The organism is Microcoleus sp. F10-B2, assembly GCF_036704965.1.
In the GTDB taxonomy this organism is placed as follows: Bacteria; Cyanobacteriota; Cyanobacteriia; order Cyanobacteriales; family Microcoleaceae; genus Microcoleus.
Genome location: NZ_JAUBTB010000064.1, coordinates 1 through 44,367, shown reverse-complemented (window position 1 = coordinate 44,367; position 44,367 = coordinate 1). Strand labels below are relative to the sequence as shown.

Annotated in this window: 27 protein-coding genes and 3 pseudogenes; 13 read left to right on the top strand and 17 right to left on the bottom strand. The window is 44.3% G+C overall.

Annotated features, from left to right (window positions below; genetic code table 11):
* The 4 genes and pseudogenes from QUA99_RS22725 to QUA99_RS22710 all read left to right on the top strand — a co-directional run.
* Positions 1 to 424 (top strand): annotated as a pseudogene (locus QUA99_RS22725) (IS4 family transposase); the annotation flags it as partial.
* A 109-nt stretch (positions 425 to 533) separates the two neighbouring features.
* The gene (locus QUA99_RS22720) at positions 534 to 758 is read left to right on the top strand and encodes a hypothetical protein (protein ID WP_333241165.1); all 225 of its coding nucleotides are present in this window, start codon (positions 534 to 536) and stop codon (positions 756 to 758) included.
* Between the two features lie 1,011 nt (positions 759 to 1,769).
* Positions 1,770 to 4,016 carry a lipoxygenase family protein gene (locus QUA99_RS22715; protein WP_333241163.1) on the top strand — a complete coding sequence of 749 codons (2,247 nt, stop codon included), beginning with the start codon at positions 1,770 to 1,772 and terminating at the stop codon, positions 4,014 to 4,016.
* A gap of 376 nt (positions 4,017 to 4,392) precedes the next feature.
* The gene (locus tag QUA99_RS22710) at positions 4,393 to 4,716 is read left to right on the top strand and encodes a hypothetical protein (protein ID WP_333241162.1); all 324 of its coding nucleotides are present in this window, start codon (positions 4,393 to 4,395) and stop codon (positions 4,714 to 4,716) included.
* Positions 4,717 to 4,855: 139 nt separating this feature from the next.
* Here the strand turns inward: QUA99_RS22710 and QUA99_RS22705 are convergent, their stop codons facing one another.
* Positions 4,856 to 5,062: a hypothetical protein gene (locus QUA99_RS22705; RefSeq protein ID WP_333241160.1), complete on the bottom strand. Its 207-nt coding sequence runs from the start codon at positions 5,060 to 5,062 to the stop codon at positions 4,856 to 4,858.
* A 156-nt stretch (positions 5,063 to 5,218) separates the two neighbouring features.
* Between QUA99_RS22705 and QUA99_RS22700 the strand changes: the two genes are divergently transcribed.
* The 4 genes from QUA99_RS22700 (at position 5,219) to QUA99_RS22685 (ending at position 14,626) form a co-directional block, all read left to right on the top strand.
* The gene (locus QUA99_RS22700; RefSeq protein ID WP_333241158.1) at positions 5,219 to 6,550 is read left to right on the top strand and encodes a hypothetical protein; all 1,332 of its coding nucleotides are present in this window, start codon (positions 5,219 to 5,221) and stop codon (positions 6,548 to 6,550) included.
* Between the two features lie 145 nt (positions 6,551 to 6,695).
* Entirely contained in the window at positions 6,696 to 8,402 is a 1,707-nt protein-coding gene (locus QUA99_RS22695; protein WP_333241157.1) for a hypothetical protein, read from the top strand.
* Positions 8,403 to 8,544: 142 nt separating this feature from the next.
* Positions 8,545 to 9,699, top strand: a complete 1,155-nt coding sequence (locus QUA99_RS22690) for a DUF4419 domain-containing protein (protein WP_333241155.1) — start codon at positions 8,545 to 8,547, stop codon at positions 9,697 to 9,699.
* 175 nt (positions 9,700 to 9,874) lie between these two features.
* A complete protein-coding gene (locus tag QUA99_RS22685; protein ID WP_333241153.1) occupies positions 9,875 to 14,626 on the top strand; it encodes an nSTAND1 domain-containing NTPase in 4,752 nt (1,583 codons plus the stop codon).
* On the opposite strand, the gene QUA99_RS22680 is transcribed toward QUA99_RS22685, so the two are convergent.
* Complete coding sequence (locus tag QUA99_RS22680; RefSeq protein WP_333241152.1) at positions 14,613 to 19,550, bottom strand: nSTAND1 domain-containing NTPase; 4,938 nt, start codon at positions 19,548 to 19,550, stop codon at positions 14,613 to 14,615. The genes QUA99_RS22685 and QUA99_RS22680 overlap by 14 nt on opposite strands.
* 757 nt (positions 19,551 to 20,307) lie before the next feature.
* Here QUA99_RS22680 and QUA99_RS22675 point away from each other — a divergent pair.
* Entirely contained in the window at positions 20,308 to 21,477 is a 1,170-nt protein-coding gene (locus QUA99_RS22675; protein ID WP_333241150.1) for a transposase, read from the top strand.
* Positions 21,478 to 21,754: 277 nt separating this feature from the next.
* Here the strand turns inward: QUA99_RS22675 and QUA99_RS22670 are convergent, their stop codons facing one another.
* From QUA99_RS22670 to QUA99_RS22605, 14 genes are all read right to left on the bottom strand, one after another.
* Positions 21,755 to 23,314: a hypothetical protein gene (locus tag QUA99_RS22670; protein WP_333241149.1), complete on the bottom strand. Its 1,560-nt coding sequence runs from the start codon at positions 23,312 to 23,314 to the stop codon at positions 21,755 to 21,757.
* A 197-nt stretch (positions 23,315 to 23,511) separates the two neighbouring features.
* A complete protein-coding gene (locus QUA99_RS22665) occupies positions 23,512 to 24,969 on the bottom strand; it encodes a Dyp-type peroxidase (RefSeq protein ID WP_333241148.1) in 1,458 nt (485 codons plus the stop codon).
* Between the two features lie 143 nt (positions 24,970 to 25,112).
* On the bottom strand, positions 25,113 to 27,020 hold the full coding sequence (locus tag QUA99_RS22660) for a galactose oxidase early set domain-containing protein (protein WP_333343539.1): 1,908 nt from the start codon (positions 27,018 to 27,020) through the stop codon (positions 25,113 to 25,115).
* A 269-nt stretch (positions 27,021 to 27,289) separates the two neighbouring features.
* Positions 27,290 to 29,299, bottom strand: coding sequence for a hypothetical protein (locus QUA99_RS22655; protein ID WP_333241146.1), 2,010 nt, complete (start codon positions 29,297 to 29,299; stop codon positions 27,290 to 27,292).
* 156 nt (positions 29,300 to 29,455) lie between these two features.
* A complete protein-coding gene (locus QUA99_RS22650) occupies positions 29,456 to 30,457 on the bottom strand; it encodes a sugar phosphate isomerase/epimerase family protein (RefSeq protein WP_333241145.1) in 1,002 nt (333 codons plus the stop codon).
* A 135-nt stretch (positions 30,458 to 30,592) separates the two neighbouring features.
* A complete protein-coding gene (locus tag QUA99_RS22645) occupies positions 30,593 to 30,982 on the bottom strand; it encodes an SgcJ/EcaC family oxidoreductase (protein WP_333241143.1) in 390 nt (129 codons plus the stop codon).
* Between the two features lie 83 nt (positions 30,983 to 31,065).
* The gene (iolE, locus tag QUA99_RS22640; protein ID WP_333241142.1) at positions 31,066 to 32,193 is read right to left on the bottom strand and encodes a myo-inosose-2 dehydratase; all 1,128 of its coding nucleotides are present in this window, start codon (positions 32,191 to 32,193) and stop codon (positions 31,066 to 31,068) included.
* Between the two features lie 147 nt (positions 32,194 to 32,340).
* Positions 32,341 to 33,009, bottom strand: coding sequence for a pentapeptide repeat-containing protein (locus QUA99_RS22635; protein ID WP_333241141.1), 669 nt, complete (start codon positions 33,007 to 33,009; stop codon positions 32,341 to 32,343).
* Between the two features lie 108 nt (positions 33,010 to 33,117).
* Positions 33,118 to 33,621, bottom strand: a complete 504-nt coding sequence (locus QUA99_RS22630) for a hypothetical protein (protein ID WP_333241139.1) — start codon at positions 33,619 to 33,621, stop codon at positions 33,118 to 33,120.
* Between the two features lie 70 nt (positions 33,622 to 33,691).
* Positions 33,692 to 34,786 (bottom strand): ferritin-like protein, encoded by a 1,095-nt coding sequence (locus QUA99_RS22625; protein ID WP_333241138.1) that lies wholly within the window; start codon positions 34,784 to 34,786, stop codon positions 33,692 to 33,694.
* A gap of 70 nt (positions 34,787 to 34,856) precedes the next feature.
* Positions 34,857 to 36,674 (bottom strand): GMC family oxidoreductase, encoded by a 1,818-nt coding sequence (locus QUA99_RS22620; RefSeq protein ID WP_333241136.1) that lies wholly within the window; start codon positions 36,672 to 36,674, stop codon positions 34,857 to 34,859.
* Between the two features lie 108 nt (positions 36,675 to 36,782).
* On the bottom strand, positions 36,783 to 37,169 hold the full coding sequence (gloA2, locus tag QUA99_RS22615; protein WP_333241135.1) for an SMU1112c/YaeR family gloxylase I-like metalloprotein: 387 nt from the start codon (positions 37,167 to 37,169) through the stop codon (positions 36,783 to 36,785).
* 76 nt (positions 37,170 to 37,245) lie between these two features.
* A complete protein-coding gene (locus QUA99_RS22610) occupies positions 37,246 to 39,171 on the bottom strand; it encodes an MGH1-like glycoside hydrolase domain-containing protein (RefSeq protein WP_333241134.1) in 1,926 nt (641 codons plus the stop codon).
* 138 nt (positions 39,172 to 39,309) lie between these two features.
* Positions 39,310 to 40,185, bottom strand: a complete 876-nt coding sequence (locus QUA99_RS22605; RefSeq protein WP_333241132.1) for a hypothetical protein — start codon at positions 40,183 to 40,185, stop codon at positions 39,310 to 39,312.
* Between the two features lie 463 nt (positions 40,186 to 40,648).
* Between QUA99_RS22605 and QUA99_RS33230 the strand changes: the two are divergent.
* Together QUA99_RS33230 and QUA99_RS33225 are read left to right on the top strand one after the other, a co-directional pair.
* Positions 40,649 to 40,748: pseudogene (locus QUA99_RS33230) on the top strand (transposase-like zinc-binding domain-containing protein); the annotation flags it as partial.
* Between the two features lie 194 nt (positions 40,749 to 40,942).
* Positions 40,943 to 41,477: pseudogene (locus QUA99_RS33225) on the top strand (IS1 family transposase); the annotation flags it as partial.
* 68 nt (positions 41,478 to 41,545) lie between these two features.
* Here QUA99_RS33225 and QUA99_RS22585 read toward each other — a convergent pair.
* Positions 41,546 to 42,548 (bottom strand): IS630 family transposase gene (locus QUA99_RS22585; RefSeq protein WP_333241128.1). Its coding sequence is split into 2 segments (ribosomal slippage): positions 41,546 to 41,785 and positions 41,787 to 42,548, totalling 1,002 coding nucleotides; the frame shifts between segments, so codons are not numbered across the junction.
* Between the two features lie 413 nt (positions 42,549 to 42,961).
* Here QUA99_RS22585 and QUA99_RS22580 point away from each other — a divergent pair.
* Both QUA99_RS22580 and QUA99_RS22575 read left to right on the top strand, forming a co-directional pair.
* Complete coding sequence (locus tag QUA99_RS22580; RefSeq protein WP_333241126.1) at positions 42,962 to 43,552, top strand: ParA family protein; 591 nt, start codon at positions 42,962 to 42,964, stop codon at positions 43,550 to 43,552.
* Complete coding sequence (locus QUA99_RS22575; RefSeq protein ID WP_333241124.1) at positions 43,549 to 43,794, top strand: CopG family transcriptional regulator; 246 nt, start codon at positions 43,549 to 43,551, stop codon at positions 43,792 to 43,794. The genes QUA99_RS22580 and QUA99_RS22575 overlap by 4 nt, the downstream gene beginning before the upstream one ends.
* The last annotated feature ends 573 nt before the right edge of the window (positions 43,795 to 44,367 follow it).

Sequence of the window (44,367 nt, the reverse complement as noted above, 5' to 3'; positions counted from 1 at the left end):
GTTTATTCTTACAGATTTAGGCTCATTGCCCGCAGCGATCGCTGCTTACAAGCAACGGATGGGCATTGAAGAAATGTTCCGAGATTATAAAACAGTCGGCTACGATCTGGAAGGAACTAGCTTAAAAGGAAACCGACTGATTAACATAATTCTGCTCGCGACACTAGCCTACAGTTCGGCAATATTTGAAGGCACTGAAATCAGGAAAAAGCAGGTAGAAAAATATGTATGTCGGCGTCAAGAACCTAAAAAAAGATATCGAAGACGGAGTACATTTGGTGTGGGCTTAGATGGAGAAAAGTGGGTTAATTATCTCGAACAATATTCTTTGGAGGTGGAACAGTTAGTCAAGTTAACTCCAAATAAACGCCGCTTTTATCAACAAGGTATGCGGGCTGCAACCCTGATTCGGTCTATCTCCTAGGCCTCTTTGTCACCCCCCCAGGGGATTTATAGAGAATGTCGATGATTTTTTTGGTATGAACTCGGACTCGATTTTAAGATATTCAGATAAAAAAAGATGGGTAGATTTTATGACATCTGGGAATTCTGCTAATTTTTATGCAGTGCTGAAAAATTTTTATGAAGATTTAAAAGCCGAGTGGATATTGCAAGGAAATTTAGCGGAAGACTTTCAAGATAAAGGCTGTAAGTTTGTGATAATTTTGGACAACGCTAGTTTTCATAAAAAAGCAGAGACTTTGCAGAAAATAGCGTCAGAAATGCCGAATCTAATCATAGAGTTTTTGCCCAAATAGAGCCTCGGACTATAACCTAGTTGAATTAGTATGGCATTCCGCCAAGGAATATGTTGCCAATAGATTATTTGAATCCATTGAAAAACTAGAATCACTGTTACATAAACTTTTAAATGAAGGAGGACTAATTATAAAATGGAACCGAAAAATAAAAAATAAAGGTAACGCGAGTTAATGCAGTTTAGATGTCGAACAGCTTATTCTCAGTTTACGCCATAACCGCCTTGGCGGTTGCTATAATTCCGACCCCATCTTTTTTTAGCTCAAGTTGGGTAAATCCGCCAACCCTACGCGTTTTGACGGGGTTGTCACCCCGTCAGCCTTTTTCTACGTTACTCAGGCCCCAACCAGGAAATGTTGAATTTTTACCTTCCATGACGTTTTCTTTACACAAATTTTATTGATTTCCCTTGACAAGCATCTATCCAAAGACTTATCTTGAATATGTCCAGAGATAGATGACCCATGAATAAGCTGATGATAAGGGCTGGTAAACAGATTAAATTGAATCTACAGGGGGTAGTGGCTCGAAAAATCAGAGTATTACTGCTGCCAAGGCATTCAACAGCAGACGTATAGGTGCAATAGCAATGTCCGGCAAGAAATTTCGTGCCGAGCCACCTTTTTGAAAGGTGCTGAAAAATATGGGAGGACAGTGGGTGCAGTTAGCTCTCTTCCAAGTGAAAGCCAGAGCTCGACAAACACAACAGCAATAGCATAATTCCATGATTAACGCACAGTAAATCTAGTAGGAACCAGCGTGACAGAACGTGTAGGGAAATTAGCTGGTAAGGAAATCTAAATCAATGTCTCCCTTAGAGAGAAGGTGAGTAAATAGTAACTCATAACAAGCCTAAAAAGCCAGACAACCGGACGGGGGGATGAGTCTAAGGCGTACGTACAGTGAACCAAAGGATGAACGGGTAGCTGCTCCCGTGAAAGGCGACCGCAAAACGTCAAACGTCCCAGTAGTCATCAAGGCGGTTAGAACTAAAGGAGTGAAAAACACCTGTGAAAAACTTAATCAAGGAGATTTCAAAAGTGACTGACCCCGCTTGTTTTGACCGAAATCCTGATGTTGAGGTGTTGGGAATCTTACAAGCACCAATTCATCAAGTTTGGAAGATATTTAGACCATTTGGAAAAGATAACCTAGAATGGTGGAAAATCTACGAAACGATGGATATTCTTCCCCCTGGAAAGGATAAAGTCGGTAGTATCAGGCGATTCAAACTTAGTGTTCAACATAGTACGTTTGATGAATTGCTTGTAGCGAGGGATGATGAAAAATTCTCCGAACGATATGACTTTGTGCAAGTGGAACCCCAAATCCCTGGTTTAAAAACCATATCTACTTTTGTGGAATTTAGTCCTTTAGTCGATTCCATGACTGGGAAAGAAACTTTAACAAAAGTCAGATGGTTTTCATACACTGAGGCATCCCCACCGCAAGTAAAAGAGGCACTTATGAACGTACAACATAATGCTTATACTGATGCGATAAAGTATTTGAATAGTGCACTTAATTTGATTGGAGAATCTCAAACAATGAGTTTACCTAACTACGCTGAGCAATTGAGACATAATCCTACAAGCGTTGCTGATTTCATAGCGACTCTTGAGAAAATACTAAAACAGGTACTTACTGACGTTGTGGTCGAGCAGCAAGAAAAATGGGAATATCAGACATATGAAAAAAATGCGGAGTTGCCTGATGTCGATTTGACTAGACTTCCTCGGGCTGTTAAGGGACTTCCACGATCTGAGGCTCTAGACCCAACAAGAGCTGGTATGTTTTTTAAGCGACTAAATGAGGTTCTTTATACTGAGCTTGGCATACAAGAACGTCTTGCCAAGTCAGGTGATATTTACCAAGCTGTACAAGGTGGATACATTGGTGAAACCCCATACATCAATGAAAATTGGCGTAAAGATAGAGAGTTTGCCCGTCACTTCTTGAACGGTCTTAATCCTATGACAATCAAGGTTGTAGGAAGTATTGAGGAAGTTCCAGAAAATATGCGCGACCTTAGTTATAAAGGAAAGTCTCTACGTGATTTGCTCCTTGAAAAACGCCTATTAATAGTCGATCTTCCAGAACTGAAGAACGTTAAGCCGCACCAAGGTATGTATACATATCCTGCTACGGGGCTTATTGTGCAAGACTCTGAGGAAGGAGAGACTTTTGTGGACATGATAGGTATCCGACTAAATGATGATCTTCCGGTTTACACTCCGCAGTCCCCAACAAACCGCTGGATGCTCGCGAAACTGCACATGAAGAGTGCAGACAATCAGGTGATGCAATTTATTTGGCATCTCGGATTCGGCCATATTGGTGTCGAACCTTTTGCCGTTGCTTTTCACAATTCTTTTCCACCTAGCGTAGATCACCCAATCAGGGACTTGCTTGCACCTCATTTCAAGGACACCATTGGTATCAACTATGTGGCACGGCACACCCTGGTTTCAAATGTGATGCCGTTTACAGACAGCACGTTTTCCACTGGAACGGCTCAAGGTTTGGAGATTATGCTCAACGCATGGCTCAAATGGGATTTTGAGAAATCAAGTTTTCCTCAGCAACTTTCGGAACGTGGATTTGACCGCGAGCAATCAGAGGGCATTCAAGATTATTACTACCGTGAAGATGGCTTCAAGTTATGGGATATTTTTGGCGAGTACACAACCGACTTTGTAAATGCAGCATATCCTAATGACGATGATGTAGCCACTGACGCGATGATCAAGGGATGGGTTACAGAGATGAGAGACCCAAATAAGGCTGACATCCCCTCATTCCCTGAAAATATTTCCAGTAAAAAGCAATTAGCTTGGGTACTACAAAATATAATTTGGAAAACGAGTGCCGGACACGCCATATTAAACTTTGCTCAGTTTGACTATGGTGCTTATCTTCCTAATTACCCTATCGCAATGTTGGCACCAATGCCAGAGGGGGAAGATGAGATTTCTGATGAGTATGTGAAAGCTGCCTTGCCTCACACTATAAAGCGGATTTTATTCCAGCTTACCTCTGCTTATTTGCTCACGGATGCTTCACGTTTTCGCCTTGCAGGCCCTTTAGCGATCGCCCCTTTGGAGAAGAGATTTCCAGAAGTACAGCATCGTGCAAATCTTCGCTTCACAGCACTTTCAAGGGATATAAAAGTACGCAACATGAAGCTACAGGATGCAGGTAAACTTCCCTACCCCTATTTAGATCCTGAAAATGTACCCCCCAGTATTGACATTTAGTCCTGTTTTATTTTAGGAGATAGGCACAATGCCGTTTTCTTTTTCACAAGTAGAGGTTGATTATTTAGCTTCTGGCAAGCGCCTCTCGCGTACCAGTAATAACTTAACCTCGTTATCACCTGATGAATTTTGGTCAGCATTTGACGACGATTTAGCACTTTAACAAGCTTGAAGTGATCACCCATATCTTATGTTATAAACGGGAGACAATCAGCCCACTAATGGCATAGGATCAACAATAAGAATTGAGTACAAAGGCTCTCTTACCCGCGAAAGATTAGTTGTTTACGACTCGCAGAAACGAATTGGGAAAATTAATATCCCTGAAGCCAATTTTTTTTTTAGCTTCTATGAGCTTACCATCAGAGTTGCTCCGATGAGTGATGGTAGCCAAGGCTCAGAAGTAACGCTTAAACTTGACTTTGCTTTACAGGGACAAGAGGAAAAGGAGCGAACAAAGTTTCTGCAAATAATAGCCACCGCTCCTGAACGACGAGTTGAGGAATTTAATAACTTTATTCTTGAACGAGACGGTCTGCGTTGCTCCTTCGAGGTTGATGTATATTGTCCCGCCGAGCAATTATGGGCAATAATCCGCAATTGGGAAGGTAGATATTGGGTACAACATGCTATAGATGTTAGAATGATTCCTGTATCGGGAAGACGAGTATTTTTCCCTCACAATAAGGTTCTTGAATAAAACTTAATCTATGCCTCTGATGCGGAAAAAGTCCTAGTGTATGAAGTAACAAAAAGCGTAATGCCTGTCAGTCTCTATCGAGGGACAATCACGCTTTTAGAGAGAAATTCTCAATTGACCAAGGTACAGTATAATGTCTTTATTCCTCAAAAACTACCAAATCCTCAACAAGTAAAGGCAGAGATAGAACAGAGCTTCCAAGAGCGTTTTGCTTGGTTTCAGAATGAATTTGATACCAGCTCGTTTTCTTAAGGCCAACTGCCAACAAAATACCGAAATTGGCGAGGGCGCTATATAAACCGCCACTCATCACGTAATCCCAAAGCCGATCGAATGATTCGCTCATAAATTGGGAACCTTGTGCAGACTGATTGACAATTTGAGGAACTTAGTCTTGCACAGCCCCAACTAAGAGGGAAGTTTTCAATAAAAAACTTTGGGATAACATTTCCCTCTATAGTTCACATAAAACGACACCCACACCCGAAAAATTCTAAATGCCATGCCAATTGAAAAAGTACCTAATACTTCCTTGAATTACTACCTGATTGCCTTTGATAAGGATGGCAACGAACGCGATGAAGCTGATGGGAAGAAACTGAGCGAACAAATCTTCTCAGCACTAGCGAATGAGCCAATCACAGATGTATTCCTTATGAGCCACGGGTGGATGGGCGACATCCCCGCAGCGCGACAGCAGTACAACGACTGGATTGGCGCTATGGCTAAACAAACAGCCGATATTGAAAAAATCAAACAGGTGCGATCGGGATTTCGTCCCTTAATGATTGGGCTTCACTGGCCGAGCAAGCCTTGGGGCGATGAAGATTTGACAAGTTCGGTGTCCTTTGACGTGAACGACGAAGATCCAGTTGAGGGGTTAGTAGATGAATATGCCGATCGCATTGCTAACACTGAAGCAGCACGGCAAGCCCTGCAAACAATTCTCCGGGCGGCGAGCGAAGACAACACACTTGATAGCTTGCCACCAGAGGTACTCAACGCCTACCAGGTGTTGAACCAAGAGGCTGACTTGGGTAGTGAAGGTGAAGGTGCGGCACCGGGTTCGGATTGGGAAGGTTTCGATCCAGAAGCCATCTATGAAGCGAGTAAAGATGAACCAGTAAGTTTCAGCACCGACAGCAGCTCAGTCTGGGATAAGGTTTTAGACCCCCTGCGGGTACTGTCTTATTGGAAAATGAAAGACCGCGCTCGCAAAATCGGTGAGAACGCTGGTTTCAACTTGTTAAAAACACTGCAAGAGAACGCTGCTGAAACGGTGCGATTCCACCTGATGGGTCACAGCTTCGGATGCGTTGTTGTCTCTTCTATCCTCAATGGTCCGCAAGGGAAGGGTACGTTAGTCCGTCCAGTGGATTCTCTGGCGTTGGTACAAGGCGCTGTATCGCTCTGGTCTTACTGTGCAAAGATTTCACACGAACGCGATCGTCCTGGTTACTTTAATACAATCATTGCTCAAGGTAAAGTCGCAGGTCCGATCGTTACAACTCACTCGCAGTTCGACTATGCAGTCGGCAGGATGTACCCCCTAGCTGGAAAGACGGCCTTTAGCAGTGTGGACTTTGCCCCCGGTCAATTGCCTAAATATGGCGGAATTGGCAGCTTTGGTCTAGGTGGAGATGACCTGGCAGCGGAAAACATAAACATGCTCCCCTGCGATGCCTCGTATCACTTTCAACCGGGCAAAATTTACAACCTGGAAAGCAGCAAGTTTATTTGTGCGAACCTGGGAGGGCCAACAATGGGTGCCCATTCCGACATTGCCAAGCCGGAAGTCGCCCATGCTGTGTGGTCGGCAGCTTATCCCAGTTAACCGCCAGAGTTAGACTCAATTTTTTTGCCTGCGAGAACGGATAGAAACTCAGAAAGCCCTTGTTAAAAAAGCTTGTGGGGTTTCTATCTGATTCACTCAAAACTCAAATTGTGATTGTTCGCCCAACCAACCAGGAACCAAAAAGATGAACGAAGAAGACTTGCTATTTTTCAATGGAATTAATGGCTCGACGGGCGATTATTTGCTTCCCCCTCTGACCGCCGAGCAAGTATCTAGGATTGCCCAAGGCGAAGAGTTTGATCCAGAGGATCTAGAAGATATCAAGCTAAAAAAGCAACCCGATCATTTTGCTCCTATGGAGGGAGTAGACCCCAAAAACCTAGCTGAAACAGGTTGGGGAGTAATCTTTGCTTACAATGCCGATCCGGCAATCCGGGAGGCACTCAGCGAACTATTAGAGCATCGCAAAAGGCAAGCCACCCAGAAGAAAGAAAAATATTACCAGGAATATACCGGTGTCAGGGGTTATCGTCCGGGCGAGTCAAAAAATCAGTTTCTGTCGCGTCAGGGACTAGGGCCAGGTCCAGCCGATCCAGACAAAATGCCGTATTACCTGCTGATTGTTGGAGATCCAGTAACAATTCCCTACCGCTTTCAGTCCCAGCTCAGCGTTCAGTTTGCAGTGGGTCGCATTTACTTTGATACGCTACAGGAATACGCGCAGTACGCTCACAGTGTAGTAGAAGCTGAAACTAGCAATCTATCCCTATCCCCTAGCGCTGCCTTTTTCGGTGTGTGCAACCCAGGAGACGCTGCTACTAATCTCAGCACTCAAGACTTGATTCAGCCGCTGTCTGAATGGGTTGTCGAGGAACATCCTAACTGGGATGTAAAAACGATTCTTAAAGAAGAAGCAACCAAGGCCCGCCTTGGGCAACTGCTAGGAGGCAGCGAAACGCCTAGTTTGCTGTTTACTGCCAGCCACGGCATGGGCTTTAAAAATGGCGATCCGCGTCAGTTGCGCCACCAAGGCGCACTGCTGTGCCAAGACTGGCCAGGTAGCAAATGGGGACGACAACCAATTCCAGAAGATTTTTACTTTTCTGGGGACGATATTGGCGAGGACGCTCGCTTGCTGGGATTAATTGCTTTTCACTTTGCTTGCTATGGCGCAGGTTGCCCCCAACAGGATGAATTCGACGGTCACAAAAAATCCCTTTCTGAACGACCAGACATTGCGCCGTATCCCTTTCTTGCCCGCTTACCGCAAAAACTATTGAGCCATCCCAAGGGAGGTGCTCTCGCTGTAATTGGTCACGTCGATCGAGCATGGGGCTGTTCTTTCTCCTGGTCGGATATTCGCGGTTCTAGTGCCGATCGCCGGCAGATCGCAGTTTTTCAAAGTAGCGTGAAGCGTCTGCTGGAAGGGCATCCAGTAGGATCTGCAGTGGAGTATTTTGACGAGCGCTATGCCGAAATCTCCTCCGACCTCAGCTCTGAGCTAGAAGAGATTAAGTGGGGCGCGGTTCCCAATAATCAGAGTTTGGCTGGGATGTGGACAGCTAACAATGACGCCCGCAACTATGCGATTATCGGCGATCCAGCAGTGCGGCTCGTGGTCAGTAGTAGTAAAGATGCCAGCGCCGAGCGCCCCATTTTTAAAGAACCTGTAGTTGTCCGTTCTGCCCAGTCGGGACAGGGTTCGGCTCAGGAAACTCCAGAGCAAGTTGTTGATGAAGCTGCCCTCAAGCAGACTCAGACACAGTTAATAGCATCACTGGAGCAGTTTGTCAATACTGCTCAAAAGGCTTCAGTTGACAGCCCCGAAAGCCTGCAAACCGCAACGTCAATAGCTACCAATCTGTTGAATGTGTTGAAGGCATTGAGTTAACTGGGCGATCGCGCTTAAGTGAACGGCTGCCGGGACTGTTCCCGCGCAGCTTTCAGGTTGTTAGGGAGCGTGGAACAGCAGACTGCCGTCCTCGTTTTGGTTCGCATAGTGCTACTTGGGTAGATAAAGCTGAGTCTAAGATATGGAGTATACGAGTGATTTACCATCTATGTACAATCCAGTCACAAATTCAGAAGGTACCAGCACCGCGGCCAGAACTTTTCCTGTTTCAAAGGTATCTCCCACAACCATCCCCTTGCCTGAAATTCCTTACTATCGAGCAGTTGAAGAGTTTTTAGATAGACCAATCGAGGCTTGTTCTCGATATCGTGGGCAGTTGGTGACGAGTTATGGTTCGTATTATCATCCACTCATTGCGGCACTACATGCAGCTTTTTGCTTTCATCATCCAATTTGCCTTTCCCCTGACATAATTTGGCTAACCTTAACGCAGGGACTAGCACAGCACATTAACATGAATGCCGAAGAACTGCGTCATCACTTCGTGCAGCATTCGGGAAAGTTGAAGATTACGGTTTGTCGCGATGACTTTGTGAAGGGTTCGGCTGACAACCCTTGGGCAGAAGTTTTTGGGGATTTTTCCGAACAAATTCACCAACATATTGGCAAAGCACACGAGTTAATTGTGGCTAACTTCTCAACCACAGGCCCTATTGAACGTGCTGCCTCGGAAGTGGTATTGCTAGATGCAATGCAGTCTTACTTTGAGTACGAGCTAATGACCTTCTGTGGCATACCTACGATTAAGTTGGAGGGAACGGTAGAGGATTGGCGTTCTATTGCCCAGAGGGTGGAAGAGTTTGCTAGCTTTGGTTTGGAGTGGTGGGTTGAGCCGTTACTACCAATTCTCAAGGAATTTGTAGCGGCCGCTGAAGGCAGTGTTAATACCGAGTTTTGGGATTCTATTTACAAGTACCAAGGATCTGAGGGAAGTGGTTCGCCGTATATTACTGGATGGGTTGCTAGACTATTCCCCTACATTATGAATCATAAACCGAACTGGGAAGAAAGGTTGGAAGGCAAGACCACTAAGCCACCATATCTACGCAATCCCTGGTTAAATTTTGAGCTGTCACCAAAGATAGAAGCACGGGGTGCTTTTCCCAGCCTGCCGTCTAAGGCTCCATTCAAGTGGAATTACCTGGGGAATTTCTACGAAATGGAGTTTGTTGCTGGATTAATTGGTGTTAGTCAAGAACCAGAATCTCTGTGTCTGCGACCAGAAATTGGCTGGGTAGTAATGGAAGCAGAAAGGGAGGCATTCCCGACGAAGTGAATAAAGTATTTGTAGGGTGCGTGGAGACGCACCCTACAAAGGCTAAAGATTTAGCACACTCAGTGCGGAAGAACCGGGAGAAAGGGGTTGGGTAATAGAGGGGGAATATAAAAAACCGACCCTTGAGAGAGTAAAGAAAATTTTTTGCATATATAAAATACGGAGCTGTTTAACTTTGAACGCCTTTGAATTTGAGATTACTATCCTGCGTAAATCTCACGATTGCTGGCCGATTGTTGTCAGAATCAAACAACTCGATGGGCTAACCACTCACACTGAAGGCAACCTTCAATTGAGTGAGGATGACTGGAACAAGCTAATACAACACCAGGAAAACGAGAAGGAATATGGCAAACTACTGGGTCAAGCGCTCTTTCAAAATGAGGTGCGCGATGCCTTTATCCGTGCCTACAGCAAGAGTAGTCAAGACCGTCCTCTCAGAATTTTGCTCTCTATTGAAGTCGATCGCACAGACGAACTGAGAACTCTGCATTGGCAAAGACTATGTGCGCCGATTGATGCTAGCGGAGAGTTGAATCTTTTAGCTCGTGACCAGCGCGTGCCCTTTTCCCTCTACATCCCCACCATCATCGATCGCCGCTTTCCGCCAATTGGACGGCGGGACTTGCGGGCACTGGTGCTGGTAGCGAGTCCCTCTAATTTAGGGAAGTATAGCCTGGCTCCCTTTGATGAGAAAGAGGTCGTCAAGAGTGTGAAGTTAGCGCTTGGTGATATCGAGTGCAAATTCTTGGCAAATATTGACGATGAAGATGTGGTAGGTCCACCAACACTCGAAGAGCTCTCTAAGCAACTCACGGATGCAAAGAAGCCTTACACCTTACTGCATATGGTCTGCCACGGCGCGTTGATGAAGGACAACCAGCGAGATACCGTGCTGTTCTGGGCTACAGAAGATAACCAGGTGAAGACAGTATTGGGCAACGACTTGGTGGCGGAACTCAAAAATATTGGCGAACAGAAGGGTTTACCGCACTTGGCCTTCCTCTGCACCTGTGAGAGTGCCGACCCAAGAGCAGAAGGGGCATTAGGTGGACTAGGTCAGCGATTGGTAAGAAATCTGGGGATGCCTGCGGTGGTAGCCATGACCCGCAAGGTGACTGTGAAGACGGCTTTGACTCTCTCAAAGCGCTTTTACGAAAGGCTAAGAGAAAGCGGCGAAGTGGATTCGGCGATGCAGGAGGCAACTGCGGGATTGGGAGACCGCAGCGATATCACGGTGCCAGCCCTGTTCAGCCGCTTGGCAGGGCTGCCTTTGTTTAGCGATCGCCTGGAGGATCGGGAACTGACTGATGGTGAGATTGACTGCGGCATTGAGCAGTGCCGCCAACTGCTCCAAGAACGGGCTCCCAATGCCTCCGTGCTCAAAGATAAATTTGAGCAGCAAGTACGGATATTGCAAGAGCGACGCGGCTCAGAAATCCGTTCTGCTCGATTGGAACGGCAGCAGGCGCTCTACGAACTGAACATTCTGTGCAATCAAGTCCTAGAAATTAGCTTCGATGCCTTGGCGGCTTTAGGAAAGACCCCTCCACAGTATAAAGCGGAGTGTCCTTTCCCTGGGTTGTCTTCCTTCCGCGATCCCAAGTACCGGAAATTCTTCTTTGGACGAGATGAACTGATTAAAGAGCTACATCAGAAATTTAAAGAGGGTAACTTCTTAGCTGTATTCGGTGAATCGGGCAGTGGCAAGTCCTCGGTTGTACTAGCAGGGTTGATACCGAAGTTACAGCAGGAGAACCCAGAATTGCAGCTCGTGTACCTGAGACCTGGTAGCGCTCCTGTGGAACAACTACAGGTGAGTCAATCTCAGGTATCAGGCCAGCCTGCGGTGTTTGTTGTAGATCAATTTGAAGAATTATTTACCCTCTGCACCGATGAAGCTGAGCAACAAGACTTCATCGACCAGTTGTTGCAGCTTGTTCAGCAGCACAAAGTTGCGATCACAATCCGCTCGGATTTTCTGGGTGAGTGCAGTCGCTACTCTACTCTGAGGGAGCAGATTGAGAAAAGACAAAAGTTGGTTGGGCCGATGGAGCCGAGCGAACTAGGGATCGCTATGAAAAGGCAGGCAGACACAGCCGGGTTAGAGTTTGAAGAAGGTCTGAATAATGCGATTTTAGCAGAGGTGGAACAAGAACGAGGCAGGATGCCCTTACTGCAATATGCGCTGCAACATATATGGGAACGACGATGGGGGCGGTGGTTGTGCTATGAGGAATATGAAGACCTTGGGGGTGTCAACAAGGCAATAGCGACATCTGCGGATGCTTTCTACAGAGGGTTGTCATCCAACGACGAGCGAGAGCGAGTTAAGAATATCTTCGTCCGTTTAACCCGCTTAGATGAGAATGTCCAACCGGGAACGAAACGCCGGAACACGCGGCGACGAGTCAAGCTGGAAGAATTAGTGCCTATGGGGGAAGACCTGAATCAGACGAAGGAACTTGTCAAACGCTTGGCGGATGAAGGGATACGCCTGGTTGTGACCAGCCAAGACCTGGCGACAGGGGCACAAGAAGTGGAAGTCGCCCATGAAGCGTTAATTCAGCATTGGAATACTTTGCAAGAATGGTTGGAAAAAGACCGAACCAATTTGCAACTGCGGGAGAAGATATCTCAGGCAGCACTAGAGTGGAACCAGCACCTAGGAAAGGAAGAAGAGAGCTATTTGGTGCATCGAGGAGAACCTTTGGAGCAGGCTAAGGCGCTGAGTATACAAAGCTGGTTTTTTAACCAACTTGAGGCTAATTATGTCATTGCTTGCGTCGAGTTGCGCGATCGCCAACGCCAGGAAGAAGAAGCACGTCAAAAGCGGGAATTAGAACAGGAAAGAAAAGCTCTGAAAGCTGCTCAATCGAGGAATAGAGTTGCAGCCATCTCCCTTGTAGGGCTAGCTGGATTGACTCTCTTTGCCTTCTATCAGGGAAATGAAGCTCAAAAACAGAAAAATGAAGCTCAGAAAAATGCTCGAGAAGCAGCACGAGAGAGTGTTAATGCCCTCGTTCAAACCTCTGAAGCTAACTTACTTTCCAATAGGCAGCTTGAAGCTGTGGTTGCTGCTGTAGAGGCAGGTAAAAAACTTAAACAGGCTCACTTAGAAAATACTATCGAAAATCACACCGTGAGTGCGGCACTACAGAGGGTAATTGACAACGTGCAAGAACGTAACCGCTTGGCAAGCAATCAGGTCTATAGCGTCAGTTTCAGTCCCGATGGCAAAACCTTGGCTTCCGGTAGTTATGACAACACCATTAAACTCTGGGATGTGGCGACTGGTAAACAAAATACTACCCTTAAGGGGCATACCGGTGGGGTTATGAGCGTCAGTTTCAGTCCCGATGGCAAAACCTTGGCTTCCGCTAGTAATGACAACACCATCAAACTCTGGGATGTGGCGACTGGTAAACAAAACACTACCCTTAAGGGGCATAGCGCTGAGGTCTATAGCGTCAGCTTCAGTCCAGATAGCAAAACCTTGGCTTCCGCTAGTAATGACAACACCATCAAACTCTGGGATGTGGCGACTGGTAAACAAAATACTACCCTTAAGGGGCATAGCGCTGAGGTCATGAGCGTCAGCTTCAGTCCAGATAGCAAAACCTTGGCTTCCGCTAGTAATGACAACACCATCAAAATCTGGGATGTGGCGACTGGTAAACAAAATACTACCCTTAAGGGGCATAGCGCTGAGGTGTATAGCATCAGTTTCAGTTCCGATGGCAAAACCTTGGCTTCTGCTAGTTGGGACAGAACCATCAAACTCTGGGATGTGGCGACTGGTAAAGCACGCATTACCCTCTCCGGACATAGCGCTGGGGTCAATAGCGTCAGTTTCAGTTCAGATGGCAAAACCTTGGCTTCCAGTAGTTATGACAACACCATCAAACTCTGGGATGTGGCGACTGGTAAACAAAATACTACCCTCTCCGGGCATAGCGCTGAGGTCTATAGTGTCAGTTTCAGTTTAGATGGCAAAACCTTGGCTTCCGGTAGTTTTGACAACACCATCAAACTCTGGGATGTGGCGACTGGTCAAGAAAAAACTACCCTTAAGGGGCATAGCGCTGAGGTCATGAGCGTCAGTTTCAGTCCAGATAGCAAAACCTTGGCTTCCGCTAGTTGGGACGAAACCATCAAACTTTGGGATGTGGCGACTGGTAAACAAAAGACTACCCTTAAGGGGTATAGCTCTGAGGTGTATAGCGTCAGTTTCAGTTCAGATGGCAAAACCTTGGCTTCCGCTAGTTGGGACGAAACCATCAAACTCTGGGATGTGGCGACTGGTAAACAAAAAACCACCCTTAAGGGGTATAGCGCTGGGGTCAATAGCGTCAGTTTCAGTCCCGATGGCAAAACCTTGGCTTCCGCTAGTAATGACAACACCATCAAACTCTGGGATGTGGCGACTGGTCAAGAAAAGACTACTCTTAAGGGGCATAGCGCTGAGGTCTATAGCGTCAGTTTCAGTCCCGATGGCAAAACCTTAGCTTCTGCTAGTAATGACAAAACCATCAAACTCTGGGATGTGGCGACTGATAAAGCACGCATTACCCTCTCCAGGCATAGCGGTGGGGTCTACAGCCTCAGTTTCAGTCCCGATGGCAAAACCTTGGCTTCCGGTAGTTTTGACAACACCATCAAACTCTGGGATGTGGCGACTGGTCAAGAAAAGACTACCCTTAAGGGGCATAGCGGTGGGGTCATGAGCGTCAGTTTCAGCCCCGATGGCAAAACTTTGTGTTCTGGTAGTTATGACAACACCATCAAACTCTGGGATTTGGAGTCGTCAGATGATATAGACGAGCTAATCAGCCGTAATTGCGATCGCATAGGCGCTTATCTCCAGACAAATGCCCCCGTTGGCGATCGCGATGTCTGCGATAACATTAGCCCTAAAAAGTGGTAATACCATCACAAAGATGGCGATCGCGATCGCTGAGCTCGGCGCTAGGGTTCTTCAGGTAGTCGCGCACCCAATCGCAATTCATTGCCAGGAGTTCATCCAGTCCGCCAATTTGCCACAGGCGGGGGGTGCCGTCTTCTCCAGCAGTGACTAAGAGCTTGCCATCCGGGCTAAAAGCTACGCTAATGCTTTGAGATACTTCGAGTTTAGCCAACTCATTGCCTTGGGTATCCAACAGGTGAGTGCTGTTATCGCCACCGATAGCCAGGTGCTTGCCATCTGGGCTGAACTTTATGTCACTGACGGGGCCTTGATCCCCTCGGAATTCAGAAAACCCCGGAGTGTCTTTAGTGTCTTTAGGGTTCCACAGACGGGTGATGTTGTCACCTGTTGTAGCCAGAAGCTTGCCATCTAGGCTGAACTCTATCCTACTGACCCCGATAGTGGACATGGATTTAGGTTTATACGCTTGAAATTTCTTCAACTTATTATTGCCTTCGGTGTCCCCCAGGTAGACGCTGCCCTCAGCACAACCGATAGCGAGTTGCTTGCCATCTGGACTCAAGGTCGCGCTACTGACTATTGAGCAATCATTCCCTTGGAGTAAAGTTGACTGTTTGCTGAAGCTATCCCACAGGCGAGCGGTGCCGTTATTTTCTTCAACAACCAGTAGCTTACCATCTGGGCTAAACACCATGCCCTTGACCGAGCCATCTCTACCCTCTTTGATTGGGGTTGACTGCTTGCTAAAGACATCCCACTGGAGAATGGTGCTATTACTTCCAATGGTGGCTAGCTTCTTACCATCTGGGCTAAACACCATTTTATCGACCGAGCCATCTATACCCTCTTTGAGTGGGGTTGACTGCTTGCTGGAGATATCCCACAGAAGAACGCCGTCATCGCCACCGCTAGCTAGTTGATTGCTCTTCGGTATGAAGGCCACGCTATTGACCTTACCTTTAAGCCCTTGGAATACAGCCAACTGCTTATCGGAAAGATCCCATAGCAGAGCAGTGCCGTCATTTCCACCAGTGACCAGCTTCTGTCCATCCGGGCTGAAAGCTGCACTATTAACTTGACCTTTCCCTCTAAGTAAAGTCAAGTGATCGCCAGAGATATCCCATAGGTGAGCGGGAGCAGTGCTGTTACTTGTAAAGGTGATCAACTTCCGTCCATCCGGGCTAAACACCACGTTATCGACTGATTTATCTCCATCCTGTATATACAGTGAGGTTTGCTTTTTGCTGGAGATATCCCACAGATCAGCAGTGCTATTACTTCCAATGACGACTAGCTTTTTACCATCCGGGCTGAACACCATGTCCTTGACATCGCCATCTCTACCCTCTTTGAGTAGGGTTGACTGCTTGCTGGAGATATCCCACAGAAGAACGCCGTCATCCCCACCGCTAGCTAGTTGATTGCTCTTTGGTCTGAAGGCCACGCTATTGACGTTGCCTTTATGCCCCTGGAATACATCCAACTGATTGCCTTTGGTATCCCACAAACGAACGGTGCTGTCATTTCCAGCAGTGACTAGCTTCTGGCCATCCGGGCTGAAGGCCACATTATTGACGTTGCCTTTATGCCCCCCTTGGAGTTCGTGCAACTGATTGCCTTTGGTGTCCCACAAACGAACGGTACTACCATTTTTGTCCTCTCCAACAGTCGCCAGTTGTTTGCCATCCGGGCTTAAGACCACCTCATCTATTCTGCCACCATCTCCAAGTGCGATCGACTGCTTGCTAGAGAGATTCCACAAGCGCACACCGCCTACCTCCTGGACGACCAAGAGCTTGCCATCTGAAGTGAAAGCCACGTTGGAGAAATTTGTACCTTCTTCAAGCTGTTCGTTCAACTGCTTACCGGAAATATCCCAGAGACGAACAATGCCATGATCTCTACTCGTGGCAATCTTGCCATCCTTACTAAAGGCCACATTGACCTTGCCTTGATCGCTCTCTATACGGTTAACCTCCTGCCCTGCATAAATTGTCTTGAGCAACTTGTCCACCACTTGATTCCTTAAGTTAGTCTCTGGCCAAAATATTTGCCACTTTGAATTTTTGAGTTCTTTCGCTGCCCGTAAACTGCCTATCCTTGCATCCAATGTTTGATTGGAAGCCAAGCGGGCTTCAGCGGATTCTAAAAAAGCCTCAATTTGCTGAATTTCTGCTTTGCGCCACTGAAATCCAGCAAAAATGGCAAATCCACCCAAGACAAAAGCGGCGCTCACAGCCGCCATGAGCAGGCGCTGTTTGCGCTGTTCCTCAAGCTGGCGTCGTCGCTGGCGCAACTGGACACAAGCCAAAACATATTCCGCCTCAAGTTGGTTGAGATGCACAAATTTGGGGTGCTTCCACAACACCTCTGCATCTTCTAACCGTCCCCCCTGATGGATGAGATAAATGTCTTTGTCTGGTTGCTCTTGGTGCTGCTGCCACTCCTCTGCCGCCTGATTGATGGTTTCTCGCAATAGCAAATCATTGCGGTTCTGATTCAACCAATTTTGTAACGTCGGCCAGTAGCGGATTAAAGCTTCATGGGCAACTTCCACCTCTTCCTTCCCCGTAGCTTCGTTGCGACTGGTAACTACAAGCCGCACCCCTCCCCCAGCCAACTGCTGCACCAATTTCCTTGTCACAGGTAGATCGTCGCCTGTTGGCACCAAATCCTCTAACTCCACTCGTCGGCGCGTATCCCGTCGCTTCTCCCCTGGTACGGCACTGGCATCCAAGCGGGTTAAGCGCAAGAAGATATTCTGGACTTGTTCTTGCTCAGCAACTGACAAGCTATTGTAGAAATCATCGGCAGTCTTAGCTATTGCCTTTTGGACTCCACCGATGGCTTGGTACTCCTCATCGCACAGCCAGCGTCCGCGCCGCCGTTTCCACAGTTCCTGCAAAGCATATTGCAGCAGCGGCATCGCCCCTGGCTCCCCCTGCACATCATTGAGAATCGCGTGACTCAAGCCAGCTTCAAAGCGCAGTCCCCCCCTGTCTGCCTGCATCTTCATTGCTGTAATCAGTTCTGCAGGTTCCATCGGCCCGACCAATTTTTGTCGGGTTTCAATCCGCTTTCTCAGTTCGGGGTAAAAGGTACACTCTCCCAAAAAGTCTGCGCGCATGGTGATTACGACTTTCCGCCGCTCGGCAAAGTTTAATAACTTTTCGATGAATTCGACCCGCTCGGCTTTATCTTCACAGAGAGTGAATACTTCTTCAAATTGGTCTACCACCAATATTGAATGCTGCTCTGATACCTTCAATAATCTTTCTAATCGTCTTTTGAGCTGCCTCAGTGGCTCCTTTCCAGGCGTCATGTAAGCCCACTGAAGGCTTAAGTCCTCCTCTTTGAGCTTAGGAATCAGCCCAGCTAGTACCACCGATGACTTGCCACTGCCCGAAGTGCCGATTACGGCTAAGAAATTGTCCTTCGCCAGTTCCTTTTGTAAATCTCTAATCAGCTCATCGCGCCCAAAGAAGAACTTGTGGTATTTTTTCTCAGCAAAGGAAGACAGTCCAGGAAACGGACACTCAGCCTTGTATTCTGGTGGTTGCTTACCCAAGGCTGCTAGAGCGTCGAAACTGAGTTCGATTACTTGCTCGCAGAGGTTGTTGAGTTCTACTATTGCCTGATGACGGTCTTCGCGGGCCGTGCGTGAGTCGGCTCCCCGTGTATTTTTCAGCGTCTTTACCTGCGTTTCAAACCTCTGCTTGAGTACGGAGGCATGAGGTGCTCGTTCTTGGAGGAGCTGCTGCAGCTTTTCAATACCATACTCGATTTCCTCGTCGGTTAAATCCCGATCGTCAAGGCGATCGCTAAATAAAGGACGCCCACCCAAGCGACTAAACAGAGCCGGAACAGCAATATCATGCCGCTTTCCCAATCCGGCCGTTGCCTCTTGGAGCGCCGTGTCTACCTCTCCGGACTCTCTGAGGCGTCGGTAAAAGCTCTGTCCTAAAGCCAAGCCTGTCTCTACGCTCACCTTGCGCGTCATCGCTACTACAGCAGGCATCCCCAAATTTCTGACCAATCTTTGCCCTAATCCACCTAATCCTACTTCTGCTCTGGGGTCGGCACTCTCGCAAGTACACAGGAAGGTAAAGTGAGGTAAGCTCCTTTGATAATTACCGATGTTTTTAAGTTCTGAGAGTAATTCTTCCCCTGTCACTGGCTGAACTTGGTTATCGGCGTTTGCCCAGTACAGAACTGTTTCTCCGTTATCCAGCAGTTTGCCGTGGGCGACAAAGTGCAGCATGGTGTATGGCTTCTTGGCGTTAGTCAGTTGCTTTGACAGTTCTTGTAGGGTTGGGGGTCCTATAGCCCCTGCAACATCATTTGCCAATATTTCGTAAGGAATTTCGCCAAGCGCTTCCTTGACTCCAGATAAGACAGCTTCAACGTCAAAAGGTGCTAATTGAAACTTACCGATATTAGACGGACTCGCTACCAGCACCAGTGCCCGCAAGTCACGCCGTCCAATGGGGGGAAAGCGGCGATCTATAATGGTGGGAATGTATAGGGAAAAGGGCACGCGCTGGTCGCGAGCTAAAAGATGCCAACTTCCATCGGCATCAATCGGAGCGCACAGCCTTTCCCAATGTAAGGTTTTGATAGGGTCATTGTCAGCCGCTTCGATCGACAGCAAAATCCGTAACACGGAGTCCTGACTACTCTTGGATAGGGCACGAACAAAGGTATCGTATACAGCCCCTCGAAACAGAGCTTTGCCAAGATGGGTGCCGTATTCCCTCTCGTTTTCTTGCTGTTGAGTGAGTTTGTTCAAGTCATCCTGATTGAGTTCGAGAGTTTCTTTTGAATGGATGGTTAGTCCGTCCGGTTGCTTGCACCGAACAACAATGGGCCAGCTACTATCGCCTGATTTGCTCTGGATGGTAATCTCAAACTCAAAGACGTTCATGCGTCATTTCCTCTCATTATTTCTGGCTCTGCATATATCAAACAACAAATAATCTGCCGTTATCACAACTAATTATAACGTAAATATAAAACTGCTCGAATCTAATCATGGAAGGGCAGAAGAACATACATCTTTAATTGATTGTTTTATGTTAACAGGAGTTAAACAAATTTAAAGCCAAAACCACGCAAAAAGTGGCTTTATATGTAGTAAATACGTCCATATTTTATTGTAGTCAGCGCACAAATCTATAAGATATAGCTGTTGTCAAAGCTGACAAAGCAGAGCGTAAATGTCTCTATAGCCTTTCTCAAATAGATGAGGTCTAATAACAGCAGTGGGTAAACCACAATACAGAGGTCTGGTTCGCCAAGAGAGATCGAATGCCATTACCCCGAACCCTTAGACAATGGTTTATATGTTCTCGTACTCTGACAACAAAAAATATCTTTAACCTTTGACAATACATTTTTGGGAGACCAAAAAATGCATAACACGGGGGGGGATATTAATAGTCCACCGCATTTTGAATGACTTGTTTTATTTCTTTACCATTATGAATACTATATATAGTTTTCCCTTATTACAATACTCCGGACAGTTTTTCAAGACGGATGCTATGGCTTCGGCAAGCAACGCTTACGCAATAAATCACAGAAGCGAAAAAAGTGAGTGCAATCTGAACCAAAAATGAACAGAAAAAAAGGCGCTCTTTTAGGTTAAGCTATAAAAACACACAAGCTCAACAGATTGCCTTATGAAGATTATTGAATCCATCTTACAACAAATGCCAGGGATTAGTCAACCCCAAAAGAAGTTTTTAATCACTTTATTCTCAACTATTTTGCTGGTTTATGGTAAAGTCAACTTCACGAATCTAAGTCGTTATAGTTCTTTGAGCGAAAAAACCTACCGTCGTCACTTTCTCAAAACTTTTAATTTTCCACAATTTAATCAATATTTCCTCGAATCTGCCTTAAATCCTGAACACAGAGTCATTGCTGTTATTGATTGTTCTTTTGTCAGAAAAAGTGGCAAAAAAACTGACGGTAAAGCTTATTTTTATAATGGTGTAGCTGGTAAATCGGAACAGGGGTTGGAAATTTCTGTGATTTCTATTGTCGAAATTGAGAGTTGTTTATCTTATAGCTTAAGCGTACAGCAGACTCCATCACGCCCTCAAATAAAGTCGGTGAAAAAACTGCCACAAAATCCGAAGAATTGCTGGTCTAAGAAATCTCGCAAAAAACCGGAGCCTCAAAGCTCAACGCCTGACATCACAAGAGTTGATGACTATGCCCAACATCTAAAGAATACTCGTTGTTACTTCCCAACTTCTGTACGTTATTTGGTGGCTGATGGCTATTACTATCGCTCTAAATTCTGGGATGCTGTGCGGGACTTAAATTTAGACTTTATTGGCAAGTTAAGAGTTGATGCTAACTTACGCTATCTCTATAGAGGTGAACAAAATAAACTGGGAGCTCCACGTAAATATGATGGTAAGGTTGACTGCCATGATTTGAGTCGTCTTAATTTTGTTAAATATCTAAAGCCGGGAGTTTCATTATATACATTAGTTGTGTGGAGTTGTTGTTTAAATTGCCAAATTACTTTGGCTTGTATCTCTGAGGTTCAAGCCAACGGAAAAATTAAAAATGCTTTATTATTTAGCACTGATATTCACTTGCCACCTGAGCAAATTGTTGAATATTATCAGGCTCGCTTCCAGATTGAATTTATTTTTCGTGATGCCAAGCAATTTACGGGATTGTCTGATTGTCAAGCTCGTCATTTACCACGGCTTGATTTTCATTTTAATGCCAGTCTTATTGCCTTAAATTTAGCCAAACATCAACTCTCTAGTTGTCATTCATCTGCCAAGTCGTTTGTGTTTTCAATGGCCTCTTATAAACGTCTGGAATAAAATCGCGCATCTACTTTGTACCTTTATTGATAAGTTAGATTTAGACCGGGATTTGATTTTAAATCACCCTAATCTTCCTTCAGTCTTGTCTTATGGTACTTTGGCTGCTTAAAAACTGTCCGGAGTATTGTTATTAAATAAACCTATTTTAAGACTTTTGGAACTAGGCTTATGATAATAAACACCTAGAATGTGATTCCATCTATTCTAATTAATAAATTTACTAATCTCAGCACTTAATCGAAAATTAATTCCCTTGATACAAATGAGTTTAACATCACTTTAATCCAGGTAAACTCCACCCTTGCACCACCTTTGTAACAGCATCTCTGGTAGCCTCTGCTCCAAAACCCCAAGCCATCAGTGCAGAATAATCGTTCCAAGGATTATTTCCAAAAGTAGGTTTATCAACATAAAGTTGGCTAAAACCTGCTCCGGCTAAAAACACGATCGCAATTATATAGCTACTCACAGTAAAAACCTTCAAACGTACATTCGCCCCGGACGCTTGCTCTTCCCAACTCAATAAGCTAGTAGAGGGTGCGGGTCCCAGTAAATTTATCATTATATCCCGGATTTGGACTCCTTTGGCGATCGCCCCTGTCACGTTTACTCCGAAATCGAGTTCTGTCGAATCTACCATATCTGCTTGCTGCGAAAGCAGTTCTGTAATTTCCGCGATCGCCCCTTCTACCTCATCCCTTAAATTAGCATCTTTTGTTAAATCAGCAGGCTGTAAGCTTTCTATCCGCTGTTCTAAATTTTGTACTTTAGGCTGCCAATTTTTTGCCTGTTCAACTGACAACTCCTCGCTCAGACTATGGAGTTTTTTTATCTTAGCTTGGAGTGAAAGATAAGAATTCACTTGTTCAGCTAATTCTTGGAGGCGATCGCGCAATTGCACGGGACTGTCTAAATCAGGAGCATCTCTTAGTGCATCTTCCAAACTGCGATGCACCGTCTGTACAAAAGGAACGCTCCGATCCAGATCCTGTAACTGCTGCTTAATTTCATCAGAATAACCTAACTGTGCCAACCAATCAGCACGACCTTTGAGCCATTTACTCTCGACTAACTCTGCTTGCTGAACTGCATTTTTAGCCTCGTCCCAGCGTTCCCCTTGAAGTGCCATTTTTACATCAATTAAATGTGCTTCCACTCTCGCTTTAAATGCCTCAAATTTTATAAAATCTGCATCATCTTGCATTTGGATGCGAACTTGGCTGACTCGAACTAAAATCTCATCCCGCGGTCTCCCTTGAGTCCGATAAATAGAAACACTGATGCCTAATGCTGACCCTACTAATAAGATGAGTAATGGTAAAAACCAATGGTCTTTCACTTTTATAGTTAAAGGGATAACTTGCTCTCCACCTTGGTAACTCAACCACAGCTTTCCGTTAAATTCTCCACTTCTAAGGACTTTATTCAGATCAAACTTTACCAAGGTCATCATGAGATTCTGGTTGGTTGAACTGACCGAAGGTTTTTCCACACTAATTGCTTGTGCCGGAAAAATACTATCCCCATCACTCCTATTTAAATCCAAGGGGATTAACTGCAAATTATTTATCGGCGTGTCAGTTTGCAGGACGATATTGCGAGTTGCAAGACTTCCACGCATCCCTGACACTGTGACTTGAGCAGGCTCAGCTACGACTTGACCTTGAGCATTAGCACTCATAGGTGCTAATAGCTCCAAGCTTGCTACTAATAATCCAATTGTTACTAGCTTCAAACTTAGGGAATAGTTTTTTTTAAAATTTTGGGTAATAAAATTTGCAAAAGGACTGACAATCTCCGCAATCTGGGTAATTTTTTCTTTGAGGTTAACCATAAATAACTCCTTTTTTCGTATTTAGCTAAAATTATCTAAGTGAGAATAAGTTTGAAACCAAACCCTCTCATTTTTTTTTCACTATTCACTAAATTTATTCAGAGGGCGAGCGCGTAACTTAAAGATTCAAGATTTGCCTGTTTATATGGCAAATAACCCGGCTTCTGCTCCGCTAACACGCCCTAAAAATAGAGGCTTTACGTAAGTCCTATATTCGTGATAAAGCTGATACTAGGAGCAAAAAAATATTCACCGCCTTTCATAGTAACCCACAAGCTAAAGTCATATTGTTCGGTTTCCGATTCGCCCCACTTTTTCGGCCATTTATGAGTTCCTATCGGTTGACCAGATGCCTTACCGCTAACCTGACCACTTAGCGGATCGGGTCCAACATTGATTTGGCAGAAGTTTTTTTGATTAGCCCATGCTGATTGGATAAAATTGAATTGATTTTCAATATTAGCTTGAAAACACAAAAATAGCAATCCTGACGCTGTTTCAGGTTCCTTTGTAAGGTCATTTTCTCCATAACTAAGGCCACGACGAACGATGCGATGCCGCCTTTCTAACTGTAAGGAATCTTCATAACTAACCGAAGATTCTACCCGTCCCGTATCTCCTCGCGGATTACTTTTACGGAGGTGAGAATGAAAAGGACACTTTGTTCCTTGTGTATCATCACTGTAATCGAAGTCGTTGAGGGTATCCAACGGTCGTATCGGGTTTGCATACAGAGGTTGATCTTTTAGAGTGAGTGGCGTTCCATCAAAGAACCGACCAACAACCATCGCACCAGCTAAATCGTCAGTTATATTTAGTTTGTTAGCTAGGTTTCGCTGGTCTTCACGAAATCCTTTGACATTTTGTTCGAGTTGGCGAAAGACCAAATAACTGCCGTAACTGTCTTCTGTTTTACCGTTGCGGTCTTTAACTAAGATCAGATCAAGAGACGCTCTAGGATCCCATTTGGTGAAGTCACAGCCATTTTCTTTTGTTAATTCAATTTCCTTTTTTAGAAATAAAGGTTGACTGATATTATCGACAAACCCAAAATGCTCAACAAATTGTCCTCGATAATTTTTGAGAATAAAACCATCCTGTCGGTTAACAATTTCGGCAACCTGACGCAGTTGTTGCATCGCTTTGTTAACTGTTTGTAGTAAGTCTACTAAGCTATCATCTGCCATTACTACTAAGGCATGAATGTCAGCTTGATATCCTAATTCCCATTCCTGAAAAGGTGGATCGCCTAACGAATTCTGAATAGCAGAATTTTTCATACCGGAACGAAAAGGTTGATCGCTAGGCATTTTGGCTGGAGGAATTTGCAGATACTCATAACCCTTACGTGATAAAAAGAAGTTGCTAAATACACCGCCATTGATGCGAGCTTCTCTATACCGACGTGCGCTATATGCCTGCTGGCTAGCAGATTTTACATACTTCTGGGCGAAATCTCGAATCCACTGCTTTGCCATATCCGTTTGCTCTCGCTTGAACTGCAAAAACAGATACACGCTATAATCTCGTCCATGAGAGTTGAGGATGTTGCCCTGTAAATCTTCAAGTAATTCTTTATATTTACCCGGATTATCTGGGTCAATACCTTCGCCATTTCCAGGTAGGCTTTGCAAATCTTCGTGTGTTAGTGTCATTGTATTGACTCCCTTATTCTAGAGTTTAGAGCGGACTGTTGCTGCGATGCTGATGTCGCAATAAATAACAAATTTTGAGGATGTTTAGAGCTTACGTAAAGAAATCCGGTTTCTAGCCTTGTCAAGCGTAAGCTCTAATGTTTTTAAGCAGTAGCTTCTAGCTTCACCATCTTGGCGTGGGAAGGTTTGCCTACATCATTTAGGTAGAAGATCATGTAGTACCCGGGCGGGTAAAGATGGGGGTTTTTTGGTGCTTTAAAATCGATTTCAGACTGCTCCCCCAAAGCTATTTTTTCAATCGGCAACTCAACCAATCGCTGGCCAAAATCGAAAGAATGTGTTTCTGCGCCCAGCTTGACCAAGACTAAAGAACCGTTTTGCGTAGCATCCTTGACTGATATCTTGTCCAATTGACTATATTTGAGAATGCTAGGAACTTCTACAATCTCAGGTCGAGAACCAGGTTTGAATAGGTAGGGGGGACTAAAAATTTCAGCTTGCCAAATTTCAGCAGGTACAAAGGGTTCTGCGTCACCCTTAGCAAAATAACTTTGAGGAGATTTGTAATACTCTTCCAGACTAAATTCTTTAGCCTGACCTAATTTGTCGGTTAGCTCTGCTAGGATGAAGTTGTTTGCAGCATCTCGCCCGATGTCAACGTGAAGAGTTCCATCTTTTTCCCGTGCTACCCGATTACCATTACCACCAATCGTTAAAACACGAGCATCTGGTAACAAGATAGCTCCATTATGATAAAGTCTGGGTAGTTTGGCGGAATTCATTGACTTGGTGCTGTAACCTCCTGGAGCCTGGGAATTAGGAGTCATGAGTACAGGCTCATAGATAGGCTTGTATTCTGGATATTCACCACCATTGGCTACTAAAATTTCCTTGCTGGGCAGAATCACTGCTTCCACATTGGCGCGAGGTTTGTCTAGAAACTTCTCTACAGTTTCCCACTTGCCGTTCTTTTCTTTACTTTGTTCGGGAGACACCCAACGCTGTAAACTAGAGGCAACTTTAGCTCCTGGATAGTTATCTGTTTTACCCCCGCGTCCAAAATTGATATCGTTGGTACCGATCATCCCAGCGATTAGTAATACATCTTCAGAGTTGGGAACTTGGATCGCAGTTCCGTAAGCTTTAGAAGTTTCAAATCTTTCAGGGCCAACTTCAAAACTGACAGATAATTTACCTTCTTCGTCTTCAGAGACGGACATTAAGTAGCTTTTCTTGCTTTTAGTTGGAACTAAAACATTGGCAATGCCCGCTTCATCCCCAGTAATCAAAAGTCTACCGTCAGCAGTTGGAAAAACTCTAGGATAGAGGTCAATGGTATCGTAACTATCAGCCCCTTCGACGTAGGTATTGAAGGGACTGTTATCGATTTCTGTAAGGTCGATGTAGTGAAATTTTTTACTTTTAGGGTCGTAGATTTCGATACTGGGGTTAATTTGATTGGGTGCATTAAGTTTTAGACCCGAAAAAATTACGATTTTGCCGTCGACTAGGGACACTAAAGTTGGATACCAACGGCCCTCTTTCAGTTGACCCGCAGGCGACCACTCCCCTGTTTTCCAATTATAAATATTGGCTTGCCTAGATCCTGTAAATCGTCCGCCAGGGTAATAACGTCCAGTTCCACTAATAAATAAGACATTGCCATCGGCTAGTTGCAAATGACCAGCGCAAAATAAATCGTTGCTCTCCCCATATTGCATGGCCGGTGGAGAAACAATGCGCTCAAATTGCTTGGTTTTAGGATCGAAAAGGGAGGCATTGTTAATAGAATCATAGTCTCCTGCTCCCACCCCTTCTATAAAGACATCTTCCCCTTTGTCATTCTTAATTAGAGTGTTCCGAAAGCTACTGCCGTTAACGCTCAAAACCTTTCCATTGGGAAGGAGTACGGTATGAACAGACTGCATCCGGCTTTCTGGAGGAGCCATTGGGATGGTTTCCCATGCTCCCATTTCTTCTTGAGAACCGACTAGGGGAGATGCGATCGCCTGCTGCCATCCACAGATGGTAAAAGTTGCAGTTAAGATCAAAACAAGAAAAAGCGAGATCAGCTCCGTTCGTTTTATTGATTTTTTGAGTATCATAGTTGCCTTTTGTGGAATTTTCCGAAATCCTGAAAAACCTGCTTGATTTAGGAAACTGTAGTTCTATGTCTTGCTCAGTAATCTCAGGCTTTCAGTTACGCTTACAGAAATAGAACTGTTTTAGTCAAAGTTGCACAACAATGAGTGGTTGTTAATGGAGTGGCAAGCCTGAACCAATTATCGTTCAGAGGGCTTGTCACTCCGCCATAACCTAATTACTGATTTAGCGAACTAATGTAGTGTTTCAAGGTTCTGATGTTCTCTTCATAGGAAGATTGATCGTTTAACAAAATGTTGCCACTATCTACAACAAACTTGAATGGTAGCTCTCGTTCCCCAAAAAAACTAACAAATTTGTCCGGCTTAAAGGTATCTGTTTTTGAAAGAATTGACCAGTCCAGTTCTTTATATTCCTCAAGTTCAGCAATTTTATATTCGCTTGCCTCAATCTCCTGGTAGCGTATATCTTCGATGTATTGATTGAGCGTTGCAATGTTCTCGTCATAGGCACTGGAGTCGCCAAGTGGAAATTGATTCTGAAGATAAAACTTGAATGACAGGTTTCGCTGATTGAAAAAGGCAAGAAATCCATCTGGCTGAAAGGTATCACCATTTAGACCAATTGACCAGTTCTGTTGCTGGTAATTCCTGAGTTCAACAATCATGTTCTGAGCAGCTTGAATCTCTTCTTTAGGGACTCCCCGAAATACGATATCGCAGCAGGGAGCAGGAGCAAAAGACTTAAGGAAACTCATGCTGGGAGCAAATAAATATTCCCCGCCTTTCATTGTTACCCAATGAACAAAGTCAACTTCCGTCTGCTCTGACTCGCCCCACTTAGTTGGCCACTTATATGTCTCTTTGACATCTTTTCCTTGCTCATCTCTCTTTTCAACACCAATAACGACATCTGTGCCTGTTTTTTCCTTCACAAAGTTAGGGTTTTTAACCCATTTGTTCTGCATTAAGTTGAACTGATTCTCTAAATTAGCTTGGAAGCACATAAACAGCAGTCCAGCATCCTTTTCTGGCTTTTCGCTGGGGAGAGACCCATAGTTAATTCCCCGACGAACGATCCGATTCATCTTCTCCTTTTCTAGAGAAACCCCGGATGGGATTAGCTTCTCTATATCGCCACGAGGATTAACCTTGCGAGCATGGGATTGGAAGGGACACTTGAAACCTTGCAGATCGTCTATATAGTTGAAGTTGTTCTCTTCGGGCTCCTGATGGCTTGGAGTCTTTTGCAGGACGACTGGTGTTCCATCCTGAAAGCGTCCCATCGTGTATGCTCCTGCTAAATGTGGATCTGCTGGGCCAGAACCTTTGAGCTTCTCAGCCAAGTTCTTAATATCTTCCTGCCAAGCTTTAACGTTTTGTTCTAGTTTGCGGTACACCAAGAAGCTGCCGTAACTCTCCCCTTTTTTACCCAAAGGGTCTTTGCACAAAACCAAGCTGAGGGGGGCGCGGGGGTCCCATTTGGAAAAGTCGCTATGTTCTCTTTCCTTGTCAATATCTCGCTTAAAGAACAACGGTTGACTGACTCCATCTCGGAATCCAAAATGCTCGGTTTCTGCTCCAGTATCAGAACTTCTGAGAACGTAACCTATTTCCTCGTGGACAATTTCGGCAATTCCATTTAGCTGTTGTTTTATTTTCTCTGCTTTGTCTGCCAATAGAGCAGGCTGCTTACGCAGCAGATTCTGATTCTTCCGTTCTAAAAGTTTTGCTTCTTTACTTCTTGGGCCTACGATTTTATCAGATGCAAGTAAGACAAGAGCATGAATTTCATTTTTAAAACCTTGTTCCCATTGGTTGACATCATCGCCGAGTTCTTTCTGAATATCGAGATGTTTCATCCCCTTTTGGAATGATTTTCCATCAGGAAACAAGTCATTTTCATACCCTAAATATATGTAACCAGCCTGTGTCAAAAAGAAGTTGGCAAATATTTTACCTGGTACGTCTTTATTCTGTCGATAAAGTTTTGTCTCCTCAGCTTGCGCTAGTGCTGAGGTGACATATTTGTGAGCAAAATTGCTAATCCATTGTTTTGCAGTTGCCTCGTCGCAGGTAAATTTCAAAAACAAATGAACAGCATGGTTACGTCCGTGAGATTTGAGGATGTTGCCTTGTATTTCATCTAATAAGTCATCAAATTCAAGCTTATCAAAACTGGTAACAATTTCGTCGATCTGGTTAATTTTTGCGCTGATATCAGTCATATCTAACTCCTTGGTTTTAGCCTTTTGTGAATTTTTTAAATCCTGAAAAACCGGCTTGATTTAGGAAAGTTTAGTTCCAGATGCTGCTCAGTCATCTCAGGACTTCAGTTGCGCCAGCAGAAATAGAACTGTTCTACTCAAAGTCTTACAACCGTTCTATTTGTGCTGTTTGGAGGTTATTTGATTTAATTCCTTTCGAGTGACCGTGATCGCCTCTCTGGCAATGTCGTAGGCACTTGGGTATTGATTCTCAGGATCTTCTCCAGGTATCCAAAACTTGCGTCGAGTCAGACGAAGGGAATTAAGAAAATCTGGGATAGCATTAAAAATCTCGATCGCCATTGGTCCCTTATAGACTTTGAGAATAGGTTTAAACAGGGACTCCCAAGGAATCCAACTTGTATGCACAGCTCCTCGATCCGGAGGAGAAACTTGGACGTAATGAAGCCGCCCCTCATCTGCAAGCCAATTTACTTGTTCTTCAAAAATCTCAGGTCCGTCACCATCAAGGATTTCGTGAGCACTATCGATCACAACACCAACTTGTTTGCTCTCAACTTTCTTAAGAAACTCAATTAATTGTGATAACTTGTTAGGACCTGGAGTTTCCCAGTGAGTTATTGGCTCGATCGCCAATTTGACGTTTTTATCCTCTGCATATAGGCCTAACTGATTTAGGATCGGTTGCGCGTTAGTATAGCGAACTGCAAGCTCATTTTGGAGTTCGTCACTCCACATGGAATTATTGAAGTATCCGTAAGGTACAATTAACGGCCCCATCATAATTTCACCCCGTAGCGCAGCAGTGATGTCAACCCGAGCCTTAAGATACTCCAAGGCTTCTTTCTGTACCTCTGGGGAAGGTGAACTCGGATCGAATCTCGGAGTAGTACCGACGTTTGTTGCTATTGCTACATCACTCAATCCTTCATCGTCCATAGCACACCGCAGGTTAGCGTAATTCTCAATTTCTTGTGGATAATCTTTAGGCTCCCCTGGTGCGATCGGAAACTCGAAGCCAGTGTAACCGATTTTATTCAGCTCTTTCATGTGCTGGATGACAACTTTTCTATACTCGGAGTCATGAGGTTTCAGATTAGTTGTAAACATGAAAAAGCTAAGATAGATATCCTTGGGAACGAACATCTGGTCACTCATGTTAGGATTCCTTCCTGTTGTATGTATCATCAAATAATCGGGGGCGTTTTGAAAGAAGAATCATTATTGATGCTGAACTTTTTACTAAACCCGCCCCGACACTCTACCGCTAACTTTTTTAAGTAAAGCTTAGCCTTACAAAGGCTTTACATTCCAAATCTGGCGATCGATTTTCCAGATGTCTCCCTCTTTTTTCATTAACCAGAGTGCTCGAAATTTGACTTCCTTAGATGGACTCCCATCGTGCGGGTGAATCGTGGCTTGAGATATACCGATGACATAACCAAAATGACCCATCACTTCGATTTCTTCAGCGACGAAGATTGGATCGATATCTTGGTTAGCGATCTGAGCGGCAAAGCCTTCAACAATCTGAGGAATTCCGAGGCGATCGCTTTGATCTGGTGGCATCCAGAGAGCAGCTTCGGTGTACATCTCTGCATAACCCTGTAGGTCGCGTGACCTAACATTTGCTGCATAGACTTCTTCAAAGACCTCTCTGATCTTCTCTTTATCGTTACTCACAGCTAAACTCCGGTTGAGGCACTCTAAATTTTTACGAGAGAACAGCCCAGACCTACTTCGTTAAGGTCTGGGTTCTGTTTTTGCTACAAACCAGTCACTTCGCGTAGATAACTACGAGCAATTACCGCGTCTTTCAAAGGATTAGTGTTATGAGGGTCTTGTTCTGCCTCCACCATCAGCCATCCTTCATAGTCAGCTTTAGCAAGCTCTTGTAAAATTGGTTGAAAATCAATTGCGCCCTTAGAATCTCCCGGAACGGTAAATATCCCTGCGCGGATGGAATCTAAAAAGCTACGACCCGTTTTTTTGGATTCGTCTAAAACTGACTGACGAATATTTTTCAAGTGAACGTGCTTGATGCGATCGGCATATTCTTTAGTGACGGCCAGTGGATCGACTCCTGCGTAGTACAAATGACCAGTATCGAGCAGCAGCTTAACAGTTTTGGGATCTGTACCGCTCATTAAGCGATCGATATCAGCCAACTCTTCTACTCCCGTACCAATATGGGGGTGATAGACCAACTGCATACCGTTTTCCTTGGCTAATTTACCAAGCTTGTTCAGCCCTTTTAATAAATCCGACCATTGCTGGTCAGTAAAATGCGGTCTCTCAGTTAAAGGGTCTACACCTGGCTTTTGATGAACAGCACCCCCCAATTCAGCTACCACAATCTTTGTACCACCCATATCCTTCATGAATTTTACTTGTTCATTGAATTCTTTAAGAGTTGCATCCTCCTGTCCTGGCTCAGTAAACTTAGTACCGACCCAAGGTTCAGAAATCCTCACGTTACGAAGTGCTAACTCGCTTTTTAAAACCTCTTTCTGATCTGGATATTTTGGATATTTAGGTGACATTTGCGTCCCTACGAAGCCAGATAGCGCTATTTCACTGAGAATCTGCTGGTAAGGGATCGGAGGGGTCAGATCGATAGTAAGATCGTCACTATTACTCCAACCCGTTGGCGTAATGCCTAAAGTGACTTTTGTGCGATCGAATGTTGGGTCTAAGAGCGCAGGTTTAGACAAAGGGGGAACCACAGACACCAAGCCCGAATCGTTTCCAGTTCTAGCAGCAGTGGCAGGAAGGGTTAAGCTAGTTATCCCTAGAAAGAGAAAGACAACTAACAGCACAGATAAACGACCAATAGCTTTAATTTTCCAGAAAATAGCAGATTTTTTCATTTTACGCTCCTTATTTGCCATCATGACTTAGTGTTTCCTAACCTTTGATTTTGACTTCATGAATTGGTGACGAATAGAAGATTTAAAAGGATGTTTGAGATACCCTTGCAAGGATGGGCGTTCAAATATTCTTTAGCCTCATCCTCATGATTATCTGTAAGGATTTCAACCTCACGACTCGGCCCCAAACCGCGACACATCTCCGTTATAAGTAGTCCCATCAGGCATAAGTGCATTAAACAGATCGGCTTCATAGAGCTTAGTTCCCTGAAGAGTTGCAGATGATAACTTGGTATTTCTCAGGTAGCTACTGGAAAAATCTGCATTTGATAAATTGGAGCGAGAAAGAACTGCTCCTTTTAGTTGTGCATTTTTTCCCAAAGCATCAGACAAATCTGCGTCAGATATAATAGCGGCTGTTAAATCGGCACCAGTTAAATCGGTCTTTAAAAATTTTGCCTTACTCATCAGAGCATTATACAAATCTGCATGAGAAAGATTAGCCCCCGTTAGGTCAGCTTTTGATAAGACGATCTCTGTGAGGTTAGCACCCGAAAGATTGGCTCCCGTTAGATTAGCTTCTTGAAGGTTGGCACTCTTGAGGAGAGCACCTGAGAGATTGGCGTTGGATAGATTTGCTCCAATGAGTGAGCTGCCATATAAACTTTGATTGGATAGATCCGCTCCTGATAGATCGCAGCTATTACAGGCGTTTGTCTCAAGCAACTTACTGCGAGCTGTTGTAACAAAAGCGTTAGCGGGCAAACTAAAGATCGTTAAGCTAAGGAGAATTGAGAGGGTAATGGTAGAAAGTCTACGAAACCAAGTGGTAATATTCATGTGCGTACTTAGAATTAGGATTTTTGGGCAATTGGATCTGGAAAGATGGGTCTTTTTTCAGAGGTTGAGTGAGGGGCTAAACATTGTTAGCCCTACCCAAATTGACCGTTAGACTCTGCTAAGGCTGACTGAAGGAACTTCGCTCCAAGTAGCGTATCCCTGGCCTTTCGCGCCTGGTGGGTTAACACCAATCGCTGGCCATAAGAGTCCTTCTGGATAGGCTTGTGGACTGGGAATAAAGGTTTTATCGTTTTCTTTAGTCCCAAAAACCTCTCGCCAATCTTGTGGTAGTTGATACCAAGTTGCCACATACCAAAGCTTGATAATATTGCGGGCGATCGGTCCAAATTTTTCAGACCCAAAAATTTCAGTAAGAAGCCCCTTTGTCAAGGTTGACTCTTTATCCTTGTCATCGCAGTTCTGGACTTTTAGATCAAGGTGATGAAAGGTTTGTAACAGTTCACCAAACATATCTTCACCAATGATGTCCCGAACGGTATTAAAATAAAGAGGAGCTTGTCCGGTTCCGAATAGATGAAACCTAGAAAAACCAGTTAAGACCACTGAAAAATCGAGAAAATACTCTAGAAACTCAGGTGCATTAATATCCATGAGTTGTTTACCTCCACAAAAGTTTTAGATCGGCAAGTGGGTTGAAAGATAGGAGAGAAAGGGATCTCGATTAGTCTAATCGGAAGATAGGAGCAGCATTAACCCCATTCATACCCGGCATAGGATTCCGAATTAGGTGACTAGCTTGTTCCTTAAGTCGGAACATTCCCCCAACCGCAGGAATCAACTTCTTAGGATGTCCGTCAAAAGCGTCTTCAATATCTGCCAAGAACTTACTGTAGCCTTTCTGGAATTCTTTGGCTGCCTCATACACTTCTGAGCCTTTAGGATAATCGCTAAGTGTGGCATTGGGCTTAAGTGGATAAACTGCGTCCCAATCTATTTCAAAAAAGGCACCCGTGGGATCGTTGGGTCGATCGGACTGTTCGGGATCGTCCTTGTTGATGACATAATGTTGTTTTTTTTGTAGCTGTTGAAAACGATAGTAATGACCTAATTCTCGTTCTGCGTCATAGATAGCCCCGACTCTTGACCCCTCACCCTGCTCTTGAATTACTGTTAAGGCCCGGATTGCTGAATCCAGATCTGTTACTGGAATGATGTCTCCACCACCGTTATAGTAATATGCGGGAGTAATTTGCCGCTGAGGATCGCCACAAAACAGATCGTTACCCATCTGTTTATGGAGTGCAAACAGACCGCGAACGATCTCTGCATAAAATGCGCCAATGCTGTAGAAAGTCAAGTTCGGATCATCGGCGTTGAGAACCTGCAGTATATTTTCTTGTTGGTCTTTAGACACAAGTAATGGCTTGTCTTCGGAGACATCTTCTTCTCCCCGTTCAATATTAAGAAAAGTCCCTACAGCCTCTGGGGAAAATTTTATTAAACCCACTTCAAAGTCTGTCTCTCCCGTTGGTAAAGGGGTAGGATAGTGCGGAACAAAATCTGGTGCTGTTAGAGTTGATTTAATCTTTCCTCCCACTGCATTCAAAACATTCGCTACTAGGGTTAGGTGTAGCATTTCTTCTACAGCTACTGCCCGAATAATATGGAAAGCATCTAAATTAGTTCCGGGTTTGATGGAGTAAAGTGCAGTGATGTAAGGGGGAATAGTTGCGTGTTCCAGCTTCATAGCTTGTCCGAGATAGTAACGCAACTCTTCTACCGTTGTAATTACTTTTAAACTATTCTCTGTGGTCATACATACCTCTCATCTGTTGACAATGTGTTCTTGATTCTTGAAGGAAGGGATAATTATTTAGTCGCAAATACTAAGACTTTAAATCTTTAAGCATTTGCTCGGCAGCTTTAAAACTTAATGCGGCCAGGGTAACAGTTGTATTTGAACTACCGATGGTTGGCATACTTCCTGCACCAAGTAGGTAGAGGTTATTATGATCCCAAGAACGCAGAGCGTTATCAACAACCGAGTTGTATTTCGTCGTGCCCATGATATGAGTTCCAGAAAAGTGATTTCCCCCTCGGTAGAAGTAACCTTCACCCTCAAACTCAAAATAGTAGTCGTCTGAGCGATCGTACTGGGTATAATCTTCGGCTCCCAAACGCTGGAAGATCACACGAGAGAGTTTTCGGGTATAAGCAAGAGTTCTGAGAGAGTAGTCCGGTAGGTTGAAGTTAATGACAGGGCGATAATTACCCAGTTGATCCTTATACTTCGGATCGATGGTTACTCGGTTATTGGGATCGGGGGGTAACTCGCACATAAAAGCCAGGAGCAGTTGTCGTGAAATCCGACTAATCAATGTCTGGCGCAGTTCTTCGCCATATTTATTTTTATTGTCGATCGCATCCCGCACTTCAACGTCGGCAGATCTCCCTGCCCATCCCCAACCATCATTGTGAATATCTACCGCAAAAGCGGATTGGTGGTGACGAAAAGGACCGTTACGAAATGTTCCAATTCCTGATGTAACAATAGGCCCTCGCATAGTGCCAGTTACTTCAGGCATCAAGGCCCAAGCTAAGGTAAAGGGGTGATCCATTAGATTACGACCCATCAGTCCACTGGTGCTAGGCAATTCAGAAGCCAGCATCAGCCGAGCATTTTCGACTGCATTAGCTGCTAAGACAAATAATTTCCCCTTGGCGGTTCCTGTCGTGTGTTGAGGAGAATTGGGGTCATCATAACGCTTATAGTGAATGGCGCTGACACGACCGGTTTCGGGATTAATTTCTACTCGAAAAGCGACCGCTTGGGAGAGTACATGAACCCGACCCGTTTGGAAGGCTTTAACTAAAGTTCTGCGAGCATCATATTTAGCTTGAACCGGACAGAGGGGAACACAGTTGGCGTTCCCTTGGCAACGTTCCCCATACTGAACAGGGTTGGTCGCGGCAACTGAATCGGGCACAAAGACGTTACCTTTATCGTATTTAGGATTGGGTACACCATTACGACCTTGAGGAAAAGTTGCGAAGCTTAATTCAAGTTTCTCGCCATAGAGTTCAACTTTAGTCCCCTTAACTTTCTCAATTACTTTCTGATCCAAGTAAGAAGGGGGAAGTTTTTCCATGGGGAAAACATAACCATCTTCAAATTTTAGACCTAGTTTTTTTTGCTCTTCTACGTCCCCACAAACCCCAATCTCATACTCCGCTTTGCGGTAGTAGGGCATAAGATCCTCATAGCTAATCGGCCAGTCAAGACCTTGGCCGTAGAGAGTCCGTAACTTGAAATCATCTGGTAACATCCGTGGGGTTTTCGCTTCCCAGTGCATCGTTGTCCCACCAGGAACCCGTGTATAGGAACCCCCAAGTTTCATCGGACCTCTTTCTACAAAATAGTCATTCATGTCCGTAGGACTGGGAGCATTAGGATTTTTGGAATAGGGGGAGTTGGGGTTTTTCTCCACTGCTTGGTAGAAGGTATCAACGTAACTTTGAAAACCCTCAAGGGTGAAATCTTTACTTTTTCCTGCCTCAAGTATTAAAACTGTTTTTCCTTGTTGACTCAATTCTTTGGCAACAATGGCTCCCGCGATACCCGCTCCTACGATGACGACATCATAAGTCGTTTGAGAGACAGTATCGGAATCGACAGTGGTTACAGTTGTCTGACTTTGACTCATTGGTTACTCCTTAGCCCAAAAATGGGAATTTAGAAACTATTTAGCGGGATGATTGGGAGAAAGTGTCCGAAAAAACCTATCATAAACGGGGGGTCTTTCGTACTTATGTTACTGTTCATAGATTTCAAGTGGTAAGTCATCGGGATCTTTGAAAAAAGTAAAAGATTTGCCTGTTAATTCATCAACTCTCACTGGTTCAACACTTATTCCTTTTGATTCTATATAAGCAACAGATTCTGTTAGGTTTTCTACTTCAAAGGCTAGATGTCGTAGTCCACAAGCTTCAGGACTATTGACTCTTGAAGGAGGATTAGGAAAAGAAAAAAGTTCTATTTGGTCATGATCTCCTACTTTTAAATCTAGTTTGTAAGAATTTCGTTGTTCTCTAAATGTCTCCTTAATTATGGAGAATCTGAGTACATTTGTGTAAAAATTTTTAGACTTTTCATAGTCAGAGCAAATAATCGCTACATGATGAATTTTTTTTGATTTCATGTTTTCAATCCTAGCTTTTTAGATGAATTTGGCTTGACGGGGTTGTTACCCCGTCAAAACTCGCTATCCAGCCTATTTAACTTTCTGGCGACTTATTTTGTGCAGGGTATTCTCCCCACTGCTGAATTAGCTTTGCCACTACACCAGTCCAGCCAGTTTGATGACTAGCACCAAGTCCAGCACCATTATCTCCATGAAAATACTCGTAGAAAAGAATCAAGTCGCGCCAATACGGGTCGGTTTGAAATTTGTCAGTGCCGCCATAAACAGGTCGCCAATCGTTGGAGGAGGAGGGCTGAGATGGATCTTGAGAGGGATTGGGAGCGGGTTTTTTAAGAAAGATACTTGTTATTCGGCGAGATAACTCCATCGAGACTTCCCACAGGTTCATCTCTGTGATTTCCCCGTTCGCGTTCGGACACTTGACTTTTATTTCATCTCCCCAATAGTAATGAAACTTCTGGAGCGACTCAATAATTAAAAAATTCACAGGCATCCAAATAGGGCCACGCCAATTAGAATTCCCACCAAACATTTTATTCGGAGATTCTGCAGGAGCGTATTTTACCTCATTTTTTGTATCCCCTACTTGCAATACATAAGGATGCTGGTCGTGGTATTTTGACAAAGCGCGGATACCGTAATCGCTCAAAAATTCAGTGGAGTCTAACATTTTTTCCAAGATAAATTTCAGCCGATCTTTATTCACTAACGACAAATACAAGCCTTTTTGGTTATTGGGAAGAAGTTGAATATTGCTGTGTTCGGTTAGCTCGGTGCGATTATTAATAAACCAATACATCCGGTCTTTGAAATCGCAAGTTAAATATTTTTCCACAATTTCTTGGTCAATTGTTTCCACAGCAAACATTGGGATCAGCCCGACCATTGATCGCACTTTCATTGATATCGCCCCTGAAGGATCCGCACCAACTACCGTACCCGGAGGAGCTTTGAATATGTCGTAGTAAAATTTGTCAGCGTCGTTCCATATATTGACATTCCCTCCAATTTTATTCATGGCATCTGCTATCAACAGGAAATGCTGAAAAAATTTGGAGGCCATATCTTCGTAGTTGGCTCTGCCAGATTGCCTCACCAGTGTCTCATAAGTTTTGAGCAGTTCTTGATCATTTTGATCGAGAGCCACCTGCTTATATTTTTGGCGCAGTTTTTCATAGGTTTTCGCCAATTCCTTATCTTTTTTTGCCAATTCCGTGGCAATTTTCAGCATATTGAGACAGTACATCCCCATCCAGCTAGTACCATCTGACTGCTCTATAGTTACGCCCGCAATTCCAATGTTACTCCGGTCTATTGCCCCAATGTTGTCTAATCCTAGAAATCCGCCTTGGAAGATATTTTTTCCTTCCGCATCTTTCCGGTTAACCCACCAGGTAAAATAGAGACATAACTTTTGGAAAACATCTTCCAAAAAATTGGTATCGGCTAGACCGTACATCTTTTCTTCTATTTTGTAAACCCGCCATGCAGCCCAAGCGTGGACTGGCGGATTTACATCCCCAAAATTCCACTCATAAGCTGGCATTTGACCGTTAGGATGCATATACCATTCCCGCGTGAATAGATATAGTTGATTCTTCGCAAAATCTGGATCTATCAGCGCAAAAGTAATCGTATGAAAAGCCAAATCCCAAGCAGCAAACCAAGGATATTCCCATTTATCTGGCATTGAGATAATATCTTCATTAAATAAATGATTCCACTCGTGGTTTCTGCTCTGTTTACGATTTTCTGGTGGCTGCGGTGGATTTGGATCGCCATCGAGCCAGTCAGATACTACATAGTAGTAAAATTGCTTGCTCCACAACATCCCGGCAAAAGCTTGTCGCTGCACGGAACGCATATCATCTGAGATCGGATGCGGACATACAGCCTGATAAAATTCATTGGCTTCCTGCTGTCGCTGGCGGAAGATATTATCAAAAGCAGTCCCGAATGGGGACTCTAAATTTTCTAAATCGCTAAGGCGCAAGCGCACAATTTTTGTTTCCCCAGGAGGCACTATTAATTCGTAATGTGCTGAGGCTTTTGTTCCTTCCTGGAAATTTACTGTCTTTGTCTGACCGGAAGACAGAATATAATCGTTGATGCCATCTTTGACATAGGTAGAAGAATTTTATCCCCAGCCAAATCTTTTTTTATTCGTTTCGTTTTCTGTGTAGAGGAGTTCTTTGGGGGCCTCGCAATATAGCCATCTTTTCTTTTCTACCCCTCCATCTTCACTTTTTTCTAAACGTCCATCTTGACACCAAACTTCTATTACGCTTAAGTTAGGGTCGGACTTGACTGTATTTAAGGATTTTTTACCTTTTTCTTCTTTTTGCTTAGTGTCTTTTACCCACGACCAAGTATTGCGGAACCAAATTGTCGGTAAAAGATGTAGTTTGGCTTGTTCTTTGCTCCGATTACTGACAGTAATTTGGATCAGAATATCTTCGGGTGAATTTTTGGCGTATTCTACGGAAACATCAAAGTACCGATTTTCATTAAAAATACCCGTATCCATTAGCTCGAATTCAAAAGATCCTGGATTGGAGTTCCGCCTTTGATTTTCGTCAACTAACCAGGCATAAGGAAACTTTTCTTGCGGGTATTTATACAGACAACTCATGTAAGAATGAGTGGGGGTATTGTCTGTATAAAAGTAATATTCTTTGACATCTTCTCCGTGATTGCCTTGGCTACCAGTTAAACCAAACAGCCTTTCTTTGATGATGTCATCTTTTTCGTTCCACAGAGCGATCGCAAAACAAACATTCTGGTGATTATCACAGATGCCAGCAATACCATCTTCACCCCAACGATAGGCACGAGAACGAGCTTGCTCGTGGGTAAAATAGTCCCAAGTAGCATTCTGATCCGGGCCGTAATCTTCCCGCACGGTTCCCCACTGGCGATCGCTCAAATATGAACCCCAGCGCTTCCAATATTTTTTCTTCTCGCGGTCTTCTGCTAATCTTTTTCCTTCCGCTGTCTCTTGAATTGATGTCATGGCTTTTTTGGGTTGTGTAATGCTTGCTGATATTGATTTAGTTTTTCGGCGTTGCTAAATACAGGTATGAATTCAAGATTTGGGCATTGCCATAAGCCAATTATGGTGAGTTTTGTAAGGCTTTCCTGAGTTTTAGCTGATAATAAAAATAAAACTTCCGTGGTACAGGCCCGAAAGCTTGCGTGAGCGAGACGCTCACACTACCGTTTCCAGCACCAATTCGGAACAGTCAATTTATTCGTCTACTTAGGAGTGGCGGACGACAATATTGATGAGGCGCTATGTCCTTTTAATTAACTGTCATGGCACAAAATTATCATACCTTAGATAGATGACAAAGCAATCCGTATTTATACTCAGGGTTGGCTGGAGCAGTTGGAAAAGTGGTAGTGCTTTTATGTAAAGGATGGAAAATAATAACTCTAAGTCCAATATTTTGAGGAGTCTCATCATCAAACCCTATTTGATTTGTCCCACTTGTGGTTCTGACGATGTGATGAAAAATGGCATGACTCGTCGTGGCAAACAAAATCACAAATGTCGCGACTGTGGCCGCCAGGAAAGTCGAAAACCCGAAGTTGGCAAGCCAAGGACATGGACACGACACCTTGGTAAAAATTGGGCGTTGCTGATTCAGGGTATGAATCAACTTTTCTCGGAAGTTACAAAACTCACCCGACTTGGCTTATAGCAATTGGGAAATCTTCCATTCATACCTGTATTCAGCAACGCCCCCGATGCCTATGCTCCTGAAACGATTCCTGAAGTCGGTGAACTCGATGAACTGGAAACTTTTGTGGGGTCAAAAAAAAATCTGGCTGTGGACGGCGGTTGACCACTTTAAGGCAGGGATATTAGGGTGGGTTTTAGGCGATCATAGTGCTGAGACCTTCAAGCCTTTGTGGGCAGTTGTGGCCACCTGGCAGTGCTACTTCTACGTCACCAATGGGTGGTCTGTTTATCCGGGTTTTATCCCTGAAGGCGACCAGAGTGTGAGTAAAACGGCGTTGCTTAATCAGGGGATGAAAAAAATAACTTGAAAATCCCGAAGTTTTGTGGATACTGGTTTCTCTGACTTGCATATTGAGCCAGTCATACCCTAAATCAGCAACGCCAGTAAAACTTACATGACCCGAGTGGAAGGGGAAAACACTCACTTACGCCATTATTTGGCTCGATTATATCGGAAGACGTTGTGTTATTCCAAATCAGTAGAAATGTTAGCGCATTCAATTCGATTGTTACTTCACTACCTCAAGTTCCGAGAGGTACCATTCCTCAGCCCATCATAGACTGATTCAGCAACGCCCGATTTCCTACGGGATAACTTCGCTATGCGTACTCATCTCCAGATAAGTAGCTAGACAAAATTAATTACATAGTTTTCTCCAAATTCTTTCAGGATTTTTTCCACAGAGGTAACAAAAGTACCCCAATTCTTGTAAGCAGATATCTCAATCCATTCATACTTAATAAACCGCCATAAAATTTCAATTAAATTTAATTCTGGAGAGTAAGAAGGCAACTCAAAGAGAGTAATATTACGTTGTTTCCACTCTTCAAGTTTGTCAACAATAGCATCACTGGTATGAATAGAAGCGTCGATCTGTGACAATCACCGTTGGCTTATATACGGTGGAATAAAAAGCATCAATACAGGCAATAACCACATCTGAATTAATACTTTGAGATGAAATATAAGTTTCAAGATGGTTATTTCGATTCATAATTCTTAGTACATTCATTCGCTGACTACGACGACTAGGAATTGTTAAATATTCTCCGATGTCCTGCCAGCCATAGGGGACACAAGGAATCAAACAAAATCCCGTTTCATCCAAGTAATATAAATCATCTATTTTACCCTGCTCATCCAATTGCTTTAATTCTTCTAATTGCGCCTTTTTCTCTTGATATTCCTGGGCTGGAGGCGTTCCTGCAACTCCTTTTCGCATACGATGCCAACTCATATTTAGAGTTTTTAGTATTCTTTTAATTGTTTTTGTACTGGGAGTTATGCCCCAGGTTTCTTGAACTTTTTGGCTAACATTTTTTAATTGCCTTGGTTCTTGTTTAGCCCACTCTTTAATTTGGGCTTTCTGCGAAGAGCTAAATAGTGGCTTAGAACCTCTTCCTGGTTTATTATAAAGTCCTATCATTCCCTCTAATTCCCACCGATTGAACCAGTTATAGAGGGTCTTATAACTTATGCTGAAAATATTCATTAACTCTCCTTTTTTTACTCCTTGCGAAGCTAATATGAGGCAATGTGCTCGTTGACGTACCTGATGATGTCGGCTTTGGCGATAAATTCGCTGTAACAATTTAGACGAAAGAGGGTTTATTTCTCTGATAAACATCATATGAAATTGTAATTAACTCATAATTTTGCCGGAAATATCATTATACTATATATTTGTGTAATTAATTATGTCTGACTACTTACCAGTCGCATAAATCTTGAATTATTCGCTCAGACATCTAGACGTTTAGATGATTAGAGAAACGGCTGGTGATGTGACCCCCGACAATCACAACTTCGAGAGAGCGAATGGGGGGCAAACTATCGCAGTGCAGCAACTGCTTGATTTTTGGGAAGATCCACCTCCTCCAATCACCTGTAACCGAGCGCTACGTTGTTATCGTTCATTAGCCGAGCCAACCCGACTCATAACTCGCTCAATACGGCATCATTTTAAACGTTCAATCATTCAAGCATCTAGACATTTAGATGATTAAAGGATAAAGTTGAGTTAATCAACGTATCGATAAACCTATGATCGTGACAATCGCCTCATTCAAGGGCGGAGTCGGCAAGACAACTACAGCACTGCATTTAGCGGCTTATCTACAAACCAAAGCGCCCACGCTTTTGGTAGATGGCGACCTTAACCGCAGTGCTTTGGATTGGGCTGCGCGGGGCTCCCTCCCGTTCAAAGTAGTGGATGAAAAGCAAGGAGTTCGCTTTGCCAGAGATTACGAGCACATCGTGATAGACACGCCGGCTCGACCCGAACCCGACGAACTCAAAACTGTAGCTGAAGGTTGTGACTTGCTGATTTTGCCGAGTTCTCCCGATGCGATGGCCCTCACCGCGATGCTGCAAATGGTGGAAGCTCTGCATTCCCTAAAATCTAATTACCGCATTTTGCTCACCCTCATCCCACCTGCGCCTAGCAAAGTCGGGATAGAGTCTCGGAGAACGATCGAGAAAGCCCTGTTGCCGATATTTAAAGCTGAGGTCAGGCGGCTAGCAGTATTTCAAAAAGCAGCGCTCGCTGGGGTTCCCGTAAGTGCTGTCAAAGATGCCTACGCTAAAGCTGCTTGGGGTTGTTACGCCGCTGTTGGAAAGGAGATACTGCCGTGAGCCGCTTTGATGATTTACTGAAGGCCAAGAAACTCAAACCCGGTGAACCTGACCTTTCACCCAGTGCGGCGCTATCCAAAAGCAAAGACCCCAACTTTGTTCGCACTACAGTTTACCTGCCAAAACAACTGCACCGCCAACTTAAATCCGCAGCAGCGCAGTCAGGCCAGGAAATGAGCGAGCTGGTGGAAAAGTCAGTGGATCAATACCTCCAAAAGTTCAATCCTGACGACAGCTTCTAAACATTTAGATGTTTGAATGTTTAAAGTTTAGAACCTGGTTAGCTCAGGAAAAGTCAGTGGATCAATACCTCCAAAAGTTCAAGCCTGACGACAGCCTCTAAACATTTAGATGTTCAAATGGTTAGACATTTGAACATCTCTCACCTAAAAGTACAGAATTCCGCGCTGTGGAGCGCGTGCTGCATTCATTGGATGGTCAAGCTGCTGATAAGCTTGGCATGAGCGATGAGAAGGGGAGCTGCTGACAGTGAGGAAATTGTGGCAACGGGGGGCGATCGCCAAGAGTGTTAATAGGGATGATTAGCGACTGGAATCTAGCTGCGCCATCACCCCCTCTCGGCTTCCTCAAATTGGTCTTGAGAAACCAAAAGGGTGCAGCAACCCAAACCAAGCACCAGAGAACCACTCAGCGAGCGCCATTAATAACCGCAGCTTACGTCTGGGCAATCCCAGTAATGCAGCTCCCAGTGTTGCGAGCATCGACAACTACTTAATGTGGCGTTGCTGAATTACGGTATGATACGGGCAAAAATACGAGAGGGAACCCGAAAATGATTTTTGAGATTTTGATGG

Excerpts from the sequence above, each read along its gene's own strand:
- QUA99_RS22605 (WP_333241132.1), bottom strand. The coding sequence starts at position 40,185 with ATGACATCAATTCAAGAGACAGCGGAAGGAAAAAGATTAGCAGAAGAC.
- QUA99_RS22680 (WP_333241152.1), bottom strand. The coding sequence starts at position 19,550 with ATGAACGTCTTTGAGTTTGAGATTACCATCCAGAGCAAATCAGGCGAT.
- QUA99_RS22695 (WP_333241157.1), top strand. The coding sequence starts at position 6,696 with ATGAACGAAGAAGACTTGCTATTTTTCAATGGAATTAATGGCTCGACG.
- QUA99_RS22675 (WP_333241150.1), top strand. The coding sequence starts at position 20,308 with ATGAAGATTATTGAATCCATCTTACAACAAATGCCAGGGATTAGTCAA.
- QUA99_RS22690 (WP_333241155.1), top strand. The coding sequence starts at position 8,545 with ATGGAGTATACGAGTGATTTACCATCTATGTACAATCCAGTCACAAAT.
- QUA99_RS22650 (WP_333241145.1), bottom strand. The coding sequence starts at position 30,457 with ATGAGTGACCAGATGTTCGTTCCCAAGGATATCTATCTTAGCTTTTTC.
- QUA99_RS22580 (WP_333241126.1), top strand. The coding sequence starts at position 42,962 with ATGATCGTGACAATCGCCTCATTCAAGGGCGGAGTCGGCAAGACAACT.
- QUA99_RS22630 (WP_333241139.1), bottom strand. The coding sequence starts at position 33,621 with ATGGATATTAATGCACCTGAGTTTCTAGAGTATTTTCTCGATTTTTCA.
- QUA99_RS22620 (WP_333241136.1), bottom strand. The coding sequence starts at position 36,674 with ATGAGTCAAAGTCAGACAACTGTAACCACTGTCGATTCCGATACTGTC.
- QUA99_RS22710 (WP_333241162.1), top strand. The coding sequence starts at position 4,393 with ATGAGTGATGGTAGCCAAGGCTCAGAAGTAACGCTTAAACTTGACTTT.
- QUA99_RS22720 (WP_333241165.1), top strand. The coding sequence starts at position 534 with ATGACATCTGGGAATTCTGCTAATTTTTATGCAGTGCTGAAAAATTTT.
- QUA99_RS22665 (WP_333241148.1), bottom strand. The coding sequence starts at position 24,969 with ATGACACTAACACACGAAGATTTGCAAAGCCTACCTGGAAATGGCGAA.
- gloA2 (WP_333241135.1), bottom strand. The coding sequence starts at position 37,169 with ATGAAATCAAAAAAAATTCATCATGTAGCGATTATTTGCTCTGACTAT.
- QUA99_RS22700 (WP_333241158.1), top strand. The coding sequence starts at position 5,219 with ATGCCAATTGAAAAAGTACCTAATACTTCCTTGAATTACTACCTGATT.
- QUA99_RS22670 (WP_333241149.1), bottom strand. The coding sequence starts at position 23,314 with ATGGTTAACCTCAAAGAAAAAATTACCCAGATTGCGGAGATTGTCAGT.
- QUA99_RS22705 (WP_333241160.1), bottom strand. The coding sequence starts at position 5,062 with ATGAGCGAATCATTCGATCGGCTTTGGGATTACGTGATGAGTGGCGGT.
- iolE (WP_333241142.1), bottom strand. The coding sequence starts at position 32,193 with ATGATGGCAAATAAGGAGCGTAAAATGAAAAAATCTGCTATTTTCTGG.
- QUA99_RS22655 (WP_333241146.1), bottom strand. The coding sequence starts at position 29,299 with ATGACTGATATCAGCGCAAAAATTAACCAGATCGACGAAATTGTTACC.
- QUA99_RS22635 (WP_333241141.1), bottom strand. The coding sequence starts at position 33,009 with ATGAATATTACCACTTGGTTTCGTAGACTTTCTACCATTACCCTCTCA.
- QUA99_RS22625 (WP_333241138.1), bottom strand. The coding sequence starts at position 34,786 with ATGACCACAGAGAATAGTTTAAAAGTAATTACAACGGTAGAAGAGTTG.